The sequence below is a fragment of the Nocardia sp. CNY236 genome, assembly GCF_000482385.1.
In the GTDB taxonomy this organism is placed as follows: Bacteria; Actinomycetota; Actinomycetes; order Mycobacteriales; family Mycobacteriaceae; genus Nocardia.
The window spans coordinates 230686-286236 of record NZ_AXVD01000004.1 but is presented as its reverse complement, the minus strand read 5'-3'; the positions used below and the strand labels follow the sequence as shown (position 1 = coordinate 286236).

Genomic DNA, 55551 nt, shown 5'->3' with positions numbered 1-55551 from the left:
CCGAGCTGGCTGCCGGGTGCGGACAGTTCATCGATCCGGGCGAACAGCAAGTCTTGCGCAGTGCCGGGAAGATAGCGCAACAGCCCTTCCGCCGACCACGCTGCCGGTTTCTCGGGGTCGAAACCTGCCGAGCGAAGGGCGGCGGGCCAGTCTTCTCGCAGATCGACCGTCACCGGTCGCCGGTCGCACGTGGGTTGGGCGTGATGCTCGGTGAGCACCACCTGTTTGAATTCCAAGACCTTCGACTGGTCGATTTCGAACACCGCGGTGTCCGCAGGCCAGTCGAGGCGATACGCTCGCGCGTCCAACCCCGCGGCAACGATCACCGCCTGCCGGATTCCGGTCGCCACGGCCGAGAGGAAGAACTCATCGAAGAATTTCGTCCGCACCCCCATGAACCCAGCAAGCAACGGGCTTCCAGTCAGCTGCGAAGGGTCGGCCAACAGCCCTGTGAAAAACGGCTCGCCAGCCGCCTCGACGAACCATGGCGCGAAATCATCGCGTATCAGCGGGTCGGGAACGGACACCTCCAACGCCCGAAACGCAGCAGACGCCAACGCCGTGCGGCCGACGCTGCTGACGATATCCCACGCGTCTCCCTCGGTACGCATAGCAGAACACCACCGATCATGTCGACAGAGTCGGACGCAACCCCGACCAGGTACGACGGCGACAACAGCCCGACAGCCATACCTCGAGCTACTCGTCTGCACAAGTCGGATCTACCCAACTTCCAGCGATTCTACGACCACCTACGCCACATCGAGGAAAGCAGCGTTCCTACAGCTACTTGTCCGGGGCGCGCCGCCCGGCTCTGAGCGGCCGCTCGTGCTGTCGAGACGACCAAGTCGGTGACGGAGATTGTCACGCGGTGACAGATGTCGATCGTATCGACCCGAAACAGCAATTCGCCGATCGACTTGCCGCCATGAGCCCGGATCTGCTTCGGTAGATGCTCACCTCGTTCAGCTACACATCTATGCCTGACGCTGCCAGCGATCACCTTCCCCGTGGCGAATCCGTTGCGCGGCACGAATCGACGGCCGGTATGCCCTGGGCCCGACGCCGGACCCGACCGCCGGTTCCTCCCGAGCGCAACGGGTTCCCGCCGTGGGCTACCGTGCGACGCCGTCGATCGGAGACCGCTCAGGCCCGAGCCCGCTCACGCGCCAGCGCACGATCACGCTGCTCTTCGAATCTGGGAATCTTCACTCGCTCCAGGTCGTCGAGGAAAGCCGCCAGACGCTCACGGACCACTTCGCCCCGTGCGCCGAAGTCGGTTCGCTCGAAGATTCGCCACTGGCGCACCACCGGCATCACCACTTCTTCCAAATGCTGACGCAGGTCATAGACGCCGTGTTTGGCCATCAACACCCCGTTGCGTCGAAAGTTCGGCATGCCCGCACCAGGCATCTGGAAGTTCTCCACAATCGCGTCGATGGCCTCGATGGTCTGATCGGGCGCCAAATCCAGGGCCGCACCGCACGTTGCGCGGTAGAAGATCATATGCAGGTTCTCGTCGGCTGCGATGCGCTGCAATATCCGGTCGGCGATCGGGTCGTCGCAGACCATTCCCGTGTTGCGATGGGTGACCCTGGTGGCCAATTCCTGGAAGCTGACGTAAGCGACCGAATGCAGGAACCCCGCCCCGCTGCTCACCTCCAACTCGGACGCAGCGACACCGGTGGAGAAGCCATTGCCCATGTGCACCATCCGGGCCTGCTCCAATGCAATCGGGTCGACACCGCGAGTCACCACCAGATAGTCGCGAATCACCGTGCTGTGGCGCATCTCCTCCGCCGTCCACCGACCCACCCATGTGCCCCAGGCGCCATCGGAAGAGAAGTGCTGGGAGATCTCCCGATGATAGGAAGGAAGGTTGTCCTCGGTGAGCAGATTGGTGATCATCGCCGCCTTCGCGACCTCGGACAACTGGGATTGTTCCGGGTCCCAGTCGATGCCACCCAGCATCGCGAAATTGCGCCCCCGCTCCCAGGGCACGTAGTCGTGCGGATGCCAATCCTTGGCCATGGCGAGATGCCGATTCACACATGTCTCGGCGACGGGCTCGAGCTCGGTGAGCAGCTCTCGCTGGGTCAGGTCACGTGCCAATGGTGTTGCCTACCTTTCATTTTCGATCGGATGGATGCCAGTGACGATGTCGGGGCGATCCCGATCACCCTGTCCGCGATCACGGCGATCCTCGGACGTGGCAACCACGTGTCGGGGCGACCCGCACGGCTGGGGAGCGAACAGTTTTCAGTGCTCGGCCGAATCACGAGTCGGGCAACTCGTGGCGGGAGCGTCCGTGCCACGCGCAGGGACCACGACCGTGAGGTCGCCGTCGTAGCGCCGTAGCAACAACCGTCCGCGCTTGCTGCGCGGATCGGTGAAGAACAGGAACGGCAAGCCGTAGCGGCACAGGTGCGCCGCGGCCTCGCTCTCGGTCAGACAGCGCGCGCGGTACGGGTCCATTGCCAACGGCACCACTGACGTGTGTCGTGGTGGCTGGGTCAGATACTGACGAGCCAACCTCACCCCGTGCGGACCGCCCCAGTGCACAACGGCGTCCTCCCCGGTCTCGGCATCGACGAACAGATGCGCGTCGTAATCCATCGCGTCCATCGTTCGCGTCGCCGCAGCTGGGGTGTCGAACGCCAGCTCACAGTCTTTATGGCGCATGATCGGACGTACTGGGGTAGCCCATGCCAGTGCCGGGCGGGCAGGGTCGGGCCACACACGCGCGCCGGGTCGTTCGGCGAGTCGAGTGATCATGCGATCGAACCGGTCCGCGACGAGGGCCGCGATGAAGCCACGCGGCCCGGCTACTTGAACTCTCCTGACTGTGTCCGGGCCGGCCAAGTTCACCTGGGCCAGCACCACGGATTCCTCGATGCATGGCCGGCCGGTCAGCCGTATCCGAGCGGGGCCGTCGACACGACGACGGCGCATCACCTGCTCGATCGACCGTGTCGTCATGGCAATGTCGGTCGAGTCTACCGATCCGGTGGTCTGCACCGTCACCGCTGGTCGGACATCCGCGGACAATAGTTCGGAAGAATTCACGGCACCGACTCTCTTTCCATTCGGGCGACCACGAATACGATCCCGGCGAATACTCCTGGACCGACTGGTCTCGCAGTAGAGCCGAAAGTCCCCGTACTCGGTGACCAGCGAATGTCGGGCACCCGATCCGGACAATGGAGCCCTCCCGCGGGCGCATCGGCTCGATCGCCCGACGCGAGGTGTCGGCGCAGAGACCACGAATTCGGTTGCGGCAGGCCGTAGTCGCTGGTTCACCGGCCTTTCACCATTCGGGCCTCGAACTGGTCACTTCCCCACGTATCGTGCGGATTCCAGCTATCGCTCTCGGCGTCCGCCGACGGCGACAGCACGACCGGCCCGACGCGGGCCACACGCATCGCGGAGGGAGAGCAACACGGCTGGTACGGGTTGCACGAGGCGTGGCACGTTCGGCCCGATCTCCACGGTGGTCCTGGACGGCATGATGAGCTGTTTCCCTCAGGCGGCCGATCCGAATTCCGAATTGGCCAGGCGCGGCAAAGCACCCGTGTATCCGCAGGACTTCGCCGCCGACAGATTGCCGTCGGTGTCGTGGGTGATTCCGAACCTGTTCACATGTGAACATCCGGCGCTGCCACAATGCGGACCGAATCTGGCCCTGGGAACAGCAACGATCGGCGTCCCCTTTCCCGTTCCACCGAACCGGATGCCGACCCAGCAGCCGGGGACTCGGCGACGCCCCAGCGGACTACGTGTGCAGTGACGCTTCCCGCACTTCGTGTGGGGCTGGACCGTGCGCTGGCGCACCGACGCGAGAACTGGTGTCCACGCCGCAACCGCACGCCCGACCACCGGCCGAGATACCGGGGTATTGTGTGATTCCATGGACACTCTGAGGTTGCGGATTCGCTGCTACTTAGGTGTTGCGCGGTGACGAGCTCTTCCGGAGATGCGTATCCTCTCGCAGACACGATGACCACCGCCATCGCGGAGCACGGCGGCGCGACTGTACTGACCGTGACCGGCGAGATCGATCTGGCAACCGCCCCGGCGCTGGAGAGCGCAATCGATGCCGTGCTCGACGACAAACCCTCGGCGCTGATCATCGACCTCACGGCGGTCGGCTTCCTCGCCTCGGCAGGCATGGCGGCCCTGGTCGCAGCCCACCAGCGCGCCGGCACCTCCACGGCGATCGCGATCGTCGCCGACGGCCCAGCGACCAGCCGACAGCTGAAGATGACAAGTCTGGACCAGGTGTTTTCGCTGTATTCCACGCTGGAAGCTGCGCTCATGGCATTCCAGTCCAACTGAGGCTCGCGCCTCACTGCCACCGTCGAGACGAACGCCAGTGGCAGTGAGTGTCGTTGCTACACCAGCCCGCGCAGTTGCTCGATCAGCTTGACCCGCTCGGCGGCGGTGCCTGCCATGGGGACGACATTCAAGCCGGTGACGCCGGCTTCCTTGAAGGCCGCCACCCGCTCCTTGACGTAGCTCGCCGGACCGATCAAGGAAATGTCGCGAACCAGGTCGTCCGGAACGGCTTTGGCCGCTGCTTCCTTCTCTCCGGCAAGATACAACTCCTGGATACGGTCGGCCGCGGCACCGTAGCCGTATTTCGAGGCCAAGGAGTAGTAGAAGTTCTTTTCTTTCGCACCCATACCGCCGATATAGAGCGCTATGTGTGGTTTCACGAACTCCAGCAGGGGCTCGACGTTCTCCCCGATGGCCAGCGCCGGACCTGCGTATACATCCAATTCACCGAGAGCCGGGTCACGCAGAGCCGAACCCGCGGCGAGTGGCTCGCCCCAAACCTGCTGCGCCTTCTCCGGCAGGAAGAAGATCGGTTGCCAACCCTCGGCAACCTCCGCGGCAAGCTGTACATTCTTCGGTCCGAGCGCAGCCAACAACACCGGGATCCGTTCGCGTACCGGATGATTGATCAGCTTCAATGGTTTACCCAGGCCCGTGCCCTGTCCCGCGGGAAGCGGAATCCGATAGTGCTTGCCCTGGTACTCCAAGCGCTCGCGCCGCCACACCATACGACAAATCTCCACCAACTCCCGGGTGCGCCCGATCGGAGCGTCGTAGGGCACGCCGTGAAAGCCCTCGATCACCTGTGGTCCGGATGCTCCCAATCCGAGCACGAAGCGGCCGTCGGAGACGAAGTCCAGACCCGCCGCCGTCATCGCGGTCAAGGCCGGGGTGCGTGTATAGATCTGCAAGATGCCCGAGGCCAGCTGCAGATTCGTGGTCTTCGCTGCCAAGTATCCCAGCGCGCTGACCGCGTCGAACGAATACGCCTCGGGGACGAACACGATATCCAGGCCAGCCCGCTCGAGGTCGGCGGCTTCTGCCGCAGCCTCCTTGAAACCCCCCGAGTAGTTGATGCTCAATCCGATCCGCATAGCACTCAACATATCGGCGACCGGCCGGCGACCGCGAACCGGCCGCAACAACACCGCCGAACACGCCCGCCCCACCGACACCGCAAGAGGAACCGGCCCCACCAACACCACCGGACGTGGCCTGGGCGGGGACTGCCCGGTGGAGGAGGTACCGTCTACCTCTGGACCACGCTCGCCCGAACGAAAGGCGCCCACCGTGTCGCAGCTCAGCATGTCGTCCAGGGAAACCGTGCCACCCTTCGGCGAAGCTGCCCTGGTGCGGTACCTGAACGATCTGGCCGCCAAGATGCCCGCGCCAGGAGGCGGCGCGGTTGCTGCTCTCCACGCCGCACAGGGGGCCGCGCTGGTGGCGATGGTAGCCCGCTACACCACCCGCGCCAAGGATGCCGAACACCGTCCCGTCGTGGATCGGATCGTCGCCGCCGCCGACGCCGCTCGCGAGCGCGCCCTGACACTGGCCGAGGCCGACGCGGCCGCGTTCACGGCGGTGGGAGCCGCCTACAAACTGCCCAAGGACACGCCGGAGCGTCTCGCCGCCCGCACCGCCTCGATCACCGCCGCGCTGATCGAGGCGGCCCGAGTGCCCGCGGCAGTCGTCGACGAAGCCGACGAGGTGCTGACGCTGGCCGGTGAACTCTTCCCGATTGCGAATCCGAACGTGATCACCGATATCGGTGCTGCCGCCGACGCCTGCCGCGCCGCGGCGGCCAGCTCTCAACTGAACATCGAGATCAATGTGACGTCGTTGTCCGCAACCGACAGCGATCGCTTCGCCACGGTGCTGGCGCGGATCGAAGACCTCGTCACTCGCGCGGACACTCTGCATGCCGACGTCGTGCAGGCCATTCGCGCATAGAACCGCGCACCCGTGACGGCCCGGCGCCTCGGTCCGGCCCGGGGCAGATGTTGGATCGCGCGCAGCTGCGACGTCGTTCGCCGCCACGGTGCACACAACCCCAACGCTTCAGCCGCACCTGGTTCTCTTCGCCGCCCGGGCGATGGCGTGCGTCGAATCGGTCATCCGCGCTAGAATTGTTTTTTGCCACCGTCTCGAAGGGGTGGAAGCCGATGAGGAGCACGATTCGATATTTGTTCCTCGCGATGGTGACCGTGGCGCTGACCACGGTCTGGTCGGGTACGACGGCCGCGCTGGTACTCCCGAAACCGTTGGTACCCGCGGTAACCGAAGTCGGGCCGGGGCAGGGCGAGATCGTGGGGATCGCTCATCCGGTGACCATGCGCTTCGCCTCCCCGGTCACCGACCGTGCACGCGCCGAGCAGTCGGTCACCATCGACACCCGTAGGGCCGAAATCGGTGCGGCACAACGATTGCCGGGTACTTTCTCCTGGATCGACGATCGCACTCTGGAGTGGGTACCGAACGGCCTCCTGCCGGCAAATGCACGAATATCGATATCCGTCCGCGATGTACGATCGGAATTCGCTACCAATGCGGGCGTTTTCGGCGAAGCCGATATGTCCGCACACACGTTCACCGTCAGCATCGGCGGCGCCATCGTGCGCACCATGCCCGCCTCGATGGGCAAACCGGGGTGGGAAACTCCGTCGGGTACGTGGCCGGTGTTGGAGAAGTTCCGCTCGATCGTATTCGACTCCCGCACCATCGGTATTCCATTGAGTTCGCCCGAGGGGTACCTGATCGACGGCGAATTCGCCGAACGCCTCACCTGGAGCGGCGTTTTCATTCACTCGGCCCCATGGTCGGTCGAACACCAGGGTCGGGCGAACGTCAGCCACGGGTGCATCAACCTCGCCCCGAACGACGCCGAATGGGTATACCACACTATCGGCATAGGAGATCCGGTGGTCACGCACTGGTGAACCAGAGGCGAGAAGTATTCTCCGGGGAAACGCTACGGATCGGGCGCCGACCGCGCAGGAGCGCTCCAGCATCGTAGCGATCTGGATGATGGGAGGGGACCGGATGAAGGTGGGGCTATGGATCGACCGGAGATGAACGCACCGCACGGGCGCGATCGGGGGTATGGGCGCAGTGCTCTGGGACGAACACACGTCCGATCGCCGGGTGCGCGGGACGACCGTGACATGGCGACGGCGCCCCGGGGCGCTCGACTGTCCGATGCCCCGTGGCCACCCGTTGGGCCCGAGCCCGAGCCCGAACGCTACCGGGACCAGTTCGACCGGTTGATCGACCGCTCCCCGGCCCCGAGCAGGCTGTGGCGGCGGACGGTGCCGCTGATCGGTTTGCTCTGCCTCGCTGCTGTCGGCGTGGTCACCTACCTCCGTTTCGGGACCGGCGGCTCCGACCCGATCGGCTCGCCATCGGACGCCATGTGCCCGGCCCAGCGGGTCGGCGACCAGATCCAGGGCAACGGAGTCGGCGGTTTCGACTCCGGCCCCGCAGTGATCTTCGCCTTCCAACATGCCTATTATGTCGCTCGATCCGGCGACCGGGTCCGCGCCGCCACCACCGCGGACGCAGCCGTCCAAACAGCCGATACCATTCAGCGTGGTATCGACGCCATTCCCCAGGGGACCACCCACTGCGTGTACATCACGCCAAGCGCCCACGCCGGCCAGTACGTCGTCGTGGTCACCGAACGACGCCCTGGGCAGCCACCGGTCGAATACAACCCACAGGTCGTCACCACGACGATGGCCGGTGGTCGCACTCTGATCAGCGCCATCGCCCACGAATGACGCCGAGGGTTCGTGGCTCGACGCGACTCACCCGCTGTGGCGAACTTCGGCTGCGATGACGACCTGACGCATCAGCAGGGCAGTTGTCACGGGTCCGACACCGCCGGGGACCGGACTGAGTGCGGCGGCCCTACCCCGCACCGACTCCGCGTCGACATCGCCCACGATCGCCCCGTCGGGAGCTTCGTTGGTGCCGACATCGATGACGATGGCGCCTTCACCGATATCGTCGCCGCCGATCAGACCGATACGGCCCGCGGCTGCGACGACGACATCGGCGGAGCCGGTGATAGCGGCCAGATCGGTGCTGCGTGAATGACCGACCGTCACGGTGGCATCTTTCGCCAGCAACAGCAGCGCAAGCGGCTTCCCCACGATGTTCGATCGGCCGACCACGACGACCCGCCGGCCGGCAAGCGGTATCTCGTGGTGGTCGAGTAATTCGACGACGGCCGCTGCGGTCGCGGGGGCGAAACCGGGGCGCCCGGCTGCCAGCAATCCGAGTGACAGCGGGCTCACGCCGTCGACGTCCTTGGTCGCTGCTATCGCGGAACTCACCTCCTCCAGGGTGACACCCGCCGGGAGCGGCGTTTGCAGCATGATCCCATCGATGCCGGGGTCCTCGCTGCGTGCGGAGAGTTCGGCGCGGATGGTCGCAGCGTCTGCACTCGGACCGAGATCGATAGTGTCGCACGCTATTCCGAGGCGATCGGCGGCCTTGCGCAGCGAGTTCACGTACCAGGCGCTGGCGGGGTCGTCGTTCGCGACGACCAAGGCCAGATGCGGCGCAGTCGCATTCTCGGTGAGTGCGACCGCACGGGCTCGAGTGTCGGCATTCATTGCGGCAGCGAGTTCCTTGCCGGACAGCGAAACGGTATCCACGTCGACACAGCCTATCCCGACCGCGGGGACGGCCCGCGGGCACGCTGGCGCCTCGATGTGGTGGCCCGACTGTTGGAAACGCCTGTCCGTTCCAGCGAGCAATGGCGCGGTATCGGGACGATCGCACGTATCGTGATCAATGTTTGCCCCCAGGTTACGGCTCTCGCGTACCCAGCCGTTCATGCGCGGAAAGGTGTCGACTGTAGTGAAAATCTCGAGGCATGTGAGGTTTCTGGTCGCAGTATCGCTCGCCGTATTCTCGTTCACTGGACTGTCCAGTGGCCCGACACACGCCACGCCGGACACCGGCGCCCCGTACCACGCCACGCCGGACATGGGCGCCCCGTACTACGCTGCACAGCGCCATTTCGACCACGGCGACGACGTGTCGGGGCAGGCCGACCTGCGCAGGTTGGTCGACTCCGATCCGCACAACGCCGAAGCACTCGCGCTACGAGCCATCTGGTCCGACTATGCCGGCGACATACCCGCATTGGTCGATTCGATGCTCCGGCTGCAAGCGGTCGATCCAGGGCTGGCGCAACGCACCCGGGAGGTCCTCGTCGCCATCCGTGCCGCGGTGGGCACGCTGCCGAATCCTCTACCCACGCTCGCTGGAGGGCACACCGGCATCGTCGTACTGGGCTATGGTCTGCTTCCCGACGGGTCGCTGCGGCCCGAACTCGAGAACCGGCTCACGGCCGCATGGGTGCAGTCGATCGCCGCACCGCAGTCACCGATCGTCGTGACCGGCGGCAATCCCCGCAACGGCATCACCGAGGCCGAAGCCATGCGCGCCTGGTTGACCGCTCATGGCGTTGCGGCCACACGGATCCATGTGGAGTCTCGAGCGGGGTCCACCGTGCAGAACGCACTGTTCACGACCCAGTTGCTCCGCGATATCGGCGCCACGAGCGCGGTCGTGGTCACCTCGCCCAACCACATTCGGCGAGCCGTCGCCGACTTCCTCGTCGCGGGCACTCGAGTGGTCGGAGCGATGACCTCGCTGGAGCAACTGGTATCACAGCTACCCCCACCCGGCAGGTCGGCTCGACTGGGCATCTACCGCGACGCCGCCCGAACCTTCCAGCTGAGCATGGCCCGCTGACCTGGGACTGGCAGCCATCGAGCGCATCGCGCACCGGGCCGTCGGACGCTCGGTCACTAGTGCTTGCGGCCGGTGAATTCCTCCATCGAGCGGTAGACGCCGACAGATTCGAGGATGCGATCACGGAGTTTGATCGGCATCAGATTGGTCAAGGCCCGGTTCACGCGGGACGGCCACGGCAAGACCACCAACGGTGCGCCCTTCTTCATGGCCTTCCACGAGTGGTCGACCACGGCCTGCGGTTCCAGGATCGAGGTGAACAGGAATCCCTTCGCGCCGTCGAACATTCCCGTGTTGATGTAGGTCGGGCAGACGGTGGTGACCTTCACATGATCGTGCCCGGCCTGCAGCAACTCGACGCGCACCGAATCCGACCAGCCCAGCGCTGCCCACTTCGACCCGGCATAGACACTCATGCGCGGGTTGGACACCAACGCCGCCGAGGACGCGATGGTGAGCACTCGCGCCTCGGTGGCACCGGCCACCATGGCGGGCAGGAATTCGAGCGTGACGTACATCGGAGCGAGCGAATTGATCGCCACCGTCTTGTCGATGTCGTCCCGATCGTCGGTTTCCCAGAAGTAGTTGTTGCCACGGACGATTCCCGCGTTGTTGACGAGGACGTCGATGCCGCCGATTTGTTCACGCACAGCCGTTGCGGCTTCCGCGATGGCCTCGGGCGAGGCCACGTCCACGACGTGGTGATGGATAGCACTGCCGAGCCCCGTCAACTCCGCGGCCGTGTCTTTCACCGCGGCCTCGTTGATGTCCCACAGCACCACCGCAGCTGCGCCTTCGCGCACCGCGATCTGCGCGAAGAGCTTGCCCAGGCCCATCGCCGCTCCCGTGACCAGAACCCTCTTACCTGCGACCGTGTTCAGTTTCATCCGTCCTTCTCCTGATCCGATAGTCGTGCCAACTACTTCTGCGCCCTCTCGACAGTGGTCGGCACAACTCCGCGGACGCACAGAATTAGATGAACAACAGTGTTAGATTAATCCCCGTGCCCAGGGTTGCGTCAAGATGTTCCGCGTGGAGCACGGGTATGCCCCGGAGCACACGGTGAGGTAACACGATGGAGCCCGAGCAGATGACCACGCGGCGCGGCCGACCGCGACAGACCCGAGAACAAGCCGCGGAAGTCCGTGCGCACATCGTGGTCGCAACCGCGGAAGTATTCGCCCGCATGGGCTCCCGCGGGCTCAGCGTTGCCCAGATCATCGAACAAGCTGGGTTGGCGCGACCGACCTTCTACCGCTATTTCGCCAATGCAACCGAACCGCTGCACACGGTGCTCGACCACTCCAACGCTCGGCTGGTCGGCAGCATCCGCGCCGCGCTCACCAGCGCCGACGAACCGGTAGCACTGGGCATCAGTTTGATCGATGCCTACCTGGATTGGGCACGCGGTCACGGCCGTATGCTGCGTCCCCTGTTCGCCGAACTGTACGACCCGGCCTCACCGGTGTCGGCATATCGAGAACGCGCACTCGACGACATTCGTGACCTGGTGTGTGAGGCATTCGTCGAACTGGGCCGCCCGATGCCGAACTCCATCGATCTGGATACCGCGCTGCACGTGTGCGAATACATCGTCTACCGGATCTCCGCGGACACCGCACCCGACACCGACCCCGATGCCGAGATCGTCGCGGCTGCTCGCCTGACAATGATCCGAGTGCTGCTCACCACCCTGGGCACCCGGTCCGATGTGACCTACGCATTGACACTGCCAGCGGTGTTTCCCGCCGAGCGGTAGGGCGAGTGCTAGGCAGTGTCTCGAAGTCGAACAGCAGTTGAGGGCGGGCATGGGCTCGCGCTCAACTGTTACTGAGCCATAGATTGATGGCGGCGATGTGGAGCGTGGCGAGGTAGCGGACGGCGAGTTTGTCGAATCGAGTTGCTACTGCCCGGTGTTGTTTGAGCTGGTTGATACCGCGTTCGACGGTGTTGCGATCCCGGTAGATCACTGTGTCGAACGCCGGAGGCCGACCACCGCCGGAACCGCGCCGACGGCGATGACCGGCCTGATCGGCCGGGACCGCGATCGTTGCCCGGATGCGACGCCGCCGCAGATACTCACGATTTGCGCGCGAGGAATAGGCCTTATCGGCCAGGACCCGGTCAGGGCGAGTACGCACCCGGCTGCCCCCGAGTCGTGGCACTGCGATCGCCTCGAGCACGGCGGGCATGTGCGGGCTGTCGTCGGCTTGACCACCGGTGAGTAGCATCGACAGCGGTTTGAGCCCGTTTTCGCAGGCCAGGTGCAGTTTGGTGCCCGACCCGCCTCGTGACCGACCCAGGGCGTGGTCGGGTGGTTCGGTGCCGGGAAGCCCGGGTGGTTCGGCTTGCGCCGTGGGGTCGCGGCGGGCACCGGCGGCGTGCTGATGGGCTCGCATGATCGTCGAATCCACACTCACTTGCCAGTCGATATCGCCGCGCACCTCGGCGAATGCCTGCAGCATTTTCAGGAGGAAAACCCATGCACCGGCGCGTTGCCAGCGTCGGAACAGGCTATAGGTCGCCTGCCAGGACCCGTACTGCGGTGGCACGTCGCGCCATGGTGATCCGACCCGGGTCCTCCATCGGATCCCGTCGATGAGCTGCCGTTTCGTCCACATCGAGGGACGGCCTGTTTTCTTGGGTCGGGGCAGCAACGGCGCCAACCGTGCCCACTGGGCATCGGTCAGGTCCGCGCGCCCCGTCACCGCTACGCTGGTCACGAGGTCTCCGGTAATTCAGGTTCTTCTTCGTCGCTGAACCATGTACCGGAGACCTCCCCTGCATGGGGTCATCGACACACCAACGCAGGCAATGCTTCTCAACACACTTGTTGGGATCACCGCACGGCGGCGATCCCAACCACCTATCACTTTGAGACACTCCCTAGTGCCAAGGCCGCGCAGTTTGGGTTCCTGCCCGGTTGTCAACCGGGCAGGATATGCACGCTGATCTGGGTTTTGTAGATGTTGCGGTCGACCTCGCCCTTGGCGCGGTGCTTGGAGATGGCGCGTTTGACGATGCGGGGGCTCGATCGTGAGCGGCGTGGTGGCAGCGGGCTGGACGCGACCGCGCGGCCGATGGTCCCGATCAGGTCGATCGTGGTGTCGGCGAGGACTCCGGCGGCGTGGATGAGTTGGTCGCGGGCGGTATGCACGGCGATGGCGAAACTACCTCGGTCCGGGCTGAAACCGGGCGTGGCCAACGCGGTGTCGGCGATGGCGGTGCGCAGTGCCTGGTAGGTGATCAGCAGGGCGTAGACCTCTTGGGCGACACCGGGCGGGGTGCGGGCACGCAGCACCCGGCCACCCACGATGGTCGATTTCAGTTCAAAATAGCTGGTTTCGATTTCCCACCGCTGATGGTAGAGATCAACCAATTCCTTTGCCGGGTAACGCGTGTCGTCGGTCAATGTGGTGATCAGCCGGTAGCGGTCGACCCTGCGCGGCCCGCCGGCGCAGCGGACGGCGATCTCAGCGTCGACCACGCGCACGGTCACCGTGCCGACGCAGGTCAGCCACGACCCGTCACCCAGCCGTGCGATCGCCGGAACGTGCCGGTTGAGTTTGGCGCGGATCAGCACCTCCGCGCCGGTGCCGGTGATCTGCTCGATCAACGCGGTGACCGCGAAGTTCCGGTCGGCCAGCAGCAGCATGCCCGGCTGCAGGCAGCGGCAAAGCTGTGGCGCGAACGCTGTCTCGGCGGTCCGTAGCGGGCCGAACACGACATCGACGACGGTGCGGGTGCCACACGCCACCACCGCCAGCAACCGCAGCATCGGATAGCCCGCTACGGCGTGACCACCACCGTGTCGGCCGTAGGCGGCCACGTTGGCCCGGGTTGTCGGGCACGAACACGCTGGTGCCGTCGATCGCGCACACCAGCAGCCCATGCCACCGCACCGCCCCGGCCGCGGGACCACGCACCAGATCGAACAATGCGTACAGGGGTTTGACCCCTACCCGGCGCAGCGCCTGTGATAGCGCCGAGGACCCTGGGCCCACGGCCACTGGGCTGGGCAGCCCGGCACACAACCGCGCCCACATCTGCCGATACCCGACCCCGGAGAACAACACCCCGGCCAGCAGCAGATACACCACCACCCGTGACGGCAGCAGCCGCACCCGCGATTGCACCGCACCGGCCGCTTCCAACGCCGCGTCGACCAGGTCGAACGACACGATCCGGGTCAGTTCCCCCAGATGCCCTGGCGCGAACACACCCTCCGCGACCGGTGACCGACGATCAATGACAGACTGAACCGACAGCGGAACTCCTCGGACGAGCGGATTGTCTTGGTGGACAACACCTCTCTACCAGTAGTTCCGCTGTCCCAATCACCTCACCCCGCCCGAGTTGACGGACCGGCTCACCCGCTAACTGCGCGGCCTTGGTGCTAGTGCTCGGCGCCGACCTCGGCCGGCTGCGGAGCCCGTTCGAAGCGCATTGCCGAGTCCGCCACTCGACTGAACCGCAGGGTGAACCAATTGCGCACGAAGTTCATACGCAATCGCCAGGGCAGGCTCTCCCCCTGGACCGGAAACCTATGAGCCCCACGTCGGACGTACCCCGCGGTGAGACCTTGGAACTCGGGTAGGGGGTCGACCGACGGGTCACGAACGGGCACACAGCGCACATAGTGATGCGCAGTCATATACCTCAACAGTCGGACTATATACTGCGACACCAGATCCAGTTTCAATGTCCAGGAGATATTGAAGAATCCGATGACATACGCAAAGTTCGGCACCCCTGACAGCATCATCGTCTTGTAGGACATCTGCTCCGAAGGAATTACCGGCGTATCGTCCACCACGAGCTCGACACCGCCGAACGGAAGGAGTTGGAATCCAGTGGCGGTGATTACTACATTGGCCTCCAATTCGGTACCGGAGGTCAATCGAAGGCCCGTTTCGGTGAATGTATCGATACCATCGGTCACGATGTCTACGTCGCCGCGCTGAATCGCACGAAAGAATTCACCGTCTGGCGTGAAGCACAGTCGCTGGTCCCACGGGTTGTATTGCGGCGTGAAATGGGTGTCGATGTCGTATCCAGGGGGCAACCAATGTTCGTGCACGCGGCGAATACGTCTGCGACTGGCGTCCGGGTGCCGCCTGCAGCGCCCGTAGTCCCCGGTGTCCATCAGGACGTGCTTGACTCGAGCGAGCGAGTACACGACGGGAACGGGCACACCCCACCGCACCGCTCGCGCCATTCGCTCGTACGCGGGTTTGGCAACGACATAGCTCGGGCTACGCTGCACCATGGTCACGTGTGCGCCCTGTGCGGCGAGCGCTGGAGCGAGCGTCACTGCAGTGGCCCCGCTGCCGATCAGCACAACCCGCTCACCGGCCACCTCGAGGTCCGAAGGCCAGAATTGAGGATGAACCACCCGCCCAGCGAACCGATCGATACCGGCGAACCGGGGCGTGTACCCTGCATCGTACCGATAGTAGCCGGAGCACGACAGCAGAAAGCCCGCTGTGAACCGGATGGTCTCGCCAGTATCGGTGCGCTCGGCGCACACGGTCCAGCGATTGTTCACGCTGGACCACTCGGCCCGCGTCACTCGATGCCGGAAGCGAATTCTTCGGTCCACGCCGTTTTCCACAGCAGCTTCGCGCAGGTACTCGAGAATGTCGGCTCCATCCGCTACCGACTTCTCCCCACGCCATGGCTTGAATCGATAGCCGAGGGTGTACATATCGGAATCGGATCGAACGCCAGGGAAACGAAATTGATCCCAGGTTCCCCCCAGAGCCCCTCGACTTTCCAGGAGCACATAGGTCCGCTGCGGGAACGCACGCTGCAGGTGACACGCAGCACCGATGCCGGACAGCCCCGCACCCACGATGAGTACGTCGACATGCCCAGCGGTCGCCACAGCCACTTCCTTCGATCGTGCCGCGCCCTTACTGTGCGAGCGGTCTTTCCAACCGACCGTCCCCCGGACGCGGCCCAATGCAGGCCAGCCTAGCATTCCGAAGTCGTGTTTCGATCCGCCGAATCCGACCGGAACATCCCTGGCAGCCGGCTGCTCGACCATGAAGCGGAATCCGTTACATCGCCCGTCGGCCGGACGACGCTCGTGCGACAGGTAACCCACCGACAAGCCGATCGGCCTGGGCGCCCACGACATTTACTGTGAAGTAGCTCACAGTGTTGCCGCCAAGTGGTCCACGCCCACTCGCTGAGCAGCGACCGGAGAACATTGCCAACAATTCGCCATCTGGAAGCAACCCTGCGGGGCAGGCCACGCCCGCGGCGTAGGCCGCAAATTCGAATTCCTGTGACACCCGCATTCGACTGCGGACTCTCGACCCCGACTCGCTTCTATAACCAGTCAGTGACTGGTAGACGTCACCACAGGAAACAGACATGGCAAGGGTGGCGACCGTCTCACCGCCGCTGCGACAGGCATAGGTAGGCATGGGTAGTTACCGTCGGGTAGTGTCCGCTGCACCGCAGATCAGAGACGATCCCGGAACCGCATTTCTCCACGATTCCCAGGAGTCAGCGTGTCGCATTCTCGATTCGAATCCATCGGCGCCTATCTACCTTCGACCGTCGTCACCACAAAGGAGTTGCTGTCCCTGCTGAAGCAACCTCCTTCGTTCGATCTGGAGAAGATAACCGGAGTGAAGGAACGGCGGGTGCACGATACCCGACCCGAAAGCTACGAGGACTCCTTCACACTTGCCTTGAATGCAGCGCAGGACTGCCTGTCCAGATCCCGATACGAGGCCGGCGATCTCGACGTGGTGATATCCACTTCCATCACTCGAAGCAAACACGCCACGCGGATGTACATGGAACCGTCGTTCGCTGGTTCGATAAGTCGTCGAATCGGCGCGAAAAAGGCGATTACCTTCGATGTCTCGAACGCTTGCGCCGGAATGCTCACCGGCACGTATATCTTGGACCGGATGATTCGTTCCGGCGCCGTCCGAAACGGACTGGTCGTGAGCGGCGAGGCGATTACTCCGATTGCCGACACCGCTGTCAACGAAATCTCCGAGAAATACGATCTGCAGTTCGCGTCGCTATCCGTCGGCGACTCGGCGGCCGCCGTCGTACTCGATGAAGCCGTCGACGACAAGGATATGATCCACTATGTCGAATTGATGACAGCTGCGGAGTACGCGCATCTGTGCCTCGGAATGCCGAGCGACAAAACACAGGGTGTCGCCCTCTACACCGACAACCGCAGAATGCACAACGAGGACCGTTTTCTGCTCGGCACCGATTCGCAACGCAACTTCCTCGAAGCACGAGGAAAGACCTTCGCCGACGAGAATTTCGATTACGTCATCCACCACCAGTTCGGCGCGGCCGCCATTCCGTGGATGAACGCCATCTGCGAACGTGAGTTCGGCAGCCCGATGCCGCCGGATCTGCGGGTCATCGAAAAATACGGAAATACCTCCACCACATCGCACTTCATCGTGCTGCACGATCAACTCGGCGCGCAGAACATCCCGACCGGCTCGAAGCTGCTGATGATACCGGCAGCCTCCGGCATCGTCACCGGCTTTCTGTCGGCCACCATCTCGTCACTGAAGGTCTGAGGTCAGTCGTGAGCGTACGCATCAAATCCACCGGAATCAGCCGAGCCGGCGACACCCACAGCATCGTGGAACACAGTGGCCGCGCGGCCAAGCTCAGTCTGGAACGCGCTGGCGTCCGTCCCGATCAGATCGGTCTACTCATCAACGCCGGCATCTTCCGAGATTCCAACACCGTCGAACCGGCTGTTTCGGCCTTGATCCAGAAGGCGGCTGGAATCGGCCTCGAGTACACCAGGCACGATCCGCGAACGTTCTCGTTCGATCTGATGAATGGCGCGGTCAGCGTGCTCAATGCGGTCCAGGTGGCCACCTCGGTCCTCGAGACCGGCAGTGCGGAGCATGTGCTGATCGTCTCCGGCGACACCCATCCGTCCGTGGCACGCTCCACCGCCGACGACGACTTCCCGTACGCCACATGCGGCGCTGCCCTACTGCTCGAGCGCACCGACGAACCGATCGGCTTCGGCCGGGTACACGTCGTGGCCGGCGAGGGCACACCCGCGGAAGAGGCCTATGTGGACGTCACAACCATGGGAACGGTCGGCCGCGGACTGATGACAGTGGAGCGAGAGACCGGCTTCGACGACCGCCTCCTGGAGGTCGCCGTCGAAGCCGCCCGGCAAGCCCTCGGCGCATCCGACGATGTCGCGCTCGGCGATATCGCGCTGATCGCATCGACGCCGAGCCCGGACTTTCCGACGAGACTGAGTTCCGCTCTCGGGATCGACGAAAGCGCGGTCCGCACTCCGGATCTGAGCGACGGTGACCCGCACACCGCAGCACTGACCGCGGCCTTCGATGAAGCCGTCACGAAGAACACCGTCACCGATTTCGGCCATGTTCTGTTCGTGGCTGCGGGAGCCGGACCCTCGGCCGCCGCGGTCCTGTACCGGTTACCGGCCCTCGCCGGAGCGCCTACATGACGACCGGGACCTACTGGGAGGCCATCGACCGGTTTCGCACAGTCGTTCGGGCCGATCCCCACCGTGTGGCGCTTCGCCACGCCGATGGAGTCGGCCCGAACGGCCTACCGGTGTATCGACAACTGACCTACCTCGAACTCGACTCGTGGTCGGACACGATCGCCGAGCGGCTCGCTGGCGCGGGCGTCGGCACCGGGACGCGCACCATCGTGCTCGTGCTACCGAGTCCGCAGCTGTACGCGATCATGTTCGGCCTGCTGAAGATCGGCGCGGTACCTGTGGTGATCGACCCCGGCATGGGTGTGCGGAAAATGTTGCGCTGCCTACGCGCCGTGGATGCCGAAGCGTTCATCGGCATCCCACAGGCGCATGCGCTGCGGGTGCTGTTTCGCCGTAGTTTCCGCACGGTCCGCACCTCGGTGACAGTGGGCAGACGCTGGTTCTGGCGCGGCGCGTCGTTGCGCGCGTGGGGCCGCACACCCGGAAGTCGGGTGGCAGCGAGCACGCCGGCCGAGCCGAACGATCCGCTGCTGATCGCGTTCACCACCGGCAGTACCGGGCCTGCCAAAGCGGTGGAGATGACTCACGGCAATCTGGCCGCGATGGTCGAGCAAGTACACGTGGCGCGCGGAGAGATCGCACCGGAGGCATCACTGATCACGCTGCCGCTGGTCGGTGTGTTGGACCTGCTGCTGGGCTCGCGATGCGTGTTGCCGCCGTTGATTCCGAGCAAGGTCGGCGCCACCGATCCTGCCCATGTCGTGGACGCGATCGAGAAGTTCGACGTGCGAACCATGTTCGCCTCCCCTGCCGTCCTGATCCCGTTGCTCCAGCACCTCCGCACACACCCGAGCGACTTGTCCTCGCTCGAGAGCATCTATTCCGGCGGCGCGCCGGTTCCGGACTGGTGCATTGCCGGGCTCCGTGAGGTGCTGCACTCGGATGTACAGGTCGTTGCGGGGTACGGGGCCACCGAGGCGCTGCCGATGTCCACGATCGAATCCCGTGAGCTGCTGGACGGACTGGTGGAACAGGCACACCGCGGTGCGGGTACCTGTATCGGGAGACCCTCCCACCAGGTGCAGGCGCGAATCGTGGCGATCACCGACGACCCCCTTCCGACGTGGGGCAGCGTCGAACAGCTGGCGAACGAACTGCAACGCTCGCGCGGCATCGGCGAACTCGTCGTCGCAGGACCGAATGTCAGCACCAGGTACTACTGGCCGAAACGCGCCAACCTCGACGGCAAGATCGTCGATGGTGCACGGATCTGGCATCGCACCGGAGATCTCGCCTGGATCGACGACCACGGGCGGATCTGGTTCTGCGGGCGCAAGAGCCAGCGAGTGGTCACTGCCACCGGGCCGATGTTCACGGTCCAAGTGGAACAGATCTTCAATACCGTTGCGGGCGTGGCTCGCACCGCGCTCGTCGGGATCGGCCCCCGGAACACGCAGCGACCTGTGCTCTGTGTCGAACTCGAACCCGGCGCTGATGCCGACACCGCGACCTCTGCGCTGCGGGTCCTCGGCTCGGAGTTCGACCTCACCAGGGCGATCAGCGACTTCCTCGTCCACCGTGGCTTCCCCGTCGATATCCGACACAATGCCAAGATCGGGCGCGAGCGACTCGCGGTGTGGGCAGCCGAGCAGCTCGAGGTGAGCGCATCATGAAGAAAACTCCTGTACTGCGTGCGATTCCGGTGTTCGGATGGCTGTACTTGGCCGGTGGCTTGGTCGCCGCGGCGATCGACCGCGTCCCCGACAACCCCGTTCTGCGGGCCGTGTGGTGGATCGACGCATTTCTGAGTGTGGTCGTGCACGCCGCCCAGATTCCGGCCGCGCTGCGCTCCGCCGAGCACAGCGACCGCAGCCGGTTCGAAACCGCGGCGCTGACGCAGATCTTCGGCATGACCTGGTGGCGAACCCAACCCGACGCAAGGGAAAGACAATGAGCAAAGTCCTGGTGACCGGCGCGTCCGGGTTTCTGGGTGGTGCGCTGACACGTAGGTTGGTCCGTGACGACACACACGAGGTATCCATTCTGGTGCGCCCCACCAGTGACCTGACCGACTTGGGTGGCGATGTCGACAAGGTGCAGGTGATCCACGGCGATCTCACCGACCGTGCAGCGCTCGAGCGGGCGACCCGAGGTGTCGATACGGTGTTCCACAGCGCCGCGCGAGTGGACGAACGGGGCACCAGGCGCCAATTCTGGAACGAGAACGTCGCGGCAACCAAGCAGCTACTGGCATCGGCCCAGCGTGGCGGGGCCAGCTGCTTCGTGTTCATTTCCAGCCCGAGTGCCTTGATGGACTACCACGGAGGCGACCAGAACGACATCGACGAGTCGGTGCCCTACCCGCAGCGCTATCTGAACTCGTACTCGGAGACCAAGGCCGCGGCCGAGCGAGCCGTGCTGGCGGCCGACACCGCTGGATTCCGCACCTGCGCGTTGCGCCCGCGCGCGATCTGGGGCGCGGGCGACCGCTCGGGTCCGATCGTGCGGCTGCTCGGCCGGACCGGTGCGGGAACACTGCCGGACCTATCGTTCGGCCGCACCGTGCACGCCTCACTCTGCCATGTGGACAACATCGTCGATGCGTGTGTGAAGGCCGCCGGCTCCGAGGCCACCGGCGGCAAGGCGTACTTCGTCGCCGATGCCGAGAAAACCGACGTCTGGGGGTTCCTCGGCGAGGTAGCCCTGCGGATCGGGTACCAACCGCCGACCAAGACGCCGAGCCCGGCGGTCATCGGCGCTGTCGTACGGGTCGTCGAGGCGATCTGGCGTATCCCGGCCATTGCGACCCGATGGTCACCGCCTTTGTCACGCTATGCCGTTGCGCTGATGACCCGCTGCGCCACCTACGACACGACCGCCGCCGCACGAGATTTCGGCTACCGGCCGGTCGTGGACCGTGACCGCGGACTCACGGAATTCTTGGCCTGGTTGCAGGCCCAGGGCGGGGCGGTCGAACTCACCCGACGTCTGCGCTGAACCCGGCAGGTGAATACCCCGTGGGCAACGCAGAGAAACACCTGGTGCCGGCGGAGAGAAATACTCGTAGTAGCCGACAGCGAACACCCGTAGTGGCGGAGAGACCAGCATGAGCAACGCGACCGTCTTCCGTAGGAAGATCACGCCGACCGAACGACTGTACTTCTCGACACGGACGGTGACCCCACCATTCGTGATGCACCTGGTCGTCCACGGCGACGGCACTCTGGAGCCCACCGCGCTGCACCGAGCGGTCGATGTCGCGGCGGCAGCCAACCCCGGCGTCCGCCTGATCCGCGACGGCGACGACTGGGTGGACAGCGGCTTGGCCCCCGCTGTGCGCGTCGTGCCGGGATGGTCGCTCGACTACGCCGCGTTGGAGAACGACGTGGTGCTCAACAGCCCGATCGGACCGACCCCCGAACACACCACCGAGGTGCTGTTGCTCACGGGCGAACAAACTACCGTTGTGTTCCGTGCTTTCCACGGCGTCATGGACGGCATGGGCCTACGGCAGTGGGTGGACGACGTCTTCCGTGCGCTGCGTGGGAAGGCACCGGTCGGCGCGCCCGACCCGATCGGGGACGCGGAACTGGTGGCCCGGGTCGGTGCGCCGGGAAAACCTACTGTCGTGCTGCCTACTTTCAAGGCGCCGACCGGCCGTGGCCGGCAGAGCCCCACGGCATCACGCTGGCTGTTGCGCCACCGCACGATCACCGCTACCGGGATCGGCATCGTGGCCCGGGTGTCTGCGGTACTGGCCGCCGAGACCGGAGCGAAGTCACGCTTCATGATCCCGGTCGATCTGCGCCGGCACGACCCCACACTGCGCTCCACGGCCAACTTGGCGCTGCCGCTGTTCCTCGACGTAACGCCTGGTGAGAGCTGGGAGACGATCAGCAGTCGGATGCGCGCCGGGCTGGCGACGAAGCGAGAGCTCGATCAGCTGGACAACGGTAGGCTGTCGAAGCTGCCACCGAGCGTTGTGCGCGGGGTGCTGCGAACGAGCAATTGGCTGGGAGCGCGGATGAATCGCAACATGGTATCGGCCACCGTGTCGCACATGGGGCGAATCGACCTGACGGAGTTGACCGTTGCGGGCTGGACGCCGACCACCCTGCGTGTGCTGCCCCAACACAGCGGCGCAATGCCGTTGCTGTTCGCCATGATCGAGGCGCGCGGCAAGTTGGAGCTGTCGGTCTCGTGTCGAAACGGCGCAGGTATCGAGCCCCGACTGGAGGCGCTGCTCGACACGATCACCGCGCGACTGGAAGCGGAACTGGCACCGGACGACGTGGCCACACGATGACCACACTGTCTCGTGTCGTCGTGGCCCGACCGCGCACAGTACTTGCGGTCGTGGTCGGGTTGATGCTGCTGTGTGGCCTACTCGGCCTCGGAGTCACCGACAAGGTCAGCGCGGCCGGATTCATCGACCCGAGTAGCGAGGCGGCCCGGGTGGATGAGCTCGTGCGCGACCACCTCGGACCACAGAATCCGGACGTGGTCGTGCGATACACGGCTCCCGAAGGCCGGACACTCGACGACATCGGACCCCGCGTCGAAGAAGCACTGGCGCGGATCGAGCCCAGCCTGCTGGAACGTCCCATCGATACGTACTGGAACAGCGGGCTCGGGCGCAAACAATTGATGCGCTCGACCGATGGACGGCATGCTCTGGCGATCGTGTTTCTCGCCGGCGACGCCGACCAGCGGGTCAGCGCGTATCCCGAAATCGAACCATTGCTCCACGTTCCGGGTGTCGTGACCGCATTGTCCGGTTACAGCGCGCTGGCTACCGAGATGAATACACAATCCCAGCACGATCTGATTCGCGCGGAAGCCATCTCGCTACCGCTGGTGTTGATCATCCTGGTGGTCGTGTTCGGCGGACTGATCGCCGCGTCGTTCCCGGTCGCCGTCGGTGGACTGGCCGTACTCGGCGCGATGGGCGCAATTCGCCTACTGGCCGAAGTGACCGAGGTGAGTACGTTCGCCGTGAACATCGCGTCGTTGCTCGGGCTCGGTATGGCGATCGACTATGGGTTGTTCCTGGTCACACGCTATAGGGAAGAAGTCTCCGGCGGGCGTGACCCGATCGAGGCCATCACACGCACCTATGCGACCGCCGGGCGTACGGTCGCGTTCTCGGCCCTGTTACTGATCTGCGCCTTTGCTGGCACATTCGTCTTTCCGCAAGCGGTACTGCGGTCGCTCGGCTTCGGCGCGATCGCCGCGGTGGCACTGGCCGCAGCGCTCTCGCTCACCGTGCTGCCCGCGCTTCTCGTACTGTTCGGCGCGCGAATCGGCACCGCCCGGGCCACCGATCGCACCGAACGTTTCTGGGGACTCGTGGTCGACCGAGTACTACGCCGACCCGGTCTCGTGATCGTGGTCGTGGGTGCGGTCTTGCTGATCCTCGCCGCGCCGATCACCGGCCTGCGGCTCAACGACGTCGACCATCGGGCGCTGCCGGCAGGTAACTCGATGCGCACGACCGTCGAAGAGCTCACAGTGCAGTTCCCCGCAGCCGGCAGCGGAGTCACCGCTGTGTTGCACGGAACGAGCGGACCACCTCGGCCGGCCGCTGTGGATGCGACCAACTCGGCACTGCGCGACATCGACGGGGTTCGGCAGGTCGTTCAAGTAGGTCGCGCCGAGGACTTCGTGGTGTTCCACGCTTTCCTGCACGGCACCGACCGCAGCGACGCGGCAATCGATGCAGTACACGACATTCGCGCGACAACACCCCCGGAAGGCACGGAACTCTGGATCGGCGGCGACACCGCCGCGACCCTCGACAGCGTGCGGTCGATCGTCTCCGCCATGCCATGGATGATCCTGGTCATGGTCACCGCGACCCTCCTGCTGCTGTTCGTGGCGTTCCGGTCGATCGTGCTGCCGCTCAAGGCCGTGCTGTTGGCCTTCCTCAGTCTCGCGGCCACGTTCGGGATTCTCACCTGGATCTTTTGTGACGGAAACCTGGCCGGTGTGCTCGATGTCAGTACCGGCTCGATCCCCGCCGGCATGCTGGTACTGATCATGGCCGTAGTGTTCGGACTCTCCACCGACTACGAGGTGTTTCTGCTGTCGCGCATGGTCGAGGCACACGACGCGGGCGCCGACACCAGCACGGCGGTCCGAGTCGGCACGGTCAAGACTGCGCGGGTCATCACCGCTGCCGCAACCTTGTTGGTGATCGTCACCGGTGCATTCACCTTGTCACCATTGACACCGATGCGCTTCCTCGGCCTCGGCATGATCATCGCCCTCGTCATCGATGCCACCCTCGTCCGCATGCTGCTCGTCCCCGCCGCGGTGCACCTGATGGGTCCAGCCAATTGGTGGACACCGCGACGCCCACGCTCGGGCGCATCCACCGTCGACCGCACCGTGACCACCGCAGGGACGCCGCCGTAGCCGCCGACTTCCATCATCGAGTGGTCGCGGCGGACTCCGCGCGGCGCCGTGACAGTCCGCTGGCCCGCTGCACCCGGCGGGCGATACCTGCTCGGATGGACTCGTCGGTCCCGATGATCCGCACTCCGTGTCGAGTCCTGGTAATCGCGGTGTAGAGCAACTCCCTGGTCAACAAGGTCGATTCGGGTTCGGGCAAGACAACCGAGACCGTGTCGTACTGGCTGCCCTGACTACGGTGGATGGTCATGGCGAAAACGGTGTCCACCGCCGGAAACTGCGCCGGGTGCACGAGGTATGGTTCGCCACCGCGATGCAGTGCCACCCGCAACGAACCATCGGGCAGGCGCACGACGACACCGGTGTCGCCGTTGTAGATGCGCGCCTCGTGATCATTCGTCGTCACCAGCAGTGGCTGGCCCGGATACCATGGCGCCTGGTACGGCTCCGGATCCGGATTCTCGCCGGCGGCCCACTCGGCTGCCATCCGATCCCACCGCTCGACGCCGAAGGGACCCCGACGATGGGCGCACAGCACGCGGTGGGACTCGAGCGCCTCGAGCGCACCCGCAGCATCTCCGGCGCACGCCGCGGCGCCTACCTCGCCTGCGACGCGCACGACATCGGCACGCACCGCGGTCAGATCGTGCGGCGCACGGAGCGATACCTGCTCTCCACCGGCGTGTAGCAACTCCAGCGCCGCGTCGGCGTCGCCGTTGCGGACCGCGGCCGCCAAGTCTGCGATCCGGCCGCCGAACCTGCGACCACCGGTCAACCGCACGATGCCACCTCGCACGCGACTGTGCTCCAGGCCGGCTCGTGCCTCGGAACATTCCTCGAGCGCAGGCATTTCCGCGTCGAGGATCTGGTCGAGCACCGGGCTCGGCGTGGTGGCGACCGGCGCCGCGACGAGATCGGCGAGTACCGCCCCCGCATCGATGGAGGCGAGCTGGTCGGGATCGCCGACCAGCACGAGCCGGGTGTTCGAGCGCAATGCGGCCAGTAGGCGGCTCATCATGGTCAGCGACACCATCGAGGTCTCATCGACAATGATCAGGTCGTAGGGCAGCCGGTTGAATTCGTGATACTCGAACCGAGCGCCGGATCCACGGCGCCATCCGAGCAGCCGATGCAGAGTGGCTGCCGTGAGCTCGGGTAGTCCGAGTGCGTCGGATTGCTCATCGACGGCCTCCTGCAGCCGTGCTGCCGCTTTACCGGTCGGTGCGGCCAGTGCGATGCGCAATGCAGGTAGTGCCGGCTCCGCGGCACGGCAGGCCGCCAGCAGCGCGATGATGCGAGCGATGGTGTGCGTCTTACCGGTCCCCGGCCCACCCGCGACCACCGTGATCCAGTGGGTCGCGGCGAGAGCGGCCGCCATGCGCTGCGGATCGGGAGCGACAGCGCTCGATGCATCGAACAGCCGATCCAGCTCACTCCGCACGATCTGTGGTTCCACCGCAGGATGGTGGGCAGCGTGCTCGGTGAGCACGCGTCGAACGATCTGTTCCTGCCGGTAGTACCGATCCAGGTAGAGAAGTGGCCCAGAGTCACTCGGACCCGAGGTTTCCACCAGATGCAAGGGGCGCAACGGCCCGGTCGGCCCCCCACACACCAGTGGACTGACCCGCAGCGCGGAGATCACCGCCGCGATGTCGGGCCACGGTAATGTCGTCGGATCGATGCCCGTGTCCCATGTTTCGTCGACATCCACGCCCAGCTCACGCATTTCGTCCAGTGCCAGGCATACCGAGCCGGCGCGCACCGAACGCACGGCCAGGGCGGCGGCGAACAGCACCAGCTCGGACGACTCTCTACCCAATCGTCCCAACCGCAGCGCGACGTGCACATCGGCGGCCGACAGCACCCCCGCCTCGTTGAACGTACGCAAGAGGCCGGTTCCTCTTTGTGCCACTTGGATCGACGTCATCGGTCGCGCTCCCCGGCCAACAATGCGGACAGTTGGACGACCAGTTCCGCAGGGGGATACCAGTCGAAAATGCCGCAGCCCGATGGGGTATCCGGTCCGATCATGCCGCGCACGAACAGATAGCGCACACCACCGAGATGCCGAGCAGGGTCGTACCCCGGCAGCTTCCACCGCAGATATCGGTGCAGCGCAACCGAGTACAGCAGCGCCTGCAGCGGATAGTGGGACCGCAGCATCTCCACGACCATGCGGTCACGCGTGTAGTGCGCCACGGTGAGGTCACCGGCGCCCAACCGGTTGGTCTTGTAGTCGATGATGACGAATCGCTCGGCCGCGCCGTCGGCGACGCGGACAACGGCATCGATACTGCCCACGAGGTAGCCGCGCAATGGGATGTTCTCCAACGTCGCCAGCCGGTCCGGGTAGTCGTACAGGTCGTCGTCCGACGGGAGATGGGCGCGCACGAGGTCGGCGATTCGCTGGGGCGTAGCCGCAAGGGCCACGGTCTGGTCACCACCGGCCAAGGGAAGTTCGAATGCGAGCTCGGTGAGGCGGTCGCGGCCACGGATATCGGCCGGACAACCGTCCACCGTCGGGGTTCGCAGCACGGCGAACACCGCCGCGGCAAGAAGTTCCGCATCGACCTCGGGCATCGACTCGGCGACCGCCGCACGGCACCGAGCGCGCACCTCGGCCCACAGATCCGCACAATCGGTGTCGACCCGTTCCAGGATGGCGTGCACCAAGGTACCGAACTGCGCACCGTGGGGCAGCGCATTCATCGGCGAGGCGGCGCTCTCGCCGTCCAGCGTGGGCTCGTCGGCCAGCGGGGCGCCCGTGGGCTCGTCGCCTGGACCGCCCGGATCTCCCTGTTGCCCGTCGCTCTCGGATGGCACACGATCGTGCGCCGCGGCGGTCAACGCCGAATACGACGTACGCCGCCACTGCTGGTCGACGACGCGATCGAAGCGCGCCGCGGCCAGTACTGCGTGCTCGGACCCGGTACGCGAACGCCGGTACCCGACCCGGGGGTTGTCCTCGACCGCTGTCACCGAGATCGCCGCACCCGCGGTCTCGGCCCAGGCACGTAGTGCCGAGACCACCGCGGTGTCCGCGGGCACCCGGGCGCGCGGAGCGACCTCGCCGGACCGGCTGTCGCGCCCGAAGATCATCCGGTGCAAGGGGGAGGATGCGGTGGCGGTCGATGGCGCCCACCACGCGACGACCTGGCACACCGCCCGGGTCGAGGCTACGTAGAGCAAGCGTAATTCCTCTCCCGCCTCTTCGGCTTCGCTGCGCGCCCGACGTTCGGCATACCCTGGGGCGTCCGGACCGCCCACGTCCAGCACCCGCGCGCCGTCATCGGTATGAAACAGCAGTGTCGCTGGATATGGGTTCTTAGCGCTGTCCCACGCGAAAGGCACGTAGACGATCGGGAATTCGAGGCCCTTGCTCGCGTGTACCGTCGTGATCTGCACCGCCGCGCCGTCTCGGTCCAGCCGGCGCGCGCCGTCTGCGATCGTAGCGGATTCCGGATCGCGCACCCGATCGGTCAGCCATCGGGTCAGTGCAGCCAACCCCAGTCCTTCGGTTCCCGCGACCCGATCGAGCAACTGTGCGATATGCGCGAGGTCGGTCAGTCGACGTTCCCCGTTCATTTCGGTGAGCAGCCGTGCCGCGAGGCCGGTCTCGGCCGCGATCTTGTCGAAGACGGCGGTGACACCCGCGCGGGCGAACAATCGCGCGGCCTCACGCAGTTGGGTGCTCGTTCTCCCGACCAGATCGGCTCCACCGCTGTCCATCTCGACCGCGGTGACGCCGAACAGCGGCGTGCAGGCGGCGAGCCGAACGCGGTCGCTGCGATGTGGCTGTTCCAAGGCCCGCAGCACCCACAACCAGTCGGTGGCGCTCGGTGTCGCGAAGACGCTGGTGCCGCCGGCGAGCACAGAGTCGACTCCCACACGGTGCAGCGCGGTACGCACGACCTCGATCTGGGAGCGGGTCCGCACCAGAATCGCGATATCTCCTGGACCGATCGGCCTCCGGGCCGCACCGGCAGGGGGCGCACCCGAATCCGTGGCGATGGAGACGGGTCCGGTGTTCTGATCGATCAGCACACCGGAGTCGAGCACGGCGACGATGTCGGCGGCCACATCGTCGGCGACCGCGGCCCGGACGCGGCCCACTGGCGGAAAGCCCGACCTTTGTGCAGGTCCAGCGGCGACGCGCGGGATGCACCGGATGCGCATCGGGGTCGTCGATTCGCGGGATCCCGACAGTCTCGACCACGGCCTGGCCGCGGTGACGGGGCGGACTCCGATTCCCTTGTGTCCCAGCTTCGCTCCTGCCTGAAGATGGTCCAACGCAGCTAGCAGTCCCGCGTCGCTGCGCCAGTTGACTGTGAGGTCCTGTCGGGTATCGGCGTGTGCGACAGCATCCAGGTAGCTGAGAATCTCCGCGCCACGGAAAGCGTAGATCGCCTGTTTCGGATCGCCGACCAGCACCAACGTGGCATGGCCGTGGAACGATCGACGCAGAATGTCCCACTGCAGCGGGTCGGTGTCCTGGAACTCGTCGACGAGTGCGACGCGATAGCGTGCGCGAATCCGATGGCCAGCTCGCGCACCGTGCTCCGGATCGGCGAGTGCATCGTGCAACAGACCCAGCAGGTCGTCGAAGTCACGCAACCCGACCAGCCGTTTGCGTCGCTCGGTCTCCGCGCGTACCGCTTGCACGAACCGCGCCCGTTCGCCTGCCTCGGATTCGCCACGTGGCACCACCATCGCATGCCGGTCCCGCACCGCGGCCAGCGCCACCGCGTGAGCATCCCTGAGCGAGAACGGCGGCGCGGCACGTGCATAGCGGCTGAGGTACAGATCGTCGACGACCGTGCCGACCAGGTCATCGACCGTCTCGACCAGGCGAGCACCCGGATCGAGTTCACCGGCGAACCCGAGTTCGTCGAGCATGCGCTGGCAGAAACTGTGGGTGGTCGCGATGGTTCCCGCGTCGAGATCCGACAGAGCCGCCAGCAACCGCAGCCGCCGTAGCCGCAGCTCACCGTCGTCGACCTGCGCCAGATGCCGGACGAGGGTGTCGGCGTGTACGCGGGCCGACTCCGGATCAGCCAGTCCGGCTGCGACCGACACGAATCGGTCGCGGGTGCGTTCTCGCAGTTCGCGAGTCGCCGCGCGGCTGAAGGTCACCACCAGCAGCTGCGACACATCGATGCCGGCCTCGGCGACGTAACGCACCGCGAGACCGACGATGACGTGTGTCTTTCCCGTACCTGCGCTGGCCTCCACCACGGTGGTGCCGGTCGGTAGCGGGCCGTACTCCTCGAACGCCGCTGTGGTGTCGAACGTCGGTGCAGCAAAAGAAGTGTCACCCATGGTCACACCAGCTTCCTTCTCGAGCGGCCTTCGGCATCCTCCACCGGGCCATGGCGCACCGACAACAGTCGGTGATACGACGATCGGTCATGGCTGGCCCTGATTCTCCATGGCGAGCAGCGGCGCCCAGAGGCGGCAGGCCAGGGCACCGAAACGGGTGCGTTCGCTGGGTTCGCCCGCCACAGAGGGCGCGGCCAACAGAAGATCGAGTCGTGGTGTCGGGCCCCAGACATAGCGAAGGTGGCGATCGGCGTGATCACCGAAGGGCCCGGGAACGGTGGAACCGCCATAGAATTCGCGCTCCGCTGCGGCGACGGCCTCCTCGACGCTTGCCCCGCGCACGCGCCGTTCGGCATATACCGCCGAGGCGGTGGGCGTAATCGGAAGCGGTTCGGTCAGACCCGCCTCACGCAACGCCACGAGCTCACGCAGCAGTTTTTCGGCTATCGGGGCGTCCGGCGCCGTGAGTTCACAACGCCATGCCGGTCGGCCGTACCGACCGCGACCGGTACACACCGCGCGCCACGGCCGTGGTTCGGTCACGGCAAGGGCGAGCAGCGTGACCCACGCGCCGAGGCGGTGCTTCGGGGCGAGCCTGGAGAAGGTGGTATGGACCACCGTGTCGCCGCGCACCTGTGGCACGGTACCGATGATCCTGTGTCCATTGCCCAGATCCGCCGCGATGTCGACCGTGCGCGCCTGCGCTGCGTAGTCCGGTTGGGCCGCGTGCACCAATCGGTCCACAGTGCGCTCGACGTCCTCGAGCACTGCAGCGCCGAAGCCGGCCGGTGGCAGCGTCCCGCGCCGCCATTCCATCGCCCGCAACGCCGCCGGGTCCGCGCCGGTCAAACGCGCCGTGAGCAGTCGCTCGCCCAGCTGCCACGTGGCCAGACCATCGAGTTCGATGGGCAGCCGGTCGGTGATGTCGGACTCGTGCTCGGGCACCCGGAGCCCGAGGCGCTGCCACAGGAAGCCCCGGACCGGATGCTCGACGAACGAGACCAGGTCGGACAGCGGCAGCGCTGGCGGTGTTTCGACCGAAGGGAGGGGCGCGGCCAAGAATGCGGGCGCGCGCCGCGGCGGCCGTATCGCGGCGCGGGCGCCGGCCAGGGCCACGGTGTCGTAGCTCAGCGGCTGTTCGGCCCGAAAGTTTCGCGGGTCGAAAGCCTGCAACGGATGCCTGGTGATCACCGCGTTCATCGCCGCAGCGCCGACATGCGCGCGCACCGTATCCAACAGGTCCGCCAGCGGGATCGCCGGCGGGCAAGCCTTGCCGCTCACCGGGTCGGCACCGGTGTGGAAGATCAGTAGGTGCTCGCGAGCCGCGAGGATCGCATCCAGTAGGAGGTGTCGGTCCGCGCTGCGCGGATCCCGCTCGCCGGTGCACGGTCGGCGGGCCAGCACATCGTCGCCATCCGTCCCGGCGGCACGGGGAAACACCTCGTCGTCCAGGCCGAGTATCACGATTACGCGATGCGGTACCGAACGCATCGCCGCCATTGTGCACACCGTCAGATCGCCTGTCCGGAAATCTGCCCGGGCCGGCCGTGCCGTGAGTCGCGCCCGAAGCAGCTCCACGATGTCGGTCAACCGTAGCGATACCTCGCCCGCGTGTTCGGTGGCAGCGGCGAGCTCGTGTCCGGCCTCGACGCGCAGCCACTGCTGCGCGTCGGAGACATCGGTCAGCAGATCGAGTGCACGGCCGAGGATCGAACTCCACTCACTCGCAGGCCGGGGGCCACGCAGGTCACGCAGGCACACCGCGAGCCGATCCACGAACTCGGCGAAACGCCCGGCCAGATCGATGTCGTTGCTGTCCACATCCTCCAGCGGCAGCGCGAGATCCAACCAATCCTGGTTGGCTTCGCTCGCGCTCACCCCGAGCAGAATCCGATCCAGTGCACTGTTGAACGTGTTCTGCGCGAAGTCCCCCACACCGAACGCCTGGCGCTGCCGCTGCCCGATTCCCCATCTCGCTCCCGACTCGGCTGCCCACTCCCGCAGCCGCTCGAGGTCCTCGTCATCGAATCCGCAACGGCGGCGAACAGTTTCGAGCGCTGCGACGTCGAGTACCTGGGGCACGCCGACCCGTCCGTCGGCCAACTCGAGCAGCGCCGAGATCACGGTGAGCAAAGGATTGGTCAGCGCGAGATCGCGATCGGCCGGGCGCACCCGCAGGCGATGAGCAGGATGGCTCGTAAAACTGTGCGCCATAGTCGGTTCCGTGGCCGGTCGAACGAACGCCGCGCGCACCAATGGGGCGTAGGTGTCCACCTCGGGACACATCACCAGTACATCGCGCGGCTCCAGCGTCTCGTCGGCGGCGAACAACCCCAGCAGGCATTCCCGCAGTACCTCGACCTGGCGTGCAGGACCGTGGCACGCGTGCACCTGCACGGTGCCGTCCGCGTCGACCTCCCCGTCGACCGGTGGCCACCGGTCGTCTCGAATAGCCGCCTGCACAGTCTGCAGCAAGCTCATCCGAGTGTCCGACACCGCCGTGCGGTGGCCAGGATCCGGCGCCGTGGCTCGGTGATGGATGTCGGAGCGGGGCACAGCACACGCGGTGAGCCGGTGCTGGAACTCCCGGACATCCCGGGCGAGCCCGGCTGCGAGCGGGTGCGACACCACCTGCGCACCACGATCCTCGGCGCGCACTCGAGCCGTGGGCACACCGGCCAGCCGCGACCACAGGACCGGGCTCGGATGCACGAGCCACACGTGGACGTCCCGGGCATCGGCCAATGCCGACACCACGGCGAGTTGCTCGGTGGACAACCCGCTCACGCCGAACAACGACAGCCGCGCCGGTAGCTCTACCAGGTCCGGTTGCGCACGCAACCGCGCGCATGCTTCATCCAACCGCTCGGCCGGACTCGGCGTCTGGACCTCGGTACGCAGCAGTCGCCACAGCCTGGGCTGCCAGAGCAGGTCGTCGGGCACTGCGCCGCCTGCGCCGTCGCTGTCGTGGCCCGCAGTCCACTCCCTGAGCAGCTCGGGACGCTGCGCGCCGTAACCGTCGAACAGAGACAGAATTCGTGCCGCGGTCGCGTAGCGCCGGCCGAGCCTATGCTCGCTCATGCCAGGCTCCGTGCCGAGGTGCCGGGCCACAACCGCGCACCACGGTTCGGACACAGCGGCATCGATCACCCGAAGCATCGCCCACACCACCCGCTGTGGCGCCCACGGGTCATCGTCGGCAAGCATACCGGTCACCGCGGCAACGGCTCCCGAGGTCAATGCGGCGGGCGCGAGGAAGTCCACGTTCGCACAGATGCCGTCTCCGGCCCGACCCGCGCCCAACACCCCGGCGAGCGTCTGTGTCAGCCAGCGTTGCACGCCGTTCGCCGGCACCACCACCACCTCGGCCGCGAACGGGTCTTCCTGCGGCGAGGCCAGCATCTCGGCCAGACTGCCGGCGAGCACATCGGCGCGCTCGGCACGGTGGATGTGCAGCGGCATGTGCGCCCCCTCGGTCGTGGTGTCGTGTCGGGCTACATCGGACCCGCAGCCGGACCCGTGCACGGTAGTCCGTGTGGCGACGGTCGCCCGAGTACACCACCCCCGCCGCGCAGCCGCGTGCTCGGGTGTACCACCCTCGGTCTCGAGTGATATAGAGCACAATAGGAGACGGCGCGTGTCACGCATGCTGCCGCCAGCCGATGTGCGAAAGTGCAGCACCGGGGAGGAGCGAGAGAGCTGTACCGAAAGGCTGGTTCGCGTTCATGGATGCGAAAGTGATTCCCCTGATTCCGAGAGGCGGATTCACGGTCCGCCGGATCGGTCTGCACTGGGAGCTGGTCAACTCCCGTCACTACGGTCGTAGCGTGGTGCTGCACACATGGCCCCCGGAGCGCCACTCGGAGGCGTTCGAGCACTGCTACCGCCTCAATGGCCGCAGCGTCGAGCACCTGCACGCCGTGCTTCGCTGACCCGCCGCCGGGGAAACCGATACGCGAAACGCACTGTGGCGCAGGTATGCAAACACTCATCGACACCATCGCGCATCCAGCCCACGATGTGCGTTCGGCCCCATTGTGTGCGATCGTGCTATTTCGTGCGTAACCCGTCTCCCGTCACTCGAACCATTCCCCGCGCGGCGGCCTGCGCCTGCTTCCTGGCCGCCGCAGCGATTGTCGTTCCGAGTCTGCCCGTCACCCCTGCCGCGGACGCCGCGCCGCTTGCGCACATCCAAGGGTGTCGTCCCGGTTTCGACTGCGATATGAGCGAACGTATCGCCACGGTCGATGCTTACCTGGAATCTCGTCCCGGAGTGACCGGTTACGTTGTGCGCGACCGGGTCTCGGGCGGAACCTACGCCAATGCCCATGCGGAGTCTTCGGTCTGGACCGCATCGACGATCAAGCTGGCGATCGCTGTGGACCTGCTCAACCGGGCGCGTGTCGGCGCGATCGTGCTGTCGCCCGATGACCGCGGCCTACTGGAAGCGATGCTGGCCACCTCGAACGACTATGCCGCCGATCAGCTGTGGACGAAATACTCTGGGATCGACCGCATGGCATTCAACAATGCCTTTCAGGCCCTCGGGATGACCTCGTTGATCCCCCAACCCACCAATACCGCACTGTTCCCGGATTGGTCGTTCCAGAAATGTACCGCCGCCGATCTCGACCGGCTGATGGATTACGTGCTGACCAGAATGCACCCCGAGGACCGGGACTATCTGCTGCATCGCATGCGCGCGGTGGATGCCAACCAGCACTGGGGCGTATGGGGAGCAGGGGTGAACATGCGCCCCGGACTGAAGAACGGCTGGTCCGCCGAACAGGGCGGTTGGGTGGTCAACTCCGTCGGCTTCGCCGGCCCCGGCGAACGCTACACCCTGGCCATCATGACTGCACTGGGTGACGCGGGTGGCTACACCGACGGAGCGGAGACCGACACCACAGTCGCCGAGATGCTCCTCGCCGGACGCTGATCCGGTCGGCGTCCGGTCAGTCGGCCGCCCGACGGCGCAGCATGACAGGCGCGCCGTCCCTGGGGAACGGAATGGAGCTGAATCCCCACGGCATTCGGTATTCGCCCGGGATCCGCCACTCGTATTCCCGCACCAGGGAGGCGATCACCACCTTCACCTCGAACGTGCCGAAATGCATTCCGATGCATTTGTGTGCGCCGGCACCGAACGGCATCCATGCCAGCCGGTGTGATTTGTCCTCACGCCGGCGCTCACCGAAGCGCTCGGGATCGAATTGCTCCGGACGAGTCCACAGTTCGGGTAACAGATGATCGATTTGATAGCCGAGGTCGACCGGCGCACCTGCAGGAATAAAGTGGCCGGCGACCTCGGTGTCACGAACTGCGCGACGCGACAATCCGGGAACCGGGGGCATCAGGCGCAGGCTTTCCTTGATCACCAGATCCAAGTCGCGCAACTGCTCCAGGTCGGCAATCGTGGGCAGCGCATCGCCGAGTCGATGATCCATATCGAGGACCTCGGCACGTACGCGCTGCTGCCACTGCGGATGCTTGCCCAGGTAATAGGCGACTGCCGTGGCCGTTGTCGTGGTGGTGTCGTGCGCGGCCATGATCAGGAAGATCATATGGTTCACCACGTCCGCGTCACCGAAGACGCCACCGTCTTCACTGCGCGCGTGACAGAGTCCGGAGAACAGGTCCGGCGATTCGGTCTTGCGCTTTTCGGGCAGCATCGTGGTGAAGTATTCTTCGAGCACCTTTCGGCCGCGCAGTCCGGCTCGCCAGTTACCTCCGGGCACGGGATGCCGAATGATCGACAGCCCCGCATGGGTGCAATCGATGAATGCCTCGATGAGTTGTCGCCGCTGCGCTCCGACATCGACCGCCATGAAGCTCTCGCCGGCGATATCGAGCGTCAGTTCTTTCATCGTCGGATACAGCCGCACGGTGCGGTCGGTGCGATCGGGTGGAACCCACCGGGCGACACTGGTGCGCACCACGGGGATCAGGGCCGCCAGATGCGCATCCAGCCGCGGTCTGGTGAATGCCTGTTGCATGATCCGACGGTGGAACTTGTGTTCATCGAATTCCAGCAGGAGTAGTCCGCGCCGGAAGAACGGACCGATGAAGTAGTCCCACCCCTGACCGAAATCGCGACGTCTGTGGCCGAGCACCTCCTCCAATGCTTCCGGGCCGGCCACCAGAACTCGATCCACTCCCAGCGAAGTGTGCAACGAGACCGGTCCATAACGCCGGTAGCGCTGCATGAGCTCCGCGGGCCCCCAACGCATGAAATGCAGCACCCGTCCGAAATAGGGCAGGCCACCGTCCCCGTGCACGGCAACAGTGCGGCTACCGGGCGGCGGTGTGGCCAGCACCCGACGCCTCTCCGGTAGCAACCCCAACGCCCGATCGATCGGATGCGTGTGCGGGGCCTCGATCAGCGCGACATTCTCCGACTCGGTCCACATGCCGGACTCACGGCCGACTGTGTGGTCACCCAATACCATGGCAACCCTCCTGAGGCAATAGCCTCCATAGTAGACGCTCGCGGTCGACTGGGGGCCGCTTCTGCAGATCCGCGTTCATCTCGAGCTTTGACACCTCCAGGACCGCGACGTGGAGCTCGCTGTGCCGTCGCCGTGGGCGGCAGCTACCGTTGGCGTGTCAAGAACCGTCCATGGACGGCTGTCAAGTCCATCGAGGAGCAGGACGATGAGCACTCAGACTGTCGAGAACGGTCGTCACCGGGTGGTGGTGATCGGCTCGGGATTCGGCGGCTTGTTCGGCACCAAGCACCTCGCGCGCGCCGACGTCGATGTCACGCTGATCTCCAAGACGTCGACACATTTGTTCCAGCCGCTGCTCTACCAGGTCGCAACGGGAATTCTGTCCGTCGGCGAGATCGCACCCGCAACGCGACTGGTGCTACGTAAACAGAAGAACGCCCAGGTGCTGCTCGGCGAGGTCACCGAAATCGACCTGCACACACGGACAGTCACCTCGCGCATGCTCGACCAGGACACAGTGACGGAGTTCGACAGCCTGATCGTCGCAACCGGCGCCCAACAGTCCTACTTCGGCAACGATCATTTCGCCACCTACGCGCCCGGTATGAAAACCATCGATGACGCGCTCGAGTTGCGTGGACGCATCCTCGGCGCGTTCGAGCTGGCCGAGCTGGCCACCACGCAGAAGCAGCGCGACCGCCTGCTGACTTTCGTGGTCGTCGGCGCCGGCCCAACCGGCGTCGAATTGGCCGGTCAGATAGCTGAACTCGCCGACCGCACATTGGAGGGCACCTTCCACAACATCGATCCGCGCGACGCTCGGGTCGTGCTGATCGAGGGCGCCGGCGCCGTGCTCGGACCGATGGGGCCCAAGCTCGGCGGCAAGGCCCAACGGCGCCTGGAGAAAATGGGGGTGGAGATCCAGCTCGACGCCATGGTGACCGATGTGGACGCATCCGGCGTGACGGTGCGCGATGCCGACGGCACGGTCCGGCGCATCGAGTCGGTGTGCAAGGTCTGGTCCGCCGGGGTGCAGGCCAGTCCATTGGGCAAGATGCTCGCCGAACAGTCCGCCGGCACCGAGGTCGACCGCGCGGGCCGGGTCGTGGTCGAGCCCGATCTGACCATCAAGGGCCACCCGAATGTCTTCGTGGTCGGTGACCTGATGTCGGTGCCCGATGTACCGGGGCAGGCCCAAGGCGCCATCCAGGGGGCGACCTATGCCGCGCGGCAGATCCACGCAGGTCTACGCGGTCGAACGCCTCGGGATCGAAAGCCGTTCAAGTATTTCAACAAAGGCAGTATGGCCACGATCTCGCGATTCAGTGCGGTATGCCAAGTGGGCCGGCTGGAGTTCGGCGGATTCATCGCATGGCTGGCGTGGCTGGCCCTGCACCTGTATTACTTGGTCGGCTACCGCAGTCGAATCATCACCATCATCCAGTGGTTCGTCACCTTCCTCGGGCGCAGTCGAGGACAGATGGCTGCTACCGAGCAATGGGTGTTCGCGCGCCTGGCACTGGAGGCCGTCGGTACCGGCGACGAGGACGCCGAGCGCGTCGCCGCAGCGCTCGGCGCGGCCACCGCCAACCGGGTCGCGACGAATCGCGCCGCCACCGATACTGCGACAGGCTGACGCAATCAGCAAATCAATGGCTACTATTCGTGCGGTCCGTCGTGGTCCGCTCGACCAATCCGGGTCGCCTGCGTATCCGAATGTGGGGCGTCGAAGTCTCGCTTCCGGATGAAAGGTGATCCATGGGCACAGGTAGGCACAGAGCACCTCTTTCACGGCGACAGCGGTTGAGCCCGATTGTCGCGGCGGGAGCGGTGCCCCTGGTCCTCGCACTGGTGGGATCCGGCACCGCGCACGCCGAGCCCGATCCCGCTGCGGGGCCGTCCCTGATGGGGCAGAACATCCAGGCGACCATCGAGGCGGCGGTACATGCCGCGGTGCATCCAGCGATCGGCACCGACCTGCCCGCTCCCGCAGGGCCGTCGGACCCGTCTGCACCCTGGCCTGCGGCGGTAGCTCCCAATGTGCGTCCCTACGAAGGTAGACAGATTCCGCACGACACGCTCAGCTCCTTGCAATGGGCGCGCCCGATCCCGGACAAGACGTACCTGGCCCCGGTGGACGTGCTGCATGCGCCGGTTCGGGTGGCTCCGGTCCCACCGATCGCGCCGCCACCCGGCAAGCTGCGCTTCGGTGACGTGCAGGTCGACTCGCCGGCTTGGCTCAACCGGGAGCAAGCCATCCAGATCAACGATGGTGCTGCATCCGCGGAGGCCGGCCTCGCGACGTTCCTCGACTCGGTGGGCATGGAACGCACCCGGTCCGACCGTGTCGCCGGCCAGACCATCGGAGCCGCAGCGATCGGCGCCGCCGCCGGCGCGGCGTTCTCGAGCCCCTTCGCCCTGATCGGCGCTGCGGCCGGCGGAGGCCTCGGCTTGGCCATCGGTCTGCCGTTCATGCCGATCGGCCTCGCGGCCGCGCCGATCGGAGCCGTATACGGCGCGGCGCTCATGGCGGTCCCACTGACCGCCATCGGCGCAGGTATCGGCGGCGCCCTCGGTGCTGCACACGCACTCAGCGCACCTCCGCGAACTGTCAGCAACTAGCTGGGCAGGCCGGCGATGGGTGACAGAGGGTGGGCCGACGATGCCGCCGAGCCTGCCCTTCTGTCGGTGTGCGCAATATGTCGAGCCAGGCGCTCGTGATGGTGGTGGCGACACGTCGGGACCACGAGCCGCCACCGATCACTCGGCGAGCCGAGTACCGATATGGGTGAACAGGCTGCCTCCGGCAGCCAGAGGCAGCCGGGTTCGCGTCAAACCCGTTGTTGCCACGGGGCGCTCGTCGGGATACACGAGTTCGCTGTCCAGTGCGCGGGCGGCGGACAGCGCATCGTCGGCCGCTGTGCCGGCGCCCAGCTCCAACCGGTGACGCAACAGCGGCGTCTGCTCGATGTCGGCGACCAGATCGCCCTCCCACCGACCCCCGTCCTCGCCGGTGCGGCCGATTTGCACCCGTTCACGCACGCGCAGCCGCGCATCCGACGCCACACGGACGGTGGTGCTCACATGGTGCTGTGCACCCCCGGCGACGATCATCGGCTGCGGATCGAAGTCCAGCGACCCGCCGTGGCCGACCTCGAAATACCAGCGCCCGAGCGACAGCGGTGTCGTGCTATTCGGTAAGGCCAGGGTCGCCGCGACCGAGCGAACCACCAACTCGGCACCCGGCGCAACCACGACCACGACATCGATCTCGTCACCACCGAGCGGTGCAGCCGCGGCGCCGATGAGGTGGACGGTCCGTCGGCCGGTACGGCGAGCCGACAACGCACCACGGGCATGAATCTCCGGAAGCGCCGATCGGGTGGCGACTATCCGCAGTTCAGTGCGCAACAGCGGATTCGTGGGTGGCCGACCGATCCTGCTCGGCGAGCACACGCAGTTGCTCACGCACCCACGCCAGCACCGGTGTCGCCGCCGGATCCTCGGTGAGAGAGATCAGCACCGTCGGCCGATCCCCCCGCACCCGCGCAGCGTCGCCCGCCATCACGTTCAGATCCGCTCCGACCATTGGGGCCAGATCGGTCTTGTTGACCACCAACAGATCCGAGAACGTCACGCCCGGACCACCCTTGCGCGGCACTTTGTCACCCCCCGCGACATCGACCACGAAGATCTGCACGTCGATCAGGCCGGAAGAAAAGGTCGCGGTGAGATTGTCACCTCCGGATTCGACCAGAATCAGAGCCAGCGGAGGATTGGCTGCCACGAGGTCGTCGATGGCGTCCAGATTGGCTGTGATGTCGTCACGGATGGCAGTGTGCGGGCAACCACCGGTCTGGACGGCGGTAATTCGTTCATCCGCGAGCACCGCGTGTCTACGCAGGAAGTCCGCGTCCTCGGTGGTGTAGATGTCGTTGGTCAGCACCGCCAGCGACAACTCGTCACGCAATTGCCGACACAAGGCCGCCACCAATGCGGTCTTGCCCGAACCGACCGGACCACCGATGCCGATGCGCAGTGGCTCACCGGGAGTACGGGTCCGTTTGGGGCGGTCGTGACCATGGTCGTGCGGCTCACCGTCGATCAGATGCGGGGGCATGGGGTCTCTCCTACTCTCTGAGCTTTGTGGGTTCAGCTGGCGAACAGTGGCATCTCACGGCGTACATGCCGCTCGGCGAACGCGTCCTGTAGTGGATCCGACAGCGCTGCCAAGCCGATCACCGCCTGTGCGGCAACCTGGTCGCAGATGTCGGCGAGGCGGATCGTGCACCCGGCGATAGCAGCAGGGTCCAAGGCCAACAAGCGCTGGGCGGCCGTCGCTGCTCCGGTGAGTGTGGTGTAGACGACCACGCCCGCGATCTCTGGAGGCGTCAGTGCAGCGGCCCCGCCGACAACGCCGAAGACCGTCGACAGGTGCGGTGTCGCACCCAGCTGCGACCAATCCTGCTGCGGCCACAACTGTCTGGCCAGGCGCGCCAGTCCCCTGCCTTGTGCCCGGGAGGCAGCGCGGGCGGCCGGGGCGGGGGTCCGCGCGTCGGCTTCCGCTTCGGCCCGTACCTGATCGAGATCGCCCGCACACACGGCCGCAGCCAACGAAGCCGTCACCAAACCCGTAGTCCGGATACGACGGTGCAGATACAGCTCGACAGTCGCCACGTCGCGGACCGAGCCGGAGGCTACAGCTTCTTCCACACCACCGGAGTGCACATGCCCTCCGACAGGAAGCCGTGAGTCCGCGAGGGCGAGCACTGTCGCAAGCCGCCGCACTGGATCGGTCGTCCCGGATTCACGCACACACCGATCCTATGTCCCGGCGTGTCGCAGACTCCGGGTAGAGGTCACTGCGGCGGGAGAACCTGCGTATGCGGGGAGGGCTCGCTTCCCGGTGACGGCCTGTCCTGCGCCGCCCCGTGGGCCGAGGTACGAGCCGTAGCTTCGGCGTCACGCACCGCGCGCTCCACAGCCGGGTCCGATGCGGTGTCGAACCACTCCGCCACCTCGGAGTCGTCTGCCTGCTTCGTTTCCGAGTCATCGGAACTCGGGGGTTCGTATCGGAAAACACCGTCCGCACCTTGCGTTCCGAAGCTCTTGGCGAACCCCTCGAGCGCCTTACCGAAATCGCTGGGCACCAGCCACACCTTGTTGGCATCCCCGCGAGCCACCATGGGCAACGTCTGCATGTACTGATAGGCAAGCAGTTCCGGCGTCGGCTTGCCGGATTTGATGGCGGCGAAAACCTTTTCGATAGCTTTGGCTTGCCCTTGTGCCTGGAGGTAGGCCGCGGCGCGCTCACCTTGTGCGCGCAGAATATTGCTCTGTCGTTCACCTTCGGCCGACAGAATCGCCGACTGCTTGGCGCCCTCGGCGGAGAGAATCTGAGCCTGCTTGGCACCTTCGGCAGACTTGATCTGCGATTCGCGCTGTCCCTCCGCGGTGAGAATCATGGCGCGCTTCTCCCGGTCGGCCTTCATCTGCTTTTCCATGGACTCCTGGATCGACGGCGGCGGATCGATACTCTTCAGCTCGACTCGCGCAACTCGCAGCCCCCAGCGCCCGGTGGCCTCGTCCAGCACGCCACGCAACTGACCGTTGATCGCGTCACGGGATGTCAGAGTGTCTTCCAACGACATACCACCGACGACATTGCGCAGTGTGGTAACCGTCAGCTGTTCGACCGCGGCAATGTAGTTGCTGATCTCGTACACCGCCGACTGTGGACTGGTCACCTGGAAATACACCACGGTGTCGATGTGCAGGGTCAGGTTGTCCTCGGTGATCACCGGTTGCGGCGGGAACGACACCACCCGCTCACGCAAATCCACTTTGGCTCGGATCCGGTCGGCGAACGGAACCAGGAAGGTGAGCTGACCCGAGACCGTACGCGAATATCGGCCCAGACGCTCGATCACCGCGGCTTCGGCCTGTGGCACCAACGCAACCGACTTGAACATCACCACGACGACCAACAAGACGACGACAACGGCGACGATCAATACACCCATTACGGCCCCTTCCAGACGACGGCTGTTGCACCGTCGATCTCCATGACATATACGGTCGAACCCGGTTCGTACACCTCGCCGGCGTCCATCGGCCGCGCGGTCCAGACCTCCCCGCCCAATTTCACCTGGCCGGAATGCTCGGCGACCTGCTCGAGCACCAGCGCTGTCTTGCCCGGCAGCGCGTCCACGTTGGTCGGCGTCGGCGGTGCGGTTCCGAAGCGACGTCGAACGATCGGACGGACACCGAGCAGGAGCGCGACCGAGATCACTGCGAAGACGATGGCATCCACGACGACCGAGGTGTCGGTTGCCGCGCTGACCCCAGCGGTGCCGAGCGCGGCGACACCGAGCATCAACAGCGTGAAGTCCCCTACGAGCATCTCCGCCGCCGCCAGCAGGATACCCGCAACCAGCCAAAGCAATGCGACCACACCACCACTGTAGTGCGCAACCCCGGTCCCGGGCATGAACCCGTCACTATCCGAACCCGAGTCCTCATCGACGTCACGGGTCCCACCGCCCGCGAAATCCGCAGCACCGGTGCTAACTTCAGGTACGTGAGCGGGCACAACAGGTACGACGACATCTTTTCCGGGCATCCCCGATCGAAGAAGCGACCGGTACCCACCATCGTCGCCGACCGTGATCTCGTTGTCGAAGACGCCGCCACGGGATTCTGCGGCGCCGTGGTCGGATTCGATCGCAGCTACGACGGCGAGTTCGTGAAGCTGGAGGACGCTCGCGGCGCGGTACGCCTGTTCGCGCTGCGCGAGGCCGCATTCCTCCTCGACGGCGTTGCGGTGACGCTGATCCGCCCCACGGCGACCCCGCCGAAACCGACCCGACGCTCCGCCTCCGGATCCACCCAGGTGACGGGTCTGCGTGCAAGAGTCGCCCGCGACAGCCGCATCTGGGTGGAGGGTGTGCACGACGCCGCGCTCGTCGAACGCGTCTGGGGCCACGATCTGCGCGTCGAAGGCGTGGTGGTCGAACAGCTCGACGGCCTGGACAACCTGGCCATGCGACTGGCCGAGTTCGAGCCGCGCACCGGCCGCCGAGTGGGGGTACTCGTCGACCATTTGCTGGCCGGCACCAAAGAAACCCGGTCGACCACCGGACTCGGGCCCTACGTCAGGGTGACCGGACACCCTTTCGTGGATATCTGGCAGGCGGTGCGCCCGGAAAGCGTCGGCATCCAACAGTGGCCGCAGATTCCGCGCGGGGAGGACTGGAAGACCGGTGTCTGTGCACGGCTGCGCTGGGGCACCCCACAGGATGGGTGGCGCAGGGTATACCAGGCGGTCACGTCCTTCCGAGACCTACAGGCCCCGCTGATCGGAGCAGTGGAGCGCCTCATCGACTTCGTCACCGAACCCGAGCACCACCGCGCCGCGCTGGATCCGGACGATCGCTGACCCGCAGCCAGTCGTCCCATTGGTGCGCATCGCAGCGCACGCGGCCCTCATCGAACGCGCATCCGCATGGATGCCCACTGGTAGCGCCCACCCCTTATGCTCGGTAGATATGTGTTCTCCAAGCGCGACACTGACGGTGTGGGCGAGTTCGTGGCTGGCCGGCCGTAGTGCGCCCGACGACGTTCTGGCGGCTCTGCACGCGTGGGCGCCGAGGCACACGATCACAGCGGGTGATCCGCTCACCGGCGGCCGCACCGACCTGCCGTGGTCGGCACACGGAAACCCGTCCGGAAGTGGAGTCACAGCGCTGCTCACGCTGATTCGCCAGACCATGTCGCGCCCCGAGGCTCAGCTACGATTGGTCCTCCCGATCCCAGGAGACGTACGCGGAGTCCCCACCGGTACCGCATTCGCCGCCGATGCAATCGACGCCGAAGAAGGTGTTCTGATCGGAGTCCCCGGCGCCGACGGCACCGGTCTCATTCCACAGCGAGTCGACGAAGGCACACTGCAGTGGGCGGTCTACAACACCCCTGTTCCCCCTGCGCCCACCGCCGATCTGTCGCTCGGTGAAGCCGAGTACGCCATGCGCGAAGCGGTCCGCGATGCTGCCGACGCGCTGATGGAGTTGCACACCACCATCGTCGGTGTGTCCGAAGCGGATCCGCGCACTCTCATCGAGGCCGAACTCGCGGACTACTCCCGGCACCGATATCCGGACTCGATTCCGTTGCGCGCCCGCCGCATCCTGGATACTGCCGACCATGTCGCGGCGATCCTGGCGGTCGCGCAGCGAGAACCGGCGTCCGCACCCACCTCGGCCAGCGCGACCGGCGCACAGGAATCACTCCTACGCCCGCTGTGGGATGCGATCCGCGCTGCCCGGCTCGTCGCGGTGCATGCTTCGGCCGGCCGACACCGGTAGCCGGCGCAGCGCCCGCCCGAGCTCCGCTCGGTTCTACAGTGCTCGGTAACGAGCCGGCCGACAGCATGCCACGCCCCGGAACATGTGCGCTGCCAGGCACCATTCGCCGTGCGGCAACGTCACGTCCCTGCCCCCGAACGAGGCGGCGCGGCGCAACAGGCCGGTGCGCACGCAGCGCCGTTCCAAGTGCAGCCGTATCCTGGGACGTCGCCGAGACGACGAGGTATTGCCTCGTTCAGTTGTTCGGCGATCAGTTCGACGACCAACTTCGCAAAGCGCCGGTCGGCGCCCGGCGTGGCGGCTCGGACGAACTGCATGCCGAGTGCAGCAGCCTTGTCGGCGGCCTCATTGTCCAGATCCCACACGACTTCGAGGTGATCGGAGACGAAGCCGACGGGACAGACGATCACGGCGGCGGCACCGTGTGCCGCGATGTCGTCCAGGTGATCGACGATATCCGGTTCCAGCCACGGAACCTGCGCAGGACCGGAACGAGACTGCCATACCAGGTCGTAGTCGGTGAATCCGGCTGCGGCGGAACACAGTCGCGCCGTCTCGGCCACTTGGCGGCTGTAGAGTCCTCCCCCGTCCGCGGGCGGGCCGGCGGCAGCATCCGCGGCCACGGGGACGGAGTGAGCGGTGAACACCAGTCGCGCTCGGCGGCGGCAGCCGGCCGGCAGCTGCTCTCGAGCCGCGCGAATCGCGTCGGCGAACGCTTCGACCAGCAGCGGGTGGTCGAAGTATTGGCGTACCTTCATCAGCTCCGGAGCGTTCGGACCGACGGCGGAACGCGCCCTGAGAATGTCCTCGTGGTATTGCCGGCAACCGGAATATCCGCCCCACGGGGAGGTCGGGAACACCAGCGCGGAGCCGATACCGTCGGCCGACATCTGTGCGACGGCATCCTCCACCATGGGGTGCCAATTGCGGTTGCCGAAATAGACCGGCAGGGTCAGTCCTGCCGCGACCAGTTCCTCCTCGACCGCCGCGATCATGTCCCGGTTGAGTGCGTTGATCGGTGAAACGCCACCGAAGTGCATATAGTGCCCAGCGACTGCATCGAGTCGTTCGCGGGGCACTCCACGACCTCGGGTGACGTTCTCCAGGAACGGCATGACGTCTTCGGGCCGCTCCGGGCCGCCGAAGGACAGCCACAGCAATGCCTCGGCAGTCCGCGCCACGGTATCTCCTATCGAGTTCGGCTCAGCCGAGCGTGTTCTCGGGGAACCAGGTGTTGTGGCTGGCTCCACCGTCGACATACACGATCGAGCCCGTTGTGCCCGGCAGCCAATCGGACAGCAGCGCCACGATCGACTTCGCCACCACCGTGGGATCGTCGACGTCCCAGCCGATCGGCGACGCACCATCCCAATAGGCGTTGAGCTGGTTCAGTTTGACCGCGTCGTCGGTCGCGGTACCCGCGATCGCCTTGGCCGCCAAGGTCTTGATCGGACCGGCGGCGATCAAGTTGGAGCGGATCCTCTTGGCCGCGCCCACTTCCCGCGCCACATATCGGTTCACCGATTCCAGCGCCGCTTTGGCCACACCCATCCAGTTGTAATAGGGCAACGCAGTGCGCGGGTCGAAGTCCAAGCCGACGATGGACCCGCCTTCGTTCATCACTGGAAGGATCGCCCGGGACAACGAGGCATAGCTCCACGCCGAGATCTCGAATGCCTTGGCCGCGTCGGGACCCGGCCCATCCAGGAACGGTCGAGCATCCGGACCCATCAGAGAGGGAGGCGCGAACGCGATCGAGTGCAACAACCCGTCGAGTCCATTGGGCGCCATCTCTCGCACCGTATCGGTCAACGCAGCGAGATCCTGCTCGTCGGTGACGTCCAGTCCGATGGCAGGCGGAACCGGCTGGGGCAAGCGCTTCGCGATGCGGTCGACCAGGCGCAGCCGCCCTGGGATACCGGTGATGATCAGCTTCGCGCCCTGCTCCAGCGCGACCGTCGCCGCATGGAATGCGATCGACGAGTCGGTGATGATGCCGGTAACCAGAATGGTCTTGCCTTCGAGCAGTCCGCCCATAAGTTCTCGGTTCTCCTGAAAATTCGCATAGTGACTGTCACGCCGACCGTGTCCGGCCGCGCTAGGTGATGTAGCCGAGGTGTAGCGGATCAGTGACCCATGCCCATTCCGCCGTCGACCGGGATCACCGCGCCGGAGACGAAAGAGGAGTCCTCCGACGCCAGGAAGCTGATCACGGCAGCGACATCCTCCGGCCGACCGATTCGCTGTGCCGGGGTGATTTGCAGTGCCATGTCACGGAACTTGTCCCCGATGTCCGCGGTCATGTCGGTCTCGATGAACCCGGGTGCGACGACATTCGCGGTGATCGCCCGCGAGCCGAGTTCCCGTGTGATCGAACGCGCCAAGCCGAGCAAGCCCGCCTTGGAGGCTGCGTAATTGGCCTGCCCGGGGCCGCCGTACATGCCCACGACCGAGCCGAGGAAGATCAGCCGACCCCACCGTGCCTTCAACATCGCCCGATTGGCTCGCTTGGCCACACGGAACGCGCCGGTCAGATTGGCGTCGACAACCCGAGTGAACTGATCCTCGGACATCCGCATCAACAACGTGTCGTCGGTGATGCCCGCATTGGCCACCAGAACCTCGACCGGACCTTGACGTTCTTCGACTTCCGTGAACGCATTGTCTACGGACTGACTGTCGGTCACATCGCATTTCACTTCGAGCAGACCATCCGGCACGCCCGACCCACGATGGGCGACGGCCACCTTGTGGCCGTCGGCGAGCAGGCGCTGCGCCACCGCGAGACCGATGCCGCGGTTGCCGCCGGTGACCAGGACCGACCGAGATGTGATATTCGACATGGGGTAGAACCTACCTGGTGCGAATCGGTCGGCACGACCGGCCCACCCGGCGGTCCTCGGCCTGCGACGACCTTCGGCCCGCGACCGGGTGCCAGCCCGGTCTAAGGCAGCCGCTGACGGTAGAGCAGGCCGGCCACCACCCCACTCGCGGTGACCAACAGGCCCAGTAGCAGCCATGGCCGACTCGCATCACCCATGATCGACTCGTACCCGATCTGCTCTTCCAGAGTGTCGTATACCGATGTGAGTTCGGTCAGACTCGCCGCTTTGAAGAATTCGCCCCCGGACAGATCCGCTATCTTGCGCAACGACTCGTCGTCGACCGGCACACGCGCGCGGGAGAGCTCGCCCTCGGAATCCGGTATCTCGACCGTCCCCCATTCGGTGCCGAAGGAGATCGTCGAGATCGGAATGCCTTTGCTCTTGGCCAAGCGAGCCGCGACGAACTCGTGACTCGGATTGTTGATGTCATCGATCGAGGGCACGGTCTGTTTTCCATCCGACATCAGCACGATACGAGCCGGGGGTGGCTCACTGGCCCCACCGAGCACGGTGGCCAGGGTATCGATCGCCTGCAACGCAGTGAGAATCCCTTCCCCCGTCGCGGTGCGTTGAGCCAGCTTGATATTGTCGATCGCAGCCTTGACCCCGTCGTGGTCGGTCGTCGGTGACACCAACAACGAGCCGGTTCCAGCGAAGGTCACGAACCCGATGTTCACGCCTTCCGGCAGGTCGTCGACGAACTCCTTGCCCGCTTCCTGGGCGACCTGGATACGATTCGGCGCCACATCGGTTGCTTCCATCGACAGTGACACGTCCACCACCAACATGACGGTGGCGCGGTTGCGGGGCACCTTCTTGATCGCCGTCGGCCCTGCAGCGGCGACGGTCAACAACACCAAACCGGTCAACAGCAACGCAACCGCGACATGCCGGAACGGACTCGGTCGCGACGGCGCCACCTTTTCCAGCAACGCCAGATTGGTGAACATCAACATGTGTTTGCGCCGATTGCGCTGTACCACAACGTAGCCGAGCGCGATCAGCGCAATGACAACCAGGAATCCCAGCCAGATCTGTGCGGTGAAATGCGAAATACTCACTGATGCGGCACCCGCCCGGTCGGGGCGCCGAAGTTGCGGCGCCGGGTGGAGACGAACCGCACGACATCGGCGATCCAATCTCGATCGGTTCGCAGCGGCAGCACCGGAGCGCCACAGCCGCGCAAGGCCTGTTCGACCCGCTGGCGATGATGCTGCGCGGCAGCAGCGAAATCGGCGCGCAACGTGGGTGTCACGCTGAACTCACGTGTTCGCCCGGTTTCCGGATCGTGCAGCACCACATCACCGATGTCGGGTAGCGCGAGGTCGCGCGGGTCGAGGACCTCGACCGCGAGCAGATCGTGCCTTGCCGAGATCGCGCGCAGCGACCGTTGCCAGCCGATATCACCGAGAAAGTCGCTGATGATCACCGCGAGTCCTCGTTTGCGCTGCGGCCTGCGCAGCGCCTCGATGCCGCTGCGCAGGTCTCCGCGCACGCCGTCACGTGGGTGCGGTGTGGTCGCGATCATGCGCAGCAGAGACTGGGCGTGGACGCGCCCGCTGCGGGCCGGGATACGGACCAAGCGCTCGCCGGTGGCCACCACCGCGCCGATCCGATTGCCGCCACCGCCGGTCAGATATGTGACCGCAGCCGCAGCGGCAACCGCGAGATCCCGCTTCTGGCAAGCAGCAGTACCGAAGTCGAGGCTGGCCGACAAGTCCACCACGAGCCAGGTTTCCAGTTCCCGGTCGGCGATCATTTGCCGCACGTGTGGGTGGGTGGTGCGCGCCGTGACCGACCAATCCATCTGGCGCACATCATCACCGGGTTGATATGCGCGCGCCTCACCCGGCTCGGAACCGGGGCCGGGGATCAGTCCGAGGTGATCCCCGTGCAATACGCCGTCCAGCCTGCGGCGCACGGTGAGTTCGAGAGTTTTCAGCGCCGCCGACAACTGCGGGTCGGCCAACGCGCCTGCCTGGAAGGACGGCGGGGCGTGCGAAGACATCGACACCGCCCCCACCGTATCCGATGTCGAGGTCACTTCGGCGGGATGGTGCCCACGGGCCGCGTGGGCTGCCCATTCGGCGGCGCGGGTGTAACCGGCGGCTGCGGCGAGTGCTGCTGCGCCGGTGGATGCTGCTGCGCCGCGCCTCGGGGGTCGGCTGCGCCCGGCGCGACCGCCTGCGGCGCGACCTGTGGCAAGCCGACGGTTTGCAACACCCGCTTGATCACGTCTTCCGGGCTCACCTCGTCGGCAAGTGCGTCATAGGACAACACCAACCGGTGGCGCAGGACGTCGGGGATGACTTCGATGACATCCTGTGGGACGACATAGTCGCGACCACGGATGAGTGCGACCGCGCGCGCTGCGGCGATGATCCCCAGGCTGGCACGGGGTGAAGCGCCGTAGGAAATCCAACTCGCCACATCGTCCATACCGAAGCGGGCCGGCGCGCGAGTGGCCGCAATCACACGCACGACATAGTCGACGAGCGCGTGGTGGACGAACGTGTTGGCCGCAACCTTCTGTAAACGGATCAGATCTTCCGGTTGCAGTATCCGAGTCGCTGCCGGCGGAGTCACGCCCATCCGGTAGATGATCTCGCGCTCTTCCTCCACCGACGGGTAGCCGACGACGACTTTGAACAGAAAGCGGTCGCGTTGCGCCTCCGGCAGGGGGTACACCCCCTCGCTCTCGATGGGATTCTGCGTCGCCATCACCAAGAACGGCTTCGGCATCGGGTAGGTCTTGCCACCGATCGACACATGCCGCTCGGCCATCACTTCCAACAGGGCCGATTGCACCTTCGCGGGCGCGCGGTTGATCTCGTCGGCAAGGACGAAATTCGCGACCACCGGTCCGAGTTCGGTGTCGAACTCTTCACGGCCCTGCCGGTAGATACGGGTACCGATGAGATCGGTCGGTACCAAGTCCGGGGTGAACTGCACCCGGGCGAACGAACCCCCGACCACTGTGGCAAACGTTTCCACGGCGAGCGTCTTCGCAACACCCGGAACGCCTTCGAGTAGCACGTGACCACCCGCGAGAACACCCACGAGCAGTCGTTCGACCAGGTGATCTTGGCCCACGATTACTCGCTTGACCTCGTAGATCGCCTTTTCCAGGACCTCGACATCACGCCCGAGGGGGGCCGGTACGGAGGGAGGCGTCTCCGTCGCCGAGTTCGCTGCGCCCACACCCTCCATCGAAGTCACCGACATCCCCGCTTTCGCCTTGGTCCTGTGCGTGCTGCCACAACTATTCCAGGTCTCGCCCCGCAGTGCCGCAACCGGACCCGGCGCGACGGGAATTCGATGCCCGCCTACGCCTTCCGATATACGGATCGTCCGATGCTCACGGCGGCCATCGGTCCGGGTCAAGGGACCATTCGCACCGCATACGGCATGATGCCGTCCTCACGGACCGGCGAGACCTTGACCACGTCGCCGGACTGCGGCGCCTCGACCATCGTTCCGTCACCAAGGTACAACGCGACGTGCCGACTGCCGTTGGGTCCCCAGAACAGCATGTCGCCCCGCTCTCGGTCGGCAACCGGCACCCGCGCACCCGCGGTGTACTGATAGCCACTGTAGTGCGGCAACGCAACACCGATACCCGCGAAGGCATAGACCATCAGCCCCGAGCAGTCGAATCCCGTCTTGGCGTAGTCGCCGTGTCTGTCGGCCACACCGCCATCGCGAATGCCCAGTGTCGGCCCGACCTCGTCGCCACCACCCCAGGCATAGGTGACACCCAGCTGTGACAACGCTCGGTCGACCACGACCTCGATTGCCGCCGCGCCGCGAACCGCGGGTGGTTTCGATCGTGGCAGGCTTAGCCCAGGCCGCGGGGCATCCTCGAACTGGGTGTGTGGCCGTTTACCGGTCCCCACGGCCGCAGCACGATCATGCGCGGCATGATCGGCAGTCGAGCGCGCTGCGGCGGCCGCAGCGGCGACGCGCAACGCCTCTTCTTCTGCGGCACGCTGCGCATCCCATGCCTCGAACGCACTGCGCTGATCGCGCAGTCCGGCCACGTGACGCCGGGCCTGATCCAACCGACGCTGCGCATCGTGCCGGGTATGTACCAGTTCGTCTCGCTGCGCGCTGTACTGGTGAAAGCGAGCTGCCGCTGCAGCGGCCGCCTGTTCGGCGTGGAGCTTACGTGCTGTGGCAGCAGCGGCGGCGGCGTCCGCGGTCGATTTCGCTCTGCGGGCGCTGGCATTGGTGTTCGCTGCTTCGATATGCGCCCGGCGTAGGCCCTCCAACACCTGCTTGCGGTCTTCGGCGACCACGCCGAGCAGCTGCGCGCGATCCACCATCTGCCCCGGGGTGGCCACCGTGAGATAGCCGACGAGCGAGCCGGCGCTGGGTCGGGTGTAGACCTGAGCGGCGAACCGGTCGAAGTCATCGCGCGCCGCTCCCACACGCAGCACAGCATCGGCCGATGCGCGCTGTGTCGCGACGACCTCGGCCGCGGCCACGTCCGCGGCGTCCCGCGCGACCTGCAGATCGACCAGTGCCTTGTTGACCGCTTCGCGGCGCTGGGCGAACGCCTCATCGAGGCGACGCAACTGCTGGCCGACTTCGGCGACCCGATTGATCAACCCGCCCACCTCAGCCACGGCCGCGTCGACCTGCGCGGCGGCGGCCGCGATCCGACTGTCGCTGGGATTGGGCGGAGGAGGCGGAACTGCGGCGACAGATCCGGCGGAAAGCAGGACGACACTGAGGTAGAGCAATCCAACAGCTATCAATCGTGAGTTCTTATCAGCTAACTCGCCGCTGTTGCGCATTCCACCTCCAGCAGACCGGATTCCGGCTATGCACTCAGGGCATCGGGCAGACAGCGACATACCATGCCCAACGAAGGAGCTCCGAAAATACCTATCGCCAGCAGAGATCACTCGAACGGTACGACATTTCCGGCTCCAGCAGGACGGAACCGACAAAATGACATGCCATCGAATTGGAGATAGCTAGAAACTAGCTATAACTGCGCAATCGCCTATTCGAGAGCATGGACTGACAATCCAAAAATTAGCTCTATGAGTGCTGGTGTGGCCTTCTGGCAGCGTGGATATCCGCTCAGCACATACGAACCGTCACAAACCAACCGTCGCCGCATGCGGTGCCGACAGTCGCGCCGGCTGCAGCTACCGCATACGAGAGGTGGATTGCCGGATTCGGCCAGGTTCGGGGTATGCGGGCACTCGCAGGGGACCGAGCCGCCCGCGGCAGCCCACACGTGGCCACCCCGTCAGAGCGCGCACCGGGCCACCGCGCGACCAGGCAAACGCCAATGAAACCGGCCGATCTCATCGGTCAATCCGAACCGAGCGGACCTTCCGACGTCCGGCGGGCTTTCACCCAAGCCAAGCCGACGATGACAACCGAGGTCCCCGCCAACACGGCACAGGTGATCGCGGTCCAGGACATCGGTTCCGGCGTCACCAGCCGTTCGACGAAGTTGCCCGCCGCCTCCGCGCTCGCGCCCTGGGTATATTTCGCGGCGTCTTCGGCCCACTCCAGCCGCACCCGACTGACCGTGTCGCTGTAGGTGCCCACCCAATCGTCGCTGAGCACGACCACTGTGCCCTGCTGCGTCTTGCCCACCTCGGTAGCCAGATCACGCAGACTCGAATCGTGTCCCGGATTTCCAGGAATGACGACGATGTTCAGCGGGATCCCTTGCGATCGCGCGTCGGCAGCGATCGCCGCGAGTTGCTCCTCGTCCCTACCGGTCAATGTCGCAACGTGATCGTCGGCGAGGTCGGCGGTGAGCGCCACCACCGTGTCCGCTGTGACATTCGGCGGCAATTCGGCTGCCATAGGGGTGAAAACCGAGGTGTGCGGGGCGGTCATCTTCCATCCGGTCTGTCGAGCCGCGTCGGTGTCTGCGTCCGAAGCGACGGGCATCCAGCGCAGCAGGGCGAAGCAGGTCCTTCTTGCTGGCTCGAATGCACAGTACGCGACGGAGTGTCGCATTATCGATGCACGGCACGCCGAACCGCCCCCTGGCGTTTCACAGGACAAGCGTACTGTTAAGGTTGTGACTCGAGGAACCGGCGCCCAGCGCTGCCGGAACACCTCCGAAGACTCGGCCGCCGGCACAGCCCCGCCTGCGGCCACCCTCACAGATGAGTGGAGCTGACGTGACGACAAGTATCGATACTTTCGGCGCCAAGGGCACCCTCGAGGTCGGGAGCAACTCCTATGAGATTTTCCGCCTCTCTGCCGTGCCCGGCACCGAAAAACTCCCCTATGCACTGAAGGTCCTCGCGGAGAATTTGCTTCGCACCGAGGACGGCGCCAACATCACCGCTGATCACATTCGCGCCATCGCGAACTGGGATCCCACAGCGCAGCCGAACACCGAAATCCAGTTCACGCCCGCTCGCGTCATCATGCAGGATTTCACCGGCGTGCCGTGCATCGTCGACCTCGCCACTATGCGCGAAGCCGTGGCGACACTCGGCGGTGACCCGGACAAGGTCAACCCGCTCGCCCCCGCCGAAATGGTCATCGACCACTCCGTCATCATCGACGTGTTCGGCCGCGCGGATGCGTTCGAACGCAATGTCGACATCGAGTATCAACGCAACGGCGAGCGCTACCAGTTCCTGCGCTGGGGCCAGTCCGCGTTCGACGACTTCAAGGTCGTCCCGCCGAGCACCGGTATCGTGCACCAGGTCAATATCGAGCACTTGGCCCGAGTCGTCATGGTCCGCGACAACCAGCAAGGCCGGACCCAGGCCTACCCCGACACCTGTGTCGGCACCGACTCGCACACCACGATGGTCAACGGTCTCGGTGTCCTTGGTTGGGGGGTCGGCGGTATCGAGGCCGAAGCCGCCATGCTCGGCCAGCCGGTCTCGATGCTGATTCCGCGGGTGGTCGGCTTCAAGCTGACCGGCGGAATCCAGCCGGGCGTGACGGCGACCGACGTGGTGCTGACGGTCACCGACATGCTGCGCAAGCATGGCGTGGTCGGCAAGTTCGTGGAGTTCTACGGCAAAGGCGTGGCCGAAGTGCCCCTGGCCAACCGCGCGACCCTGGGCAATATGAGCCCCGAATTCGGCTCCACGGCAGCGATCTTCCCGATCGACGAGGTGACCGTCGACTATCTGCGCTTGACCGGTCGCACCGATGAGCAGGTCGCACTGGTCGAGGCTTATGCCAAGGAGCAGGGCCTGTGGCACGACGCGGACAACGAGCCGGCCTACTCCGAATACCTCGAACTCGACCTGAGCACCGTGGTGCCGTCGATTGCCGGACCGAAGCGACCGCAGGACCGCATTCTGTTGTCGGAGTCCAAGGTCGCTTTCCGCAAGGATATTCACAACTACACCAACGACGAGGTCAGCGGTCCGGCCGCGAGCACGCCGCACTCACACCTGGACGAGGCCATCGAGGAGTCCTTCCCCGCCAGCGATCCAGCCGCGCTCTCCTTCGCCGACGACGATGCCGTGCCGATGTCGGCAGCCAATGGCTCGGAGGGCCGACCGTCCAAACCGGTCCGG

Annotated in this window: 46 protein-coding genes and 2 pseudogenes (1 of these 48 only partly in view); 21 read left to right on the top strand and 27 right to left on the bottom strand. The window is 65.6% G+C overall.

From position 1 onward, the window contains the following. From K940_RS0106055 to K940_RS27105, 3 genes are all read right to left on the bottom strand, one after another. A partial coding sequence (locus K940_RS0106055; protein WP_036527610.1) for an SAM-dependent methyltransferase occupies nt 1–611 on the bottom strand: 611 nt, incomplete at its 3' end. Nucleotides 612–1146: 535 nt separating this feature from the next. After that, a complete protein-coding gene (locus K940_RS0106045; RefSeq protein ID WP_028476807.1) occupies nt 1147–2112 on the bottom strand; it encodes an acyl-ACP desaturase in 966 nt (321 codons plus the stop codon). A gap of 147 nt (nt 2113–2259) precedes the next feature. After that, nucleotides 2260–3066, bottom strand: coding sequence for a sigma 54 modulation/S30EA ribosomal C-terminal domain-containing protein (locus K940_RS27105; RefSeq protein WP_081706178.1), 807 nt, complete (start codon nt 3064–3066; stop codon nt 2260–2262). A gap of 409 nt (nt 3067–3475) precedes the next feature. Between K940_RS27105 and K940_RS33470 the strand changes: the two are divergent. Both K940_RS33470 and K940_RS0106030 read left to right on the top strand, forming a co-directional pair. Beyond that, nucleotides 3476–3787, top strand: a pseudogene (locus tag K940_RS33470) (alkaline phosphatase family protein); the annotation flags it as partial. A 209-nt stretch (nt 3788–3996) separates the two neighbouring features. Beyond that, entirely contained in the window at nt 3997–4335 is a 339-nt protein-coding gene (locus K940_RS0106030; protein ID WP_028476806.1) for an STAS domain-containing protein, read from the top strand. Nucleotides 4336–4391: 56 nt separating this feature from the next. Here K940_RS0106030 and K940_RS0106025 read toward each other — a convergent pair whose 3' ends face one another. Next, nucleotides 4392–5429: an LLM class F420-dependent oxidoreductase gene (locus K940_RS0106025; protein ID WP_028476805.1), complete on the bottom strand. Its 1038-nt coding sequence runs from the start codon at nt 5427–5429 to the stop codon at nt 4392–4394. Between the two features lie 196 nt (nt 5430–5625). On the opposite strand from K940_RS0106025, the gene K940_RS0106020 reads away from it, so the two are divergent. The 3 genes from K940_RS0106020 to K940_RS30655 all read left to right on the top strand — a co-directional run bounded on the left by K940_RS0106020 (nt 5626) and on the right by K940_RS30655 (nt 8111). Continuing rightward, nucleotides 5626–6285, top strand: a complete 660-nt coding sequence (locus K940_RS0106020) for a cyclodeaminase/cyclohydrolase family protein (RefSeq protein ID WP_028476804.1) — start codon at nt 5626–5628, stop codon at nt 6283–6285. 212 nt (nt 6286–6497) lie between these two features. Continuing rightward, nucleotides 6498–7271: a L,D-transpeptidase family protein gene (locus K940_RS0106015; RefSeq protein ID WP_028476803.1), complete on the top strand. Its 774-nt coding sequence runs from the start codon at nt 6498–6500 to the stop codon at nt 7269–7271. A 117-nt stretch (nt 7272–7388) separates the two neighbouring features. Continuing rightward, nucleotides 7389–8111 (top strand): hypothetical protein, encoded by a 723-nt coding sequence (locus K940_RS30655; RefSeq protein ID WP_051406917.1) that lies wholly within the window; start codon nt 7389–7391, stop codon nt 8109–8111. 27 nt (nt 8112–8138) lie between these two features. On the opposite strand, the gene K940_RS0106005 is transcribed toward K940_RS30655, so the two are convergent. After that, nucleotides 8139–8993: a bifunctional 5,10-methylenetetrahydrofolate dehydrogenase/5,10-methenyltetrahydrofolate cyclohydrolase gene (locus K940_RS0106005; RefSeq protein WP_028476802.1), complete on the bottom strand. Its 855-nt coding sequence runs from the start codon at nt 8991–8993 to the stop codon at nt 8139–8141. Nucleotides 8994–9198: 205 nt separating this feature from the next. Between K940_RS0106005 and K940_RS27095 the strand changes: the two genes are divergently transcribed. After that, nucleotides 9199–10101, top strand: coding sequence for a YdcF family protein (locus K940_RS27095; RefSeq protein WP_036527607.1), 903 nt, complete (start codon nt 9199–9201; stop codon nt 10099–10101). 56 nt (nt 10102–10157) lie between these two features. Here K940_RS27095 and K940_RS0105995 read toward each other — a convergent pair whose 3' ends face one another. Then, nucleotides 10158–10988, bottom strand: coding sequence for an SDR family NAD(P)-dependent oxidoreductase (locus K940_RS0105995; protein ID WP_028476801.1), 831 nt, complete (start codon nt 10986–10988; stop codon nt 10158–10160). Nucleotides 10989–11176: 188 nt separating this feature from the next. Here K940_RS0105995 and K940_RS0105990 point away from each other — a divergent pair, with 188 nt between their 5' ends. Next, nucleotides 11177–11860, top strand: coding sequence for a TetR/AcrR family transcriptional regulator (locus tag K940_RS0105990; protein WP_028476800.1), 684 nt, complete (start codon nt 11177–11179; stop codon nt 11858–11860). A 61-nt stretch (nt 11861–11921) separates the two neighbouring features. On the opposite strand, the gene K940_RS0105985 is transcribed toward K940_RS0105990, so the two are convergent. The 4 genes and pseudogenes from K940_RS0105985 to K940_RS0105975 form a co-directional block, all read right to left on the bottom strand. Beyond that, a complete protein-coding gene (locus K940_RS0105985; RefSeq protein WP_028476799.1) occupies nt 11922–12824 on the bottom strand; it encodes an IS5 family transposase in 903 nt (300 codons plus the stop codon). 203 nt (nt 12825–13027) lie between these two features. Then, a complete protein-coding gene (locus tag K940_RS27090; RefSeq protein ID WP_255342577.1) occupies nt 13028–13993 on the bottom strand; it encodes an IS4 family transposase in 966 nt (321 codons plus the stop codon). A gap of 49 nt (nt 13994–14042) precedes the next feature. Then, a pseudogene (locus tag K940_RS34090) lies at nt 14043–14321 on the bottom strand (transposase domain-containing protein); the annotation flags it as partial. 176 nt (nt 14322–14497) lie between these two features. Further along, a complete protein-coding gene (locus tag K940_RS0105975; RefSeq protein ID WP_081706186.1) occupies nt 14498–16084 on the bottom strand; it encodes an NAD(P)/FAD-dependent oxidoreductase in 1587 nt (528 codons plus the stop codon). Nucleotides 16085–16622: 538 nt separating this feature from the next. Between K940_RS0105975 and K940_RS0105970 the strand changes: the two genes are divergently transcribed. From K940_RS0105970 to K940_RS0105940, 7 genes are all read left to right on the top strand, one after another. Then, on the top strand, nt 16623–17672 hold the full coding sequence (locus K940_RS0105970) for a 3-oxoacyl-ACP synthase III family protein (protein ID WP_028476797.1): 1050 nt from the start codon (nt 16623–16625) through the stop codon (nt 17670–17672). A gap of 8 nt (nt 17673–17680) precedes the next feature. After that, nucleotides 17681–18595 carry a hypothetical protein gene (locus K940_RS0105965; protein ID WP_028476796.1) on the top strand — a complete coding sequence of 305 codons (915 nt, stop codon included), beginning with the start codon at nt 17681–17683 and terminating at the stop codon, nt 18593–18595. Further along, nucleotides 18592–20268, top strand: a complete 1677-nt coding sequence (locus tag K940_RS0105960) for a fatty acid CoA ligase family protein (protein ID WP_051406915.1) — start codon at nt 18592–18594, stop codon at nt 20266–20268. Before K940_RS0105965 ends, K940_RS0105960 begins: the two co-directional genes overlap by 4 nt. Beyond that, on the top strand, nt 20265–20549 hold the full coding sequence (locus tag K940_RS0105955; protein WP_036527604.1) for a hypothetical protein: 285 nt from the start codon (nt 20265–20267) through the stop codon (nt 20547–20549). The genes K940_RS0105960 and K940_RS0105955 overlap by 4 nt, the downstream gene beginning before the upstream one ends. Continuing rightward, nucleotides 20546–21592, top strand: a complete 1047-nt coding sequence (locus tag K940_RS0105950) for an NAD(P)-dependent oxidoreductase (protein WP_028476793.1) — start codon at nt 20546–20548, stop codon at nt 21590–21592. Before K940_RS0105955 ends, K940_RS0105950 begins: the two co-directional genes overlap by 4 nt. Before the next feature lie 109 nt (nt 21593–21701). Then, nucleotides 21702–22901, top strand: a complete 1200-nt coding sequence (locus K940_RS0105945) for a hypothetical protein (RefSeq protein ID WP_028476792.1) — start codon at nt 21702–21704, stop codon at nt 22899–22901. Beyond that, nucleotides 22898–25012, top strand: coding sequence for an MMPL family transporter (locus K940_RS0105940; protein WP_028476791.1), 2115 nt, complete (start codon nt 22898–22900; stop codon nt 25010–25012). The genes K940_RS0105945 and K940_RS0105940 overlap by 4 nt, the downstream gene beginning before the upstream one ends. Before the next feature lie 13 nt (nt 25013–25025). Here K940_RS0105940 and recD read toward each other — a convergent pair whose 3' ends face one another. From recD to recC, 3 genes are all read right to left on the bottom strand, one after another. Continuing rightward, a complete protein-coding gene (gene recD, locus K940_RS0105935) occupies nt 25026–26936 on the bottom strand; it encodes an exodeoxyribonuclease V subunit alpha (RefSeq protein WP_028476790.1) in 1911 nt (636 codons plus the stop codon). Next, complete coding sequence (locus K940_RS0105930) at nt 26933–30328, bottom strand: UvrD-helicase domain-containing protein (RefSeq protein WP_051406932.1); 3396 nt, start codon at nt 30326–30328, stop codon at nt 26933–26935. Before K940_RS0105930 ends, recD begins: the two co-directional genes overlap by 4 nt. Nucleotides 30329–30415: 87 nt before the next feature. Then, a complete protein-coding gene (gene recC, locus K940_RS0105925) occupies nt 30416–33790 on the bottom strand; it encodes an exodeoxyribonuclease V subunit gamma (protein WP_028476788.1) in 3375 nt (1124 codons plus the stop codon). A 263-nt stretch (nt 33791–34053) separates the two neighbouring features. Between recC and K940_RS0105920 the strand changes: the two genes are divergently transcribed. Together K940_RS0105920 and K940_RS0105910 are read left to right on the top strand one after the other, a co-directional pair. Next, nucleotides 34054–34260, top strand: a complete 207-nt coding sequence (locus K940_RS0105920; protein ID WP_028476787.1) for a hypothetical protein — start codon at nt 34054–34056, stop codon at nt 34258–34260. Nucleotides 34261–34385: 125 nt separating this feature from the next. Beyond that, nucleotides 34386–35267, top strand: a complete 882-nt coding sequence (locus K940_RS0105910; protein ID WP_231390261.1) for a tat pathway signal sequence — start codon at nt 34386–34388, stop codon at nt 35265–35267. A 16-nt stretch (nt 35268–35283) separates the two neighbouring features. Here K940_RS0105910 and K940_RS0105905 read toward each other — a convergent pair whose 3' ends face one another. After that, nucleotides 35284–36777, bottom strand: coding sequence for a cytochrome P450 (locus K940_RS0105905; RefSeq protein WP_028476785.1), 1494 nt, complete (start codon nt 36775–36777; stop codon nt 35284–35286). Nucleotides 36778–36982: 205 nt separating this feature from the next. Here K940_RS0105905 and K940_RS0105900 point away from each other — a divergent pair, with 205 nt between their 5' ends. Further along, nucleotides 36983–38413 carry an NAD(P)/FAD-dependent oxidoreductase gene (locus tag K940_RS0105900; protein WP_028476784.1) on the top strand — a complete coding sequence of 477 codons (1431 nt, stop codon included), beginning with the start codon at nt 36983–36985 and terminating at the stop codon, nt 38411–38413. A gap of 167 nt (nt 38414–38580) precedes the next feature. Beyond that, nucleotides 38581–39399, top strand: coding sequence for a hypothetical protein (locus K940_RS0105895; protein WP_231390260.1), 819 nt, complete (start codon nt 38581–38583; stop codon nt 39397–39399). Between the two features lie 138 nt (nt 39400–39537). Here the strand turns inward: K940_RS0105895 and K940_RS0105890 are convergent, their stop codons facing one another. From K940_RS0105890 to K940_RS0105870, 5 genes are read right to left on the bottom strand one after another with little or no spacing between them, the layout of a single operon-like run. Then, nucleotides 39538–40188, bottom strand: a complete 651-nt coding sequence (locus tag K940_RS0105890; protein WP_028476782.1) for an urease accessory protein UreD — start codon at nt 40186–40188, stop codon at nt 39538–39540. Further along, nucleotides 40178–40897 carry an urease accessory protein UreG gene (gene ureG, locus K940_RS0105885; protein WP_028476781.1) on the bottom strand — a complete coding sequence of 240 codons (720 nt, stop codon included), beginning with the start codon at nt 40895–40897 and terminating at the stop codon, nt 40178–40180. The genes K940_RS0105890 and ureG overlap by 11 nt, the downstream gene beginning before the upstream one ends. 32 nt (nt 40898–40929) lie before the next feature. Further along, nucleotides 40930–41592: an urease accessory protein UreF gene (locus tag K940_RS0105880; protein WP_369797469.1), complete on the bottom strand. Its 663-nt coding sequence runs from the start codon at nt 41590–41592 to the stop codon at nt 40930–40932. A gap of 44 nt (nt 41593–41636) precedes the next feature. Further along, a complete protein-coding gene (locus K940_RS27085; protein ID WP_231390259.1) occupies nt 41637–42800 on the bottom strand; it encodes an SPFH domain-containing protein in 1164 nt (387 codons plus the stop codon). After that, nucleotides 42800–43231: an NfeD family protein gene (locus K940_RS0105870; RefSeq protein WP_028476779.1), complete on the bottom strand. Its 432-nt coding sequence runs from the start codon at nt 43229–43231 to the stop codon at nt 42800–42802. Before K940_RS0105870 ends, K940_RS27085 begins: the two co-directional genes overlap by 1 nt. Nucleotides 43232–43357: 126 nt before the next feature. On the opposite strand from K940_RS0105870, the gene K940_RS0105865 reads away from it, so the two are divergent. Both K940_RS0105865 and K940_RS0105860 read left to right on the top strand, forming a co-directional pair. After that, nucleotides 43358–44215 (top strand): DUF3097 domain-containing protein, encoded by an 858-nt coding sequence (locus tag K940_RS0105865; protein ID WP_028476778.1) that lies wholly within the window; start codon nt 43358–43360, stop codon nt 44213–44215. Between the two features lie 109 nt (nt 44216–44324). Next, on the top strand, nt 44325–45140 hold the full coding sequence (locus tag K940_RS0105860) for a hypothetical protein (protein ID WP_028476777.1): 816 nt from the start codon (nt 44325–44327) through the stop codon (nt 45138–45140). A gap of 119 nt (nt 45141–45259) precedes the next feature. Here K940_RS0105860 and K940_RS0105855 read toward each other — a convergent pair whose 3' ends face one another. The 8 genes from K940_RS0105855 to K940_RS0105820 all read right to left on the bottom strand — a co-directional run bounded on the left by K940_RS0105855 (nt 45260) and on the right by K940_RS0105820 (nt 53947). Then, nucleotides 45260–46321, bottom strand: coding sequence for a ferrochelatase (locus tag K940_RS0105855; RefSeq protein WP_051406911.1), 1062 nt, complete (start codon nt 46319–46321; stop codon nt 45260–45262). A gap of 22 nt (nt 46322–46343) precedes the next feature. Further along, nucleotides 46344–47177 (bottom strand): NADH-dependent enoyl-ACP reductase InhA, encoded by an 834-nt coding sequence (gene inhA / locus K940_RS0105850; RefSeq protein ID WP_028476775.1) that lies wholly within the window; start codon nt 47175–47177, stop codon nt 46344–46346. Nucleotides 47178–47266: 89 nt separating this feature from the next. Further along, the gene (fabG1, locus tag K940_RS0105845; protein ID WP_028476774.1) at nt 47267–47983 is read right to left on the bottom strand and encodes a 3-oxoacyl-ACP reductase FabG1; all 717 of its coding nucleotides are present in this window, start codon (nt 47981–47983) and stop codon (nt 47267–47269) included. 101 nt (nt 47984–48084) lie between these two features. After that, nucleotides 48085–49086, bottom strand: coding sequence for a VWA domain-containing protein (locus K940_RS0105840; protein WP_028476773.1), 1002 nt, complete (start codon nt 49084–49086; stop codon nt 48085–48087). Then, on the bottom strand, nt 49083–50033 hold the full coding sequence (locus tag K940_RS0105835) for a DUF58 domain-containing protein (RefSeq protein WP_036527681.1): 951 nt from the start codon (nt 50031–50033) through the stop codon (nt 49083–49085). The genes K940_RS0105840 and K940_RS0105835 overlap by 4 nt, the downstream gene beginning before the upstream one ends. Before the next feature lie 32 nt (nt 50034–50065). Then, on the bottom strand, nt 50066–51235 hold the full coding sequence (locus K940_RS0105830; protein WP_081706176.1) for a MoxR family ATPase: 1170 nt from the start codon (nt 51233–51235) through the stop codon (nt 50066–50068). 170 nt (nt 51236–51405) lie between these two features. Further along, nucleotides 51406–52824 carry an NlpC/P60 family protein gene (locus K940_RS0105825; RefSeq protein ID WP_028476770.1) on the bottom strand — a complete coding sequence of 473 codons (1419 nt, stop codon included), beginning with the start codon at nt 52822–52824 and terminating at the stop codon, nt 51406–51408. Nucleotides 52825–53353: 529 nt separating this feature from the next. Continuing rightward, nucleotides 53354–53947 (bottom strand): DUF6676 family protein, encoded by a 594-nt coding sequence (locus tag K940_RS0105820; protein ID WP_231390258.1) that lies wholly within the window; start codon nt 53945–53947, stop codon nt 53354–53356. Nucleotides 53948–54168: 221 nt separating this feature from the next. On the opposite strand from K940_RS0105820, the gene K940_RS0105815 reads away from it, so the two are divergent. Continuing rightward, on the top strand, nt 54169–55551 hold the 5' end (the start) of the coding sequence (locus K940_RS0105815) for an aconitate hydratase (protein WP_155980752.1). Its footprint extends 1464 nt past the window's final position; the window shows 1383 of its 2847 coding nt (coding positions 1–1383); the start codon lies at nt 54169–54171; the stop codon falls past the right edge of the window.

What these genes read in the sequence shown, in the direction of transcription:
- K940_RS0105830 (WP_081706176.1), bottom strand. Translation starts at nt 51,235, where the DNA reads ATGGAGGGTGTGGGCGCAGCGAACTCGGCGACGGAGACGCCTCCCTCC.
- K940_RS0105920 (WP_028476787.1), top strand. Translation starts at nt 34,054, where the DNA reads ATGGATGCGAAAGTGATTCCCCTGATTCCGAGAGGCGGATTCACGGTC.
- K940_RS0106015 (WP_028476803.1), top strand. Translation starts at nt 6,498, where the DNA reads ATGAGGAGCACGATTCGATATTTGTTCCTCGCGATGGTGACCGTGGCG.
- K940_RS0105950 (WP_028476793.1), top strand. Translation starts at nt 20,546, where the DNA reads ATGAGCAAAGTCCTGGTGACCGGCGCGTCCGGGTTTCTGGGTGGTGCG.
- K940_RS0105945 (WP_028476792.1), top strand. Translation starts at nt 21,702, where the DNA reads ATGAGCAACGCGACCGTCTTCCGTAGGAAGATCACGCCGACCGAACGA.
- K940_RS0106030 (WP_028476806.1), top strand. Translation starts at nt 3,997, where the DNA reads ATGACCACCGCCATCGCGGAGCACGGCGGCGCGACTGTACTGACCGTG.
- K940_RS0105905 (WP_028476785.1), bottom strand. Translation starts at nt 36,777, where the DNA reads ATGGTATTGGGTGACCACACAGTCGGCCGTGAGTCCGGCATGTGGACC.
- K940_RS0105990 (WP_028476800.1), top strand. Translation starts at nt 11,177, where the DNA reads ATGGAGCCCGAGCAGATGACCACGCGGCGCGGCCGACCGCGACAGACC.
- K940_RS0105995 (WP_028476801.1), bottom strand. Translation starts at nt 10,988, where the DNA reads ATGAAACTGAACACGGTCGCAGGTAAGAGGGTTCTGGTCACGGGAGCG.
- K940_RS0105900 (WP_028476784.1), top strand. Translation starts at nt 36,983, where the DNA reads ATGAGCACTCAGACTGTCGAGAACGGTCGTCACCGGGTGGTGGTGATC.
- K940_RS0105955 (WP_036527604.1), top strand. Translation starts at nt 20,265, where the DNA reads ATGAAGAAAACTCCTGTACTGCGTGCGATTCCGGTGTTCGGATGGCTG.
- recC (WP_028476788.1), bottom strand. Translation starts at nt 33,790, where the DNA reads ATGCCGCTGCACATCCACCGTGCCGAGCGCGCCGATGTGCTCGCCGGC.
- K940_RS0105960 (WP_051406915.1), top strand. Translation starts at nt 18,592, where the DNA reads ATGACGACCGGGACCTACTGGGAGGCCATCGACCGGTTTCGCACAGTC.
- recD (WP_028476790.1), bottom strand. Translation starts at nt 26,936, where the DNA reads ATGACGTCGATCCAAGTGGCACAAAGAGGAACCGGCCTCTTGCGTACG.
- K940_RS0105975 (WP_081706186.1), bottom strand. Translation starts at nt 16,084, where the DNA reads ATGCTAGGCTGGCCTGCATTGGGCCGCGTCCGGGGGACGGTCGGTTGG.
- K940_RS30655 (WP_051406917.1), top strand. Translation starts at nt 7,389, where the DNA reads ATGGATCGACCGGAGATGAACGCACCGCACGGGCGCGATCGGGGGTAT.
- K940_RS0105860 (WP_028476777.1), top strand. Translation starts at nt 44,325, where the DNA reads ATGTGTTCTCCAAGCGCGACACTGACGGTGTGGGCGAGTTCGTGGCTG.
- K940_RS27090 (WP_255342577.1), bottom strand. Translation starts at nt 13,993, where the DNA reads ATGGGCTGCTGGTGTGCGCGATCGACGGCACCAGCGTGTTCGTGCCCG.
- K940_RS0105940 (WP_028476791.1), top strand. Translation starts at nt 22,898, where the DNA reads ATGACCACACTGTCTCGTGTCGTCGTGGCCCGACCGCGCACAGTACTT.
- K940_RS0105930 (WP_051406932.1), bottom strand. Translation starts at nt 30,328, where the DNA reads ATGGGTGACACTTCTTTTGCTGCACCGACGTTCGACACCACAGCGGCG.
- inhA (WP_028476775.1), bottom strand. Translation starts at nt 47,177, where the DNA reads ATGGGCGGACTGCTCGAAGGCAAGACCATTCTGGTTACCGGCATCATC.
- K940_RS0106025 (WP_028476805.1), bottom strand. Translation starts at nt 5,429, where the DNA reads ATGCGGATCGGATTGAGCATCAACTACTCGGGGGGTTTCAAGGAGGCT.
- fabG1 (WP_028476774.1), bottom strand. Translation starts at nt 47,983, where the DNA reads ATGTCGAATATCACATCTCGGTCGGTCCTGGTCACCGGCGGCAACCGC.
- ureG (WP_028476781.1), bottom strand. Translation starts at nt 40,897, where the DNA reads ATGCCCCCGCATCTGATCGACGGTGAGCCGCACGACCATGGTCACGAC.
- K940_RS0105820 (WP_231390258.1), bottom strand. Translation starts at nt 53,947, where the DNA reads ATGCCCGTCGCTTCGGACGCAGACACCGACGCGGCTCGACAGACCGGA.
- K940_RS0105825 (WP_028476770.1), bottom strand. Translation starts at nt 52,824, where the DNA reads ATGCGCAACAGCGGCGAGTTAGCTGATAAGAACTCACGATTGATAGCT.
- K940_RS27085 (WP_231390259.1), bottom strand. Translation starts at nt 42,800, where the DNA reads ATGGGTGTATTGATCGTCGCCGTTGTCGTCGTCTTGTTGGTCGTCGTG.
- K940_RS0105835 (WP_036527681.1), bottom strand. Translation starts at nt 50,033, where the DNA reads ATGTCTTCGCACGCCCCGCCGTCCTTCCAGGCAGGCGCGTTGGCCGAC.